Source organism: Leisingera sp. ANG-DT (assembly GCF_000813785.1).
In the GTDB taxonomy this organism is placed as follows: Bacteria; Pseudomonadota; Alphaproteobacteria; order Rhodobacterales; family Rhodobacteraceae; genus Leisingera.
On sequence record NZ_JWLE01000006.1, the window covers coordinates 1 to 49,632 of the forward strand.

48 protein-coding genes and 1 pseudogene are annotated in these 49,632 nt (G+C 59.5%); 24 read left to right on the forward strand and 25 right to left on the reverse strand.

The genetic code is table 11. From position 1 onward, the window contains the following. Positions 1-324 precede the first annotated feature (324 nt). Positions 325-810, reverse strand: coding sequence for a hypothetical protein (locus RA21_RS08520; protein WP_039147851.1), 486 nt, complete (start codon positions 808-810; stop codon positions 325-327). Positions 811-982: 172 nt separating this feature from the next. Between RA21_RS08520 and RA21_RS23420 the strand changes: the two genes are divergently transcribed. Then, entirely contained in the window at positions 983-1,105 is a 123-nt protein-coding gene (locus tag RA21_RS23420) for a hypothetical protein (RefSeq protein WP_275041408.1), read from the forward strand. A gap of 258 nt (positions 1,106-1,363) precedes the next feature. On the opposite strand, the gene RA21_RS23135 is transcribed toward RA21_RS23420, so the two are convergent. After that, positions 1,364-1,699, reverse strand: a complete 336-nt coding sequence (locus tag RA21_RS23135) for a hypothetical protein (RefSeq protein ID WP_241483491.1) — start codon at positions 1,697-1,699, stop codon at positions 1,364-1,366. A 27-nt stretch (positions 1,700-1,726) separates the two neighbouring features. Between RA21_RS23135 and RA21_RS08525 the strand changes: the two genes are divergently transcribed. Further along, positions 1,727-3,166 (forward strand): plasmid recombination protein, encoded by a 1,440-nt coding sequence (locus tag RA21_RS08525; protein ID WP_241483490.1) that lies wholly within the window; start codon positions 1,727-1,729, stop codon positions 3,164-3,166. Positions 3,167-3,519: 353 nt separating this feature from the next. On the opposite strand, the gene RA21_RS08530 is transcribed toward RA21_RS08525, so the two are convergent. Together RA21_RS08530 and RA21_RS08535 are read right to left on the reverse strand one after the other, a co-directional pair. After that, the gene (locus tag RA21_RS08530; RefSeq protein WP_019294768.1) at positions 3,520-4,419 is read right to left on the reverse strand and encodes a c-type cytochrome; all 900 of its coding nucleotides are present in this window, start codon (positions 4,417-4,419) and stop codon (positions 3,520-3,522) included. A gap of 9 nt (positions 4,420-4,428) precedes the next feature. Further along, the gene (locus RA21_RS08535; RefSeq protein WP_019294767.1) at positions 4,429-5,028 is read right to left on the reverse strand and encodes a c-type cytochrome; all 600 of its coding nucleotides are present in this window, start codon (positions 5,026-5,028) and stop codon (positions 4,429-4,431) included. A gap of 209 nt (positions 5,029-5,237) precedes the next feature. On the opposite strand from RA21_RS08535, the gene RA21_RS22990 reads away from it, so the two are divergent. Beyond that, a complete protein-coding gene (locus tag RA21_RS22990; RefSeq protein ID WP_019294766.1) occupies positions 5,238-5,603 on the forward strand; it encodes a hypothetical protein in 366 nt (121 codons plus the stop codon). A 120-nt stretch (positions 5,604-5,723) separates the two neighbouring features. On the opposite strand, the gene RA21_RS08545 is transcribed toward RA21_RS22990, so the two are convergent. Beyond that, positions 5,724-6,164, reverse strand: a complete 441-nt coding sequence (locus RA21_RS08545) for a c-type cytochrome (RefSeq protein WP_029204662.1) — start codon at positions 6,162-6,164, stop codon at positions 5,724-5,726. Here RA21_RS08545 and RA21_RS22995 point away from each other — a divergent pair. The 4 genes from RA21_RS22995 to RA21_RS08560 all read left to right on the forward strand — a co-directional run bounded on the left by RA21_RS22995 (position 6,157) and on the right by RA21_RS08560 (position 12,726). Continuing rightward, positions 6,157-6,882 (forward strand): hypothetical protein, encoded by a 726-nt coding sequence (locus RA21_RS22995; RefSeq protein WP_206540052.1) that lies wholly within the window; start codon positions 6,157-6,159, stop codon positions 6,880-6,882. The genes RA21_RS08545 and RA21_RS22995 overlap by 8 nt on opposite strands. An 86-nt stretch (positions 6,883-6,968) precedes the next feature. Continuing rightward, positions 6,969-9,170: an efflux RND transporter periplasmic adaptor subunit gene (locus RA21_RS08550; protein ID WP_029204661.1), complete on the forward strand. Its 2,202-nt coding sequence runs from the start codon at positions 6,969-6,971 to the stop codon at positions 9,168-9,170. Further along, on the forward strand, positions 9,167-12,346 hold the full coding sequence (locus RA21_RS08555) for an efflux RND transporter permease subunit (RefSeq protein WP_029204660.1): 3,180 nt from the start codon (positions 9,167-9,169) through the stop codon (positions 12,344-12,346). Before RA21_RS08550 ends, RA21_RS08555 begins: the two co-directional genes overlap by 4 nt. Before the next feature lie 35 nt (positions 12,347-12,381). After that, positions 12,382-12,726: a copper-binding protein gene (locus RA21_RS08560; RefSeq protein ID WP_029204659.1), complete on the forward strand. Its 345-nt coding sequence runs from the start codon at positions 12,382-12,384 to the stop codon at positions 12,724-12,726. 1,089 nt (positions 12,727-13,815) lie between these two features. On the opposite strand, the gene RA21_RS08565 is transcribed toward RA21_RS08560, so the two are convergent. Beyond that, a complete protein-coding gene (locus tag RA21_RS08565; protein WP_039147855.1) occupies positions 13,816-14,076 on the reverse strand; it encodes a hypothetical protein in 261 nt (86 codons plus the stop codon). A 4-nt stretch (positions 14,077-14,080) separates the two neighbouring features. Then, positions 14,081-15,373, reverse strand: coding sequence for a M24 family metallopeptidase (locus RA21_RS08570; RefSeq protein WP_052257617.1), 1,293 nt, complete (start codon positions 15,371-15,373; stop codon positions 14,081-14,083). Between the two features lie 96 nt (positions 15,374-15,469). On the opposite strand from RA21_RS08570, the gene RA21_RS08575 reads away from it, so the two are divergent. Then, positions 15,470-16,375: a LysR family transcriptional regulator gene (locus RA21_RS08575; protein WP_039147857.1), complete on the forward strand. Its 906-nt coding sequence runs from the start codon at positions 15,470-15,472 to the stop codon at positions 16,373-16,375. Positions 16,376-16,505: 130 nt separating this feature from the next. On the opposite strand, the gene adh is transcribed toward RA21_RS08575, so the two are convergent. From adh to RA21_RS08610, 7 genes are all read right to left on the reverse strand, one after another. Beyond that, entirely contained in the window at positions 16,506-18,026 is a 1,521-nt protein-coding gene (adh, locus tag RA21_RS08580; RefSeq protein ID WP_039147859.1) for an aldehyde dehydrogenase, read from the reverse strand. 133 nt (positions 18,027-18,159) lie between these two features. Next, a complete protein-coding gene (locus tag RA21_RS08585) occupies positions 18,160-18,921 on the reverse strand; it encodes a GAF domain-containing protein (RefSeq protein ID WP_446720194.1) in 762 nt (253 codons plus the stop codon). A 269-nt stretch (positions 18,922-19,190) separates the two neighbouring features. Then, on the reverse strand, positions 19,191-19,397 hold the full coding sequence (locus RA21_RS23000; RefSeq protein ID WP_039147862.1) for a hypothetical protein: 207 nt from the start codon (positions 19,395-19,397) through the stop codon (positions 19,191-19,193). A gap of 198 nt (positions 19,398-19,595) precedes the next feature. Next, the gene (locus tag RA21_RS08595) at positions 19,596-20,279 is read right to left on the reverse strand and encodes an isochorismatase family protein (RefSeq protein WP_039147863.1); all 684 of its coding nucleotides are present in this window, start codon (positions 20,277-20,279) and stop codon (positions 19,596-19,598) included. After that, complete coding sequence (locus tag RA21_RS08600; RefSeq protein ID WP_039147865.1) at positions 20,279-21,583, reverse strand: M24 family metallopeptidase; 1,305 nt, start codon at positions 21,581-21,583, stop codon at positions 20,279-20,281. The genes RA21_RS08595 and RA21_RS08600 overlap by 1 nt, the downstream gene beginning before the upstream one ends. Continuing rightward, positions 21,580-22,602, reverse strand: a complete 1,023-nt coding sequence (locus RA21_RS08605) for an Ldh family oxidoreductase (RefSeq protein WP_052257618.1) — start codon at positions 22,600-22,602, stop codon at positions 21,580-21,582. Before RA21_RS08605 ends, RA21_RS08600 begins: the two co-directional genes overlap by 4 nt. A gap of 2 nt (positions 22,603-22,604) precedes the next feature. Beyond that, complete coding sequence (locus RA21_RS08610; protein ID WP_039147867.1) at positions 22,605-23,747, reverse strand: mandelate racemase/muconate lactonizing enzyme family protein; 1,143 nt, start codon at positions 23,745-23,747, stop codon at positions 22,605-22,607. Between the two features lie 132 nt (positions 23,748-23,879). Between RA21_RS08610 and RA21_RS08615 the strand changes: the two genes are divergently transcribed. Beyond that, a complete protein-coding gene (locus tag RA21_RS08615; protein WP_193748061.1) occupies positions 23,880-24,869 on the forward strand; it encodes a LysR family transcriptional regulator in 990 nt (329 codons plus the stop codon). Positions 24,870-25,249: 380 nt separating this feature from the next. Here the strand turns inward: RA21_RS08615 and RA21_RS08620 are convergent, their stop codons facing one another. Continuing rightward, positions 25,250-25,882: a tyrosine-type recombinase/integrase gene (locus tag RA21_RS08620; protein ID WP_039147871.1), complete on the reverse strand. Its 633-nt coding sequence runs from the start codon at positions 25,880-25,882 to the stop codon at positions 25,250-25,252. Positions 25,883-26,063: 181 nt separating this feature from the next. Between RA21_RS08620 and RA21_RS08625 the strand changes: the two genes are divergently transcribed. Continuing rightward, entirely contained in the window at positions 26,064-26,360 is a 297-nt protein-coding gene (locus RA21_RS08625) for a transposase (protein WP_039147873.1), read from the forward strand. Beyond that, on the forward strand, positions 26,357-27,022 hold the full coding sequence (locus RA21_RS22255; RefSeq protein ID WP_152610519.1) for an IS3 family transposase: 666 nt from the start codon (positions 26,357-26,359) through the stop codon (positions 27,020-27,022). The genes RA21_RS08625 and RA21_RS22255 overlap by 4 nt, the downstream gene beginning before the upstream one ends. On the opposite strand, the gene RA21_RS08635 is transcribed toward RA21_RS22255, so the two are convergent. Continuing rightward, complete coding sequence (locus tag RA21_RS08635; RefSeq protein ID WP_193748062.1) at positions 26,982-28,385, reverse strand: IS30 family transposase; 1,404 nt, start codon at positions 28,383-28,385, stop codon at positions 26,982-26,984. The genes RA21_RS22255 and RA21_RS08635 overlap by 41 nt on opposite strands. A 58-nt stretch (positions 28,386-28,443) precedes the next feature. Here RA21_RS08635 and RA21_RS08640 point away from each other — a divergent pair. The 8 genes and pseudogenes from RA21_RS08640 to RA21_RS08675 form a co-directional block, all read left to right on the forward strand. After that, positions 28,444-28,719, forward strand: a pseudogene (locus RA21_RS08640) (IS3 family transposase); the annotation flags it as partial. Between the two features lie 477 nt (positions 28,720-29,196). Continuing rightward, positions 29,197-30,183, forward strand: a complete 987-nt coding sequence (locus tag RA21_RS08645; protein WP_241483488.1) for a thiamine pyrophosphate-dependent dehydrogenase E1 component subunit alpha — start codon at positions 29,197-29,199, stop codon at positions 30,181-30,183. Between the two features lie 21 nt (positions 30,184-30,204). Then, complete coding sequence (locus tag RA21_RS08650; RefSeq protein ID WP_039147881.1) at positions 30,205-31,230, forward strand: alpha-ketoacid dehydrogenase subunit beta; 1,026 nt, start codon at positions 30,205-30,207, stop codon at positions 31,228-31,230. Between the two features lie 71 nt (positions 31,231-31,301). Then, entirely contained in the window at positions 31,302-31,535 is a 234-nt protein-coding gene (locus RA21_RS08655) for a biotin/lipoyl-containing protein (protein ID WP_039147883.1), read from the forward strand. Then, positions 31,532-32,218: a 2-oxo acid dehydrogenase subunit E2 gene (locus RA21_RS08660; RefSeq protein ID WP_039147885.1), complete on the forward strand. Its 687-nt coding sequence runs from the start codon at positions 31,532-31,534 to the stop codon at positions 32,216-32,218. Before RA21_RS08655 ends, RA21_RS08660 begins: the two co-directional genes overlap by 4 nt. Continuing rightward, positions 32,215-32,913: a lipoate--protein ligase family protein gene (locus tag RA21_RS21960; protein ID WP_052257620.1), complete on the forward strand. Its 699-nt coding sequence runs from the start codon at positions 32,215-32,217 to the stop codon at positions 32,911-32,913. Before RA21_RS08660 ends, RA21_RS21960 begins: the two co-directional genes overlap by 4 nt. Before the next feature lie 35 nt (positions 32,914-32,948). Beyond that, positions 32,949-33,542, forward strand: coding sequence for a hypothetical protein (locus tag RA21_RS08670; protein ID WP_152610520.1), 594 nt, complete (start codon positions 32,949-32,951; stop codon positions 33,540-33,542). Positions 33,543-33,554: 12 nt separating this feature from the next. After that, positions 33,555-35,132, forward strand: coding sequence for a GMC family oxidoreductase (locus tag RA21_RS08675; protein WP_039147887.1), 1,578 nt, complete (start codon positions 33,555-33,557; stop codon positions 35,130-35,132). Between the two features lie 75 nt (positions 35,133-35,207). Here the strand turns inward: RA21_RS08675 and RA21_RS08680 are convergent, their stop codons facing one another. Together RA21_RS08680 and RA21_RS08685 are read right to left on the reverse strand one after the other, a co-directional pair. After that, a complete protein-coding gene (locus RA21_RS08680; protein WP_082008909.1) occupies positions 35,208-36,938 on the reverse strand; it encodes a sigma-54-dependent Fis family transcriptional regulator in 1,731 nt (576 codons plus the stop codon). A gap of 104 nt (positions 36,939-37,042) precedes the next feature. Next, positions 37,043-37,381, reverse strand: coding sequence for a carboxymuconolactone decarboxylase family protein (locus tag RA21_RS08685; RefSeq protein ID WP_039147891.1), 339 nt, complete (start codon positions 37,379-37,381; stop codon positions 37,043-37,045). 959 nt (positions 37,382-38,340) lie between these two features. Here RA21_RS08685 and RA21_RS22595 point away from each other — a divergent pair. Continuing rightward, positions 38,341-38,634 (forward strand): hypothetical protein, encoded by a 294-nt coding sequence (locus tag RA21_RS22595; RefSeq protein WP_152610521.1) that lies wholly within the window; start codon positions 38,341-38,343, stop codon positions 38,632-38,634. A 146-nt stretch (positions 38,635-38,780) separates the two neighbouring features. Here RA21_RS22595 and ctlX read toward each other — a convergent pair whose 3' ends face one another. Then, positions 38,781-39,716, reverse strand: a complete 936-nt coding sequence (gene ctlX / locus RA21_RS08690) for a citrulline utilization hydrolase CtlX (protein ID WP_039137114.1) — start codon at positions 39,714-39,716, stop codon at positions 38,781-38,783. Continuing rightward, positions 39,713-40,783 carry an ornithine cyclodeaminase gene (locus RA21_RS08695; protein ID WP_029205077.1) on the reverse strand — a complete coding sequence of 357 codons (1,071 nt, stop codon included), beginning with the start codon at positions 40,781-40,783 and terminating at the stop codon, positions 39,713-39,715. Before RA21_RS08695 ends, ctlX begins: the two co-directional genes overlap by 4 nt. A gap of 141 nt (positions 40,784-40,924) precedes the next feature. Here RA21_RS08695 and RA21_RS08700 point away from each other — a divergent pair, with 141 nt between their 5' ends. Together RA21_RS08700 and RA21_RS08705 are read left to right on the forward strand one after the other, a co-directional pair. Next, positions 40,925-41,368, forward strand: a complete 444-nt coding sequence (locus tag RA21_RS08700; protein WP_019298505.1) for an Lrp/AsnC family transcriptional regulator — start codon at positions 40,925-40,927, stop codon at positions 41,366-41,368. Positions 41,369-41,424: 56 nt separating this feature from the next. Continuing rightward, a complete protein-coding gene (locus RA21_RS08705; protein WP_082008910.1) occupies positions 41,425-42,357 on the forward strand; it encodes a LysR family transcriptional regulator in 933 nt (310 codons plus the stop codon). Here the strand turns inward: RA21_RS08705 and RA21_RS08710 are convergent. Next, complete coding sequence (locus RA21_RS08710) at positions 42,354-43,070, reverse strand: hypothetical protein (RefSeq protein WP_152610522.1); 717 nt, start codon at positions 43,068-43,070, stop codon at positions 42,354-42,356. The two genes, RA21_RS08705 and RA21_RS08710, sit on opposite strands and share 4 nt — an antisense overlap. A 167-nt stretch (positions 43,071-43,237) precedes the next feature. On the opposite strand from RA21_RS08710, the gene RA21_RS08715 reads away from it, so the two are divergent. After that, positions 43,238-44,305, forward strand: coding sequence for an Ldh family oxidoreductase (locus RA21_RS08715; RefSeq protein ID WP_019298508.1), 1,068 nt, complete (start codon positions 43,238-43,240; stop codon positions 44,303-44,305). Between the two features lie 48 nt (positions 44,306-44,353). Here RA21_RS08715 and RA21_RS08720 read toward each other — a convergent pair whose 3' ends face one another. The 4 genes from RA21_RS08720 to dctP form a co-directional block, all read right to left on the reverse strand. Continuing rightward, on the reverse strand, positions 44,354-44,791 hold the full coding sequence (locus RA21_RS08720; protein WP_019298509.1) for a universal stress protein: 438 nt from the start codon (positions 44,789-44,791) through the stop codon (positions 44,354-44,356). Positions 44,792-44,812: 21 nt separating this feature from the next. Further along, entirely contained in the window at positions 44,813-46,096 is a 1,284-nt protein-coding gene (locus tag RA21_RS08725; protein ID WP_029205078.1) for a TRAP transporter large permease, read from the reverse strand. A gap of 9 nt (positions 46,097-46,105) precedes the next feature. After that, positions 46,106-46,690, reverse strand: a complete 585-nt coding sequence (locus RA21_RS08730) for a TRAP transporter small permease (RefSeq protein ID WP_019298511.1) — start codon at positions 46,688-46,690, stop codon at positions 46,106-46,108. Between the two features lie 75 nt (positions 46,691-46,765). Further along, positions 46,766-47,803 (reverse strand): TRAP transporter substrate-binding protein DctP, encoded by a 1,038-nt coding sequence (gene dctP / locus RA21_RS08735; RefSeq protein WP_019298512.1) that lies wholly within the window; start codon positions 47,801-47,803, stop codon positions 46,766-46,768. Positions 47,804-48,216: 413 nt separating this feature from the next. Between dctP and RA21_RS08740 the strand changes: the two genes are divergently transcribed. Then, the gene (locus RA21_RS08740; protein WP_019298513.1) at positions 48,217-49,173 is read left to right on the forward strand and encodes an arginase family protein; all 957 of its coding nucleotides are present in this window, start codon (positions 48,217-48,219) and stop codon (positions 49,171-49,173) included. The last annotated feature ends 459 nt before the right edge of the window (positions 49,174-49,632 follow it).

Genomic DNA, 49,632 nt, shown 5'->3' on the forward strand with positions numbered 1-49,632 from the left:
AAAGATCTTGCTGGCATGTGCCCGTCGGCAGGTGTGGCAGGATAGGAGCAGGTGATAGCGGTCCTTGATGCGCTGCAGGATGCCGAAGCCCTTGGCTTCGGCGGCGGCGCGCCAGTGGGGGTGAATGGTGAGCGGGAAGGCGGCGGACGTGGCGGTTGATGTATGGGTCATTGAGAACTCCGTTTGCGCAAAGCGGGAGAGAGGGCAGGCGCCGGATATGGGGCACCTGCCGGGATAATCTGGATTTGGGCATGACGCGGCCGGGCGCAGGCGGAGAGATCCGCTGCGGGCCGGGTCAGGTTATGTCACGGGGGATTGGGGGGATCAGACCGGCGCGAATTCCGGAGCTGTCACTGCCATCTCCACCACGGTGTCGACTTGCCGCGCCGCGCGGTTCAGCGCTTCGCGGACACCGGGATCATCGGTAGTGAAAAGGTCCCGGTGCTCATGCATCAGCTGCTGGAATCGAAGTGCCTCGTCCAGGCTCTCAGATTCGATCAGAAAGTGCAGCAGCATGCTCATGCGCTGCATTGGCAAATCTTCGGCACTGACCACCTGTGCCGTCAGGATGTCGCCGCTGAGTTGAAGGCAATCCTGCCACTTGGCTTCGGCGGCCTCTTGGATACCGGTGGATGCGGTATCCCAGGACAGCGCGTGCGACAGATCGCGCTCCAATTCGAGGGCTTCGTCCACTGCTTTGGTCAGCGTGTCGAAGGTGCGGGTGATGAAGGTGGGGCTGTCATCTGCGACAGATGCGGGCCACAGGGCTTTCAGCGCGCATTCGCGCGTGATACGGCAAGTATCAGCCATAGTCGGTCTCCTTCCACGAGATCGGTTTTGGTTAGGGCCGGGCGGGGAGCTTCCACCTTCCCCTCGGCCTGTTGCAAATGTGTGCAACTAGATGCAATATGCACCCATTGAATCTGAATGTCAACTGCACACAAGTGAACACATGGCCAGAACATCAGCGATATCTGTACGAGTGACTGAAGAAACCAAGAAAGCCGTAGAAAAGGCAGCGGCGCAGGATGACCGGTCTGTAGCCTCTTATGTGGAACGGCTTCTGATCGCGCACCTTAAAGAACAAGGGTATCTGCAAAAGTAAGTGCGGGCGCCTGGAGGAAATGACCCAGGTGTCTGGTTCCATCGGCTTGCTGCCATTCAAGATTATCGAAAATGAATAAGTCATCCACGGCCCCCGGCAGGGCGGGTCCAGCAGGCTGCTGGCCGCAGGAAGTTTATCCGGGTGACGCCCGGATAGGCTGACGAGGAGGGGATCGAAGGGGGTATCCCCCTCGCGAACTGGCAAGTTGAAATTCCGGGGTCCAGCCCGGGATTGCAACTTGCCTAGTGAGTACAAGCCTCACAAAAACAAAAAAAGTCTATCGGGATTTTCTTCGTCTTCGCGGAGACTCGGATCAGAGAAGCAGATCCGAGCAGCAAGATGACCGTACAGCCCAAGTTTACTCAAGCCCAGCCCGTAATTCTTGATGAAGCACCGGTTGTGCTGCGCTTTGCAGGCTTGTTTCCGCAGAATCTCGGCAAGTTCAAGATGCATGACGAGCGCTGTGGCGGCGACCTGGATCATGTCGACCAGGAGCTGTCCCGGCTGAACCAGGTGCTGGCCGGCGAACCGGGCTGGCAACAGCAGATACGCGGCGAAATTGCTGAGATGCGCCGTCACAATCACCAGGAGCATTTGCGCGCGCTGAAGGCCAAGTCACGCATGAAGGACGCCAGGAAGCTGGAGGCGGAAGGGCCTGCGGATCCCTGGCGATCCTGCAGCAGGGGCCCGCTGCGGGAAGGCATATTCACTGTCAACAAAGATTGGCTGGGCGGGGCAGGGCTCTCTGAATGGGATCCGGAACGTGTCTCTGCTTTCCGCAAAACCGCCATGTCGTTCCTCCGTGAAAACTTTCCAAATGGTCAGCTGCGCTATGCCAGTGCCCACGTTGATGAAGAGGCTTATCACATCCATTTTGTCGTGGCCGTTTGGACCGAGAAGCCATCCGCCAACCGGGGGCATCAGATCCTGCTGCAGGCATCTGAGAACCCGCTCATCAAGAGCTATGAGCATGCCCAGGATCTTGCCGGAGAGGCCTTCGAGACAATCGGGATCACCAGGGGGGAGCGTCGTGCCGAAGCCCGGCGCCAGGCGCGGGCAGAGGGAAAACCTCTGCCCGAGAAGCGGCAGCATGTGCCGCCATCAAAATGGCGTGCTGAGGAGCGCCAAAAGGCGCAAGCAGAGAAGAAACGCATCCTGGGCGATGCCCAGGAAGAAGCAAAGGCGGCCGTTGAAAACGGCCGGGACCTGGCCAAGGCCACGGTCAAGAAATCGCGCAAGCGCGCGGTGAAAGAGGCGCGGGCCCGCAAACAGCGGACCGCGCGGGAAACTGCAAAGATGATCCGCCGCCGCGATACGGCGGAGGCAGAGGCTGTGCAGAATAAAAAAGCGGCTGACGCCGCGAATGCTCTGAAAAAGAAAATTGTGGCCGAGGTCGGGGCATTGGAGCCGAGAGTGAAAGGGTATGAGGCAAGGGCCGAAGAAGCTGCAGAAAAGTACCGGGCCGAGACGGCAGCGCGGAAGTCCGAAGAGGAAAAACGCGCGCGGGTTATGCAAGAAAGGCAACAGGCCGAGCAGATGCTGAACGCCAAGAAGGCTGAGAAATCTAATCTGGCGGCTCAGCTGCTGCAGATGGTTCAGCACCGCGGTCAGGAAGAGAAAGCAGTTGCTGAGGCCCGGGCTGCCCGGCTGGCTGAGGAGAAGAGGCTGCAGGAGGCAGAAGAAAAGGTCCGGTTGAAGGCAACGGAGGCAGAGGTCATCACGGATGCCATCGGGACCGGGTTGGATTTGGTTGCTGATGGGGCGATTTGCTGGCGGGAGGCGTCTGCGGATCAGCAGGCAGGCCTGGCCTGGGGCGTGGCCGCACCGGATACCAAGGGTGCGCGGGATGAAAAGCTGAAAGAAATCCGCCCGGCAATGCGGATGGTCACGCGCATTGCTCAACTGGTGGCCCGGACCGTGAAACGCGCGCTCGCCAACGAACGGCAAAAGCTGAAGCAGGACGCGGATTATGTCCGCGGCTTGCGTCAAAAATGGGAACCGGAAGATGCAGCGCGACTGAAGCGGATCACGCTTGGTGGGATAGATAGCGGACCGAAATAAGACCGATTGCTTCCTTTCGTTGGGTGACAAGCTAAGGTTGGCTGTGCGGGACTTTGCTGCCATTGCCCTTCCAGTTGTTTGCGGACGCAGCATTCTATTGCAGATGCGGCACGCTCATCGCTGCGATGCAGCCGATGTTGCCAGAGCGGTTATTGAAAGCCGATCATTCAGGAGCGGGACATCGGACAGCCAACAACTCGTTCTCAGCACAGAAATCTGAGCTGTCCGTCAGATCAAGTCTAAAGTTTTACAACTATAGCATTTCTAATTTAACCTAAGACACTGCGGCCTGCCGGCGATTGAGGTTATGCCATCCTTCTTTTCTGTGCCGGACTTACTTTTCCGCAAAAGCTTCAACCACCGGAATGATCACCCAGAAGATAGGTCGCCATAGCCTTACGGTCGTTCTCTGTCAGAAAGGCAGTTCCATATAGAACAACCTCCCCCATCGTTCCGCCAAATGCGTCACCATCCGGCATCACGCCAGTACGCAGTGCGTAAGCCAGGCTGTCGACGGTCCAGCCGCGTTTTTGAAGCGACAAGTAGTCGATGGCCGGAGCTTTCCCGCCGCCAGGCAGGGCATCACTACCCTTTAAGTGCTCTGTGTCTGTTTTCCGGGCTCCGGCCAAATTGCGCCCGGTGTGGCACGCCGCACAATGCGCGGCTCCCTCAACCAGAAGCCGCCCTCGGTTCCAAACATCACCGCTCCCAGGGACAGGTTCCGTTCTTGGAGGTTCAAGAAACGCCGCGCGCCAGAGCTTCAGCCCCCATCGCTGGTTGAACGGAAAAGCCATCTCTTGCTGCCTGGACGGCTGAGCCACAGCCGGAACCGTCTGAAAGGCAGCCCAAAGATCAGCAATATCCTGATCAGTGAAGTTCCCGTAGAACGGGTAGGTGAAGGCCGGATAATAGGGCTGTCCGTCAGGGGAAACGCCCTGGCGGACAGCCTGCGCAAACTCTTCAACCGTCCAGCTGCCGAGTCCATGTTCGCTGTCCGATGTGATGTTAGGCGAGTACAGAGTACCGAATGGAGTTTCTAGCTTTACACCACCCGCCAAAGGTGCTCCGCCATTAGAAAAGTCGGTGTGGCAAGCGATACAGCCAGATGCTCTAGCCAGATAGGCTCCGCGGTTCACATCTCCCTCGAGGTTAAGCTCGCTCAGCGGCACGCCGATAGGCCAAGCGACCACTGCGGCGAGAGCTGCCGACGCAGCAACTGCGGTGCCAAGGGCAAAACGTAACATGCGCATCATGTGCCAGCCTCACTCCTCACGGAAACGGGTATGGCAGGCTGAACAGGTTTGGCTCAGCATCATGAACACACCGTCGGCAGGCATCTGGGACAGGGCCTCAGAACTTGGACGCGCCCCCATCATTGCGCCGCCGCCCATCATGCTGCCGCCCATCATGCTTCCGGAACCCATATGGGATGATCCCATCATTGTGCCGTTGGACATCATGCCCGTCCCTTGGGCTTCTGACATCATCAACCCGTTCTCCGCCGCCGAGGCCAGACCATCAGAATAGGTCTGCAATCTTTCCGCGAGATCGACGAAACCTTCCCAATCGCTCCATATTTCAGCCTTGGCTTCAGATGGATGCCCATTTGATCCCTCTGGAAAGAGCGTCGTCAGGACATCACCCGCATGGGCTCTGATTTTTTTTGCTTCTCTTCGAACTGCTGCTGCATCATAGGCTGTTTTTCCCTGCATCATCGGAGCCAGCACTTTCATGCTGTCTTTCATAACTCCCATGCCATCCATCCGTTCCTTTACGATTCCTGTTGCACCGCTATGGGCATGAGCAGCTAAAGCAATGAGCGACGCCAATGCGGCGCCGGAAACCAGTTTAGAAAGTGTCATCTTGTTTTCCTGAAATAGTTTGAGATTGCGCTTTGAAGGCGCAGGATCAGTGTTCAGGAAAGATAACGGGGAGGCGGCGGATCAAAGCCAGTGATCGTAAACGGCTTCAATAGGGCTATCGGCATATCATCACGAGAGATTTGCTTGCTTGGCCTCGTTGAAAGGCAATTGCCTATGAGAACAGCAAAACCGCCACAGAGTGGACTGCCATGGCAGTGTTCAGTATGGCTACTGCCCGCCTGTTCTTGATCAATGTCCTGATCGGTGACAGCGGTATGCGCTCTCCCGGTAGCCTCGTGTGCATTTGCCTGATTTGCAGACAGGAAGACAACTGCGACGAGGAAACCCGCCGCCAGCAGCAAATACCCGATTTCAAGTCTGCCAAAGAGGCGCACTGCTCAGTTTACCCTGTTTTTGTGGCTAAGTTCACGGACACAGACAACGATGCCTTTCCCACCCATCCGGGTCAAGCGGCCGACCGTCGCAATTCACTCTACCGGACCACGCGGCTCATTCATGTGGGGGCTTCACTCAATACGCTCGAAGATAGGCCGAAATGCTCTCCTGCAGGGTAGACAACCTCACTCTACCCGTTCTCTGCTGAGTATTTTCCTTACTGTGCGAATAACCGCCGCCTCTCTGCAGCAGTTCGAGCATATTCGCAGGCGGATCCATTCAGCCAAGCCCGCTCAGGTTCAGTTGATCCCGTTTGCGCGCTGCAGTTCGCGCACATAACGTGTCACAAGACCCACTTCGCCATCAGTCATGCCGGGCACTGGCGGCATGTTTCCGAACCGCCAATGATGAGCTCGCACACCGTTTTTCGAAGCAAGTAGGAATGCGGTATCGGAGTGGTGGCTTGGTTCATAGATCTGGTGGACCAGTGGTGGGGCAACCCCTTCCTGACCAGCGGCGCTTTCTCCATGGCAGGACGCGCATTTGGCATCGAAGATACGTTTTCCGATCAGCGCGTTCTCAGACAGGGCTTCGGGCAGTTTCACCTCCACAATAGCTGCGCGCTCCAAAACGGCTTCCGATGCATCCGGTTTCTGCTCCCTTGGACGAGAAACAAGCCACATGGCCAGTCCACCTACTGCAATCACTGCTATAGCAAGCACACGGCTGGTTTTGTTCATATTTTCTCCATCCAATTCCAATGCTGCGGCCGAAGCCATCCTTACGGCCAACAGCATTGCCGCCTTCCAGCGCAGGAAAGTCAACGCCTGCGCGGTCAGTAATTTGCAACAGAGCATATCCTTCAGTTACTGGCATCACGGCCTAACTGGCAGAGTAAACTGCACCCAAGACTTGGGAAGCAATGCGCCCAAAAAGCTAACCTTTGCATCGCTCTGGTGTTACTGGCTCAGGAGCAGGAAACCTGATGGTCTTCATTTCGCACCGAAAGGGGTTGTGCCGAAGAAAAATTTCATTATGTGCCACACTATGGCAGTTACTGTGTTCAGGAGTGACTTTGGTCGGTTGATACGCACCGTTGCGTCAACCATCCTTGTTGTTGTGGTTTTCCTGAACACACTTGCGGCAATTTCCGCTCATGCATCGCCTCCCGCAAATGAAGTCACCGCTGTTTCTGACGTACAGCACAAGACATGCACTTTGCACAAAGCGGAAAAAAGAATGCCGCACAGGCATCATCAAAGTGGCACCTGCGAAATCCCTGATGAAGAGCGGCATGCCACTTGTTCGGTAGCCGCTTGCTGTTTTCACGAGTTCAATGCAGCACCAATTATGTCTGTTGAGCGCCGCCTGGTAACTGTTCAACTTGTGATAGCGAGCTCGGCCGGAGTAATTTCCAGGTCAGAACTCCCGCATGATCGTCCTCCCCGTTCAATCTGATTGAATTCGCTTGGCGCTCAATCGAGTGCGCCATCTGTTTCTGATCAGACAAGGCTTGCATGCCGCAAGCCAAAACGAGGTTTTCCATGCGTGGACGCTATTTTGCTCTCGGTCTTCTTGCGCTTGCTGCAGGGACTACGGGAGGCATCTCTCTCGAAAGACTTATCCTCAACCCGGCATCAATGACTGGGGCGAACGAGGCTGAGATCTTGTATTGGGTTGCACCGATGGATCCGAACTTCCGGCAACCAGGGCCGGGTAAATCCCCCATGGGCATGGATCTTGTTCCTGTATATGCAGGCCAAGAGCCTTCCGGGGATCCTGCAGAAGTGCAGCTATCTGCGGCAGAGATTAACGCCATTGGCGTCCGTACCGCGATTTCACGGATGTCCGAGGTTTCCGGCAAGATCGAAACCGTTGGCTTTGTTGGCTATGACGAGCACCGGACAAGCCATGTTCACACTCGCGTGGACGGTTGGATTGAAAAGCTGAATGTACGCGCTGTCGGAGACCCCGTTCAAAAGGGCGACGTCTTATTTGAGATGTTCTCCCCTCAGATCGGCTCATCAGCTGGTGACCTGGTTCGCGCTATTGAAGCAGGCAAATCGCAGATCATTGATGCCGCGCGTAACAAACTGCGCAGTCACGGCATGTCTGACAGGCAAATCAAGCGTATTGAAACCAGCGGCATTCCCGAGCGTAATATTGAAGTCGAGGCTCCTCAGGACGGCGTTGTGATTTCACTTGAGGCTGCGGACGGTATGTTTCTGCAGCCCGGCACACGCGCTGCATCGCTAACAGAACTTTCTACCGTGTGGCTAATTGTCGATGTTTTTGAGCGCGACATTGCAAAGCTGACTGACAATATGCGTGCTGAAGCGCGGTTTGAACATTTGCCCGGCCGTGTCTTCAAAGGTTCAGTTGACTACATCTATCCTGAACTTGACGCAGTGACCCGGACTCTTCCCGTTCGCTTGCAATTTGACAACTCCGACATGCTGCTACGCCCGAACATGTTCGGCACGGTCAGCCTGATCCCGTCAGAAAACCGCATGGCGCTCACGGTCCCGACCGAGGCTGTTATCCGAACCGGCGCCGCAGAACGGGTGATACTGAAAACCGGCGACGGCACTTTCAAACCCCGCCTCATCACCGCGGGGCTGCGTGACAATTTCGGCGGCGGCGGGCGGACAGAAGTCGCACAGGGGCTGGCGCCGGGGGAAGAGGTTGTTGCCTCGGCCCAATTCCTGATCGACAGCGAAAGCGCACTGAGCGCCGGGCTCATGCGCATGGCGCCGACTGATGAGGCCCCTGCACGTGGGTCAGGCGAGCTGGTTGCGCTGGATCCTGAGGCCCGGACCGCACAGATCCGGCACGGAGCCCTGGACAGCCTCGACTGGCCGGAAATGATGTCTAGTTTCCCGATCCGGGCTGATGTTTCTCTTTCGCGTTTGGCTGAAGGTCAACAGGTGTCGTTTCGGCTGTCTCGTGGAGCAGATGGCCTGCTCGGGCTCATTGAGCTTGGTCCAGACGACGGTGTTGCTGCCACAGGCACCGGCATTGTGAGTGGCGTGACAACGGACGGAAAGCTGTCGCTCTCACATGAACCTATTCCGGAACTCGGCTGGCCTGCAATGCAAATGGATATGCCAGTGGCAGGCCTAGACACTGCCGAAGTACCCATGAATGTGCCAGTCGAGTTCGATCTCTCAAAAAGTGATGACGGGATGTTCACAATTACCGCTGTCCGGGCTGCAGGCTCCCAGCCCATTGCAGACACACCTCCAGAGACCAATGAGCCAAACACCTCCGAGGGAGCTTCAGAGGTTCTCGTTTCAGGAACCATTGACCAGGTCGACGCGGAAACCCGCATGGTGACGATAACTCACGGCCCTATCATGGAAATTGGTATGCCAGGCATGACCATGAATTTCCAAGTGGGTGAAGAGCTGGAAATTACCAGCCTTCCGGTCGGCAAAGAAGTGGCGCTGACCTTTGCGCGGCCGGACGGCATGACCATGGTGCTCACCGGGGTAGAAACCGCCTCTCCGCCGATGGAGGTGTTGGGCAAGATCAATAGTGTCGACTCCGCAAAGCGGACGGTGAACATCACCCACGGTCCAGTGACGCAGATTGGCATGCCCGGTATGACCATGGACTTCTCGATTGATCCAGCCCTCGACTTAACTGGATTGTCGGATGGACAAGAAGTGACTCTGCTTTTCACCCAGAATGCAGACTTCTCAATGACCCTGGTAGGCACAAAGCCGGTTGAGGTGACGCAATGATCGCTTCTGTAATACGGGCTTCTGTTGCAAATCGCTTCGTCGTTCTAGCACTTGCAGTCATGATGGGCGTGATCGGTGTCTGGGCGGTCCGCGATACTCCCGTAGATGCTATTCCCGACTTGTCGGATGTTCAGGTCATTGTCCGCACGCCTTATGCCGGGCAAGCCCCCCAGGTCGTTGAAGATCAGGTCACTTACCCCATTGCCACTGCAATGCTTGCTGTGCCCGGAGCCAGTGACGTGAGGGGGTTTTCCTTTTTCGGCGACAGCTACGTCTATGTCGTTTTTGAGGACGGCACGGACCTTTACTGGGCTCGCACCCGCGTTCTCGAATATCTGGGTCAGATTACTGCGAACCTTCCAGAAGGGGTTTCGCCCCAGCTCGGGCCGGATGCAACCGGTGTCGGCTGGATCTACCAATATACACTTATTGACAGGACTGGCGGGCACGACCTGGCCCAGCTGCGGACACTCCAAGACTGGTTTTTGAAGTATGAGCTGCAAACCGTCGACGGTGTGTCCGAGGTCGCAACCATAGGCGGGATGGTCAAACAGTATCAGGTCGTTGTGGACCCGAACAAACTGCGCGCCTTTGACGTCACCCTGCCGCAAATCCGCAGTGCCATTCAAAACGCCAACCGCGAGACCGGCGGTTCCGTGATCGAAATGGGCGAAGCGGAATTCATGATCCGCTCTACAGGCTATGTTGATGAACTGGCGGACCTGGCCAAAGCACCCCTCATGGTCAACGAACGCGGTGCAGCACTGACAGTTGGCGACGTGGCAGACATCCGCCTGGGGCCGGAAATGCGACGCGGCGTCGGGGAGTTTAACGGCGAAGGCGATGCCGTTGGCGGTGTCGTCATCCTGCGCTGGGGCGGGAACGCCCTGGCCACGATCAAGGCTGTAGAGGCGCGTATCGAAGAGTTGCGGGAAAACCTGCCTGAAGGCGTTGAGCTTGTCACAACCTACAACCGCGCGGGTGTTATCGAGCGTGCAATCGAGAACCTCGAAACAAAGCTGACCGAAGAATTTATCGTTGTCGTTTTGGTCTGTGCAGCCTTCCTGCTGCACATCCGCTCGTCCCTAGTGATCCTTCTGTCACTGCCTCTCGGCATCTTTGCAGCCTTCATCATCATGAAGCTGCAGGGGGTGAATGCCAACATCATGAGTTTGGGCGGGATTGCCATCGCCATCGGCGCGATGGTGGACGCGGCCATCGTCATGATCGAAGCCATGCACCGAAGGCTAGAGAAGGAAAAGCTGACCAATCAGAACCGCTGGCGCCTCGTCACCGAATGCGCAACCGAAGTGGGGCCAGCACTTTTCTTCTCCCTGGCAATCATCACCGTGAGCTTTTTGCCGGTATTTGTTCTGGAAAGCCAGGAAGGGCGGCTTTTCAAGCCGCTGGCCTTCACAAAGACCTACGCAATGGCAGCGGCGGCGATCCTTTCCATCACGCTGGTGCCGGTTCTGATGGGATACTTTGTGCGCGGCCGGATTCTTTCGGAGCACAAGAACCCTCTGAACCGTATCGTGATCTGGATCTACCGGCCCTTTCTGGATGCTGCTGTCGCGTGGCCCTGGGCCACGACGTTGCTCGCCGGTGTGCTTGTCGCTTCCATGTGGTGGCCGCTGCAGCGTATCGGGACCGAGTTCATGCCAGAGCTGAACGAGGGGGATTTCCTCTACATGCCGACACTGTATCCCGGTGTCTCCATCGGCAAGGCACGCGAAGTGCTGCAGCAATCTGACCGGCTGATTGCTACGGTCCCTGAGGTCGCGACGGTGCATGGTAAGCTTGGACGCGCCGATACCGCCACGGATCCCGCCCCGCTCACAATGATCGAGACGACGATTCAGCTGAAACCTGAATCCGAATGGCGCGCAGGCATGACGATGGAAGGCATACGCGACGAGCTTGACCGCGCCGTGCAAATTCCTGGTGTGACCAATGTCTGGATTCAGCCGATTAAGAACCGCATCGACATGCTTGCCACAGGGATCAAGACACCCGTCGGTGTCAAAATCTCCGGCGCTGATTTGAGCGTCATCGAGCAGATTGGTGTCGATATCGAACGCGTGGTTGCAGGTATCGACGGCACGGCATCAGCCTATGCAGAGCGGCCTGTAGGAGGGCGGTTTGTGGAGATCGACGTCAACCGAGATGCCGCTGCGCGCTATATGATGAGCGTACGTGAAGTGCAGGATGTTGTTCAGACCGCAATCGGCGGGATGCAGGTGTCGGAATCCGTGGAAGGTCTTGAGCGGTTTCCAATAAACCTGCGCTACCCCCAGGAATGGCGGAACAGCCCCGAACGCCTGCGCGACCTTCCGGTGGTCACACCGTCCGGCGCGCATATCCCCCTTGGCAACCTGGCAGAGATCAAAGTGGTGGACGGACCCGGTATGATCCGATCCGAAAACGCACGCCGCACTGGTTTTGTCTTCATCGACATCGCGGGCCGGGACCTGGGAGGCTACGTAACCGAAGCCCGTCAACTGGTTGCGGCTGAGGTGGAATTGCCGCCTGGCTACTCGATCACATGGTCCGGTCAGTACGAGTACATTGAGCGCATGCAGGAGCGACTGAAGCTGGTTGCACCGGCAACGCTGCTTATCATCACACTGATGCTCTTTCTGGCCTTCAATCGAGTAATCGAGGTTGGGATCATCCTTGCCGCGTTGCCGGTTGCCCTCGCAGGAGGCGTCTGGTTCCTGTGGTACTTGAGCTTCGACATCTCTGTCGCTGTTCTGGTGGGATTCATTGCGCTTGCCGGTGTCGCGGTTGAAACCGCGATTGTTATGCTGCTGTATCTCAATCTAGCTTGGGAAAAGCGAAAAAACCTCGCGGCTGAGGCACAGCGCAAATTGACAACCGATGATGTCGAAGAGGTGGTATTCGAAGGAGCACTTCTACGAGTACGCCCCAAGGTTATGACAGTGGCGACAATCTTCGCCGGCCTAATTCCGATCATGTATGGCCAAGGCACCGGTTCGGAGATCATGCAGCGCATTGCAGCCCCTATGGTAGGCGGGATGGCGACTGCCACGCTGCTAACTCTTTTCGTCATTCCTTCAATCTTTGTGATCTGGAAGCGGTTGGCTCTTGCACGGGTCAACCGAACCCTGCTGCAGGAACCCGGCCGAGAGGCATCACCGGTACCGGCAGAATAGCCCGAATTGTGAAATCACCCTAAGAGGACAATCCAATGAAAAAACTTGCTGTAACCCTAGTTGCCTCGCTTTTGGCTGCACCAATCGCGTCCGCTCAGACGAGCCATAGCACAATGGACCATTCCAACATGGAGATGAGTGATGCCCAAATGGAAGGTGCTGTTCATACAAAGGCGATCATCAATTCGATTGACGAAAACTCTGCAAACGTCAGTCACGAGCCAATCCCTGAAATCGGTTGGCCTGCAATGACAATGGATCTCAACTTGGCCCCAAATGTTCAGATGATGGGTGGCATATCAGAGGGTGCTTCAGTAACTCTGATGCTGGTCAAGAGCGACAACGGAATGTACGAGATCGGCGCGATGATGCCTGAATAGGCAGATAAGTGAGTGGCAGATCACATAGTCTCTGCCACTCGCGAAGGTTGGAAATGCAAGGCGGCAACTGTTCCCCTGCTCCGTACAAACCGACGTTTTGCCGTGAAGATCTAGCCATCGAAGCAATTCTAGCGAACATGGTATGAGAGCTATCCACGCATGCCTCCGGGCTCAGAAGACTGGTTTCGACTTAAAGCTGGCAACGTAAAGTGGGCAGTAGAAAGTCCGCTTCCCGGCCCTCTAGCCTGAGACAGCCATTCTTTGCCGCGCCTGCGACGAGTGGCCGGAAAGTCCAGGACCCTGTAATTGCCCTCCTCGATCTTGCTGCGGCATGCATGAACGGCTGCTGTTATCCTTGTGAGGCGGCGCGAAATTTTACGCTGTTGCGGCAAGATCGGCGCCATGAGCGCACGCAGCACGAATTTGAGAGGTCCGGTGTGGGCTCTGACTGGGCATTCGCCGCACCAAGTGTGAACGACGGCAGGCAGCCCAAACGCGACCTTCGTATCAGGCGCAGTGCCAGCTCCGCTGCGGGTGCGAAGCATTTGGGTTATTTTCCCGAAAGCGGCCATCCAGCAGGTGGCGGCGGCCCCGGCTGCAGCTGCGCTCCACACCAGGTGACGCGATGCGCAGGAAGCGCCCTTTGCAAACTCGACCGTTTGACGCAACCGACCGAGGTTTTATGCTGCGGCGCAGCCCGCCGTTTCTGCCGTTCGCTGCGGCCGCGAGGTTCTGGAACCGGTGAAATTACACAGTGCGGACTTTGCCGCCGTTGCCCTTTCGGGTGTTTGCTGACTCAGCATCCGCTCGCAACTGCGGCGTGGTTTTCGCTGTGAAGCAGCATGTGTCGCCAGAGCAGTCATTGAAGGTCAGTCCGAGAGGACAAATCAAATCCTCCCTTTCGTCGTAAGCGGGATTGACCATCGAAGAGCCGGACTTTCCTGATATTCGCTGCAAGTGCTCGATCTCCATTGCGCATGCGAGCGGCTCTGGGAAAGCGGTCGGAGAAGAGCGACACACCAGTCAAATCCAGGGTCAGCTTGCCCATGATCGGAAATCGGTTATCTGGTTCTGGAACCCGCCTGCACACTATCCTGTCGGCAGCGGTGTGCGTTTGATGGCGATATAGGCGAACTTGTTGTTCCGGCCCGTCCGGATACGCTCCTGAACGAGATGGACCTGCCCTTGCTCGAAGAGGGCGCGGGCCGCGGTTGCGGCCCTTCTATCGGCCAGGAACCAATCGCGGGCATAGATCACCCTCACCCCGGGCTTGCCTTGGCCGATGGCCCGGATCAGCGCCTGCGCGGGGCAGGCGCTGCCGGTGACGTCAATGGTGGCGCCGGGCAGCATGGCCTTAGATCCGCGGCAGGGGAAAGGCAGGCTGGAAGCCTGTGTCCATCAGGCTTTCTTCAAACGGGAACTCCGACAGAAGTTCGATGCCGGTTTCAGTCACCAGAACCTGCTGCTCCAGTTTGACGCCTTCGTGGCCGCCTTCCTCGCCGATATAGCTTTCGACGCAGATGGTCATGCCCGCCTCGATCACGCCGTCATAGCCCGCATCCGGGAAGTCGCCGCGGTGGTAAAGATAGGGATATTCCCCGGTCATCCCGCAGCCGTGCGAGGACAGGTAGTAGCGGTTGGCATAGTATTTGTCTGGGATGTCCCAGGCCTGATCGGCGTAGTCGCGGAAGGTCATTCCCGCCTTCAGGATGCCCATATTGTGGTACACCTGCTCCAGCGCGGTCTGATACAGGGTCTTTTGCAGGCCGGTGGGTTTGCCCGGGCCCGCATGGAAGGTGCGGGAAAAGTCGCTGTAATACCCGTGGCAGCCCACCACATCGGTGTCCAGCGCAACCAGTTCGTTCTCGCCGATCAGGTGATGCGCGGTTTCCTGGAACCAGGGGTTGGTACGCTCGCCCGCCGACAGCAGCCGGGTTTCGCAATAATCGCCGTTCTGTTCGATCACCGACTTGTGCAGCACCGACCACAGCTCATTCTCGGTCATGCCGGGGCGCAGGGCGTCACGCAGTTTGCCGACGCCAACCTCGGTTGCACGCAAGGAGGCCCGGACGCATTTCATCTCCTCCTCCGACTTGATGGCGCGGGCCATTTCGACAGGCTCCTGAGCGTCAACGATCTTGAACCCTGCCTCCTGCATGGCGATCGCTGCGCCGGCGTTCATCCGCTCCATGCCAACGGTTGCGCCCCTGCCGGTGAGGCCGGCAATCAGATCGCCCATGCCGCGCGCCCACTCCCGCTCCCGTTCCGCGATATGAGGGCCCGCAGCCACGAAGCTCGCGGTCTTGGCAGGGCGCACCTCGTCGACGGTCTCGTAGCCATCGGCCAGGTGCAGGCAGCCCGTGAATTCGAACAGGATCGAGCGGTCGGCGGTCAGCAGCTGATAGCGCGATGGCGCATTACGCATCGAGAAAATCTGCATGTTGCGGGTGCCAGTGGCATAGCGGATGTTGATCGGGTCCGACAGGATCACTGCGCCGATGCCGCGTTTGGCCATCTCGGCGCGCACCCGGCCCAGACGGTAGAGACGCACCGCTTTCAGATCGATGCCTTCGCTTTCCGGGGAGCGGTCCAGCAGGGCAATGCCGGATAGATCGCTGCGTTCGGCGTGCCAGTCAAAATTTGCCATGAGAGTCTCCGTTGGCCGATTGTCTGGTGCAGGATAAAATTTCATGGCATATCTTGTAAAATTCCAAATATTCTTGAGTTTTCCCAACTTTTGGTCATGAAAAGATACCGCAGATCCCTGCCTCCTCTCGATGGTCTCATCTTTTTCGAAGCTGCTGCGCGTCATCACAGCTTTTCCGCTGCGGCGGAGGAGTTGCTGGTCACCCAGACTGCAGTCAGCAAGCGCATCCGGCAGCTTGAAGATCACTTGGGCGTGGCCTTGTTTCTGCGTTCTGGCCGGGTGATCGGGCTGACGGACGAAGGCCGCAAACTGGCTGAGCAGAGTGCCATTCTGCTCGACTTTACCGAAGCGGCCCTGGCCAGCGTCGCCTCACGCCCCGATGCCCCGGTGCGTATCGCCGCCAACAGCGCGGTTTCGCTATTCTGGCTTTCACAGCGGCTGAAAGGCTTTGGCTTATCTGATCGGGCCTGCCCGGTCGAGCTTGTGTCCTCCGATCTGCCATCTGCCCTGCTCGACGATGCGAACGACATTGCCATTCTGCATGGATCGGGGAGATGGCGGGGCCGTGCAGCGATCCCGCTGCTTCCCGACGTTCTGGTGCCGGTGATCTCTCCTGGACTGGCGGAACAGGCGGATATTAGGCCCGGGCAATCGCTCATGCTCCTCGCGCCTGAAAAACGCCCGCCTCTGTTGAATTTCCCGAGGGTAACACCGGACTGGACCAACTGGGACAATTGGGGCAACACCCGCGAAGTGAAGGGTTGGCCGCAAACCCTATGCGGGACCTACGCCCGGTCAATCGGCGCGGCCCTGGAAGGCGCTGGCATAGCGCTGGCCAGCCCGCACATCCTGTCAGCCGAGCTGGCCAGCGGGCAATTGCTGCAGCTTTCCCCCGTGGCGCAGTCAAGCCAGCATGCGTATTTCCTGACATATTCGGATGCGCGGCACCTGCGCCCGGATGCCAAGCGGCTTGTCGACTATCTGGCCGGAAATGCCGGTTGAGCTGCCGCGGCCTTTCTCACACCGAGTGTGGCTTGGAAAAGAGTGATGAGGCCGGTTTCCCGGCGCCATCTTGCTTCTGACTTGAACTGCTTGCCTTCGCAAATTTCTGCGAAGGCCGGGAAACCCGGGATCAGAAAAAACCCAGTTTGTTGGGGTTGTAGCTGACCAGCATGTTCTTGGTCTGCTGGTAATGGTCTAGCATCATCTTGTGGGTCTCGCGCCCGATCCCGGATTGCTTGTAGCCGCCGAAGGCCGCATGTGCCGGATAGGCGTGGTAGTTGTTCACCCAGACCCGGCCTGCTTCGATATTGCGGCCAAAGCGATAGGCGCGGGTGCCGTCGCGGGTCCAGACGCCGGCGCCGAGGCCGTACATAGTGTCATTGGCAATGGCGAGTGCTTCTTCCTCGTCCTTGAAGGTGGTGACAGATACCACCGGACCGAAGATTTCCTCCTGGAAGACCCGCATCTTGTTATGGCCTTTCAGAATAGTCGGCTGCACGTAATACCCTTCGGACAGGTCACCATTGAAGCGCGCGGCTCCGCCGCCGGTCAGCACCTCGGCGCCTTCCTCGACGCCGATGGTCAGGTAGGACAGGATCTTATCCTGCTGTTCCTGGCTGGCCTGGGCACCGACCATGGTCGCCATGTCGCGCGGATCGCCCTGTTTGATGGCCTTCACCCGCGCGATGCAGCGTTCGATGAACGCCTCGTAGATGTCTTCCTGGATCAGCGCGCGGGACGGGCAGGTGCAGACTTCGCCCTGATTGAAGGCAAAGAGGACGAAGCCTTCGACCGCCTTGTCGAGGAAGGCGTCGTCTTGGGCCATCACGTCAGAGAAAAAGATGTTGGGGGACTTGCCGCCCAGTTCCAGCGTCACCGGGATCAGGTTTTCGGTCGCAGCCTGCATGATCACGCGGCCGGTCTCGGTGGAGCCTGTAAAGGCAATCTTGGCGATGCGCGGCGACTTGGCGAGCGGTCCGCCCACTTCCGGCCCCATGCCGTTGACGATGTTCAGCACACCCGCGGGCAGCAGGTCGGCGATGACCTCGATCAGAACCATGATCGCGGCCGGGGTCTGTTCGGCGGGCTTCAGCACGATGCAGTTGCCCGCAGCCAGCGCGGGGGCCAGCTTCCACGCTGCCATCAGAACAGAGAAGTTCCAGGGGATGATTTGCCCGACAACGCCAAGGGGCTCATGAAAGTGATAGGCAACCGTGTCGTGGTCGATCTCAGACATGGAGCCTTCCTGGCCGCGCAGGACACCGGCGAAGTAGCGGAAGTGGTCAACCGACAGCGGAATATCCGCAGCGGTGGTCTCTCGGATCGGCTTGCCGTTGTCCCAGGTTTCCGCAGTGGCAATCAGCTCAAGGTTTTTCTCTATCCGGTCAGCGATCTTCAGCAGCAGGTTTGACCGTTCCGCAGCAGAGGTCTTGCCCCAGGCGTCCTTGGCTGCGTGGGCTGCATCCAGCGCCAGTTCTACGTCCTCGGCGGTGGAGCGCGCCACCTCGCAAACCTTGGCGCCGGTGATCGGAGTGATGTTGTCGAAATACTGCCCTTTGACCGGGGCGACGAACTTGCCGCCGATGAAATTGTCGTAGCGGGTCTTGAACGGCGAGACATGCTCGCCCGTGATCTGAGCCTGTTCGTTCATGGTGTCCTCCTCTGGTCCCGGTCCTCCGCCGGGAATGCCAAAGAAGATGCTGGCAGGGTTGCATGTTGTCAGCCCGACCCGGCCGGCCCCTTGCCGCAACCTGTCTCAGGAGTGAGACAGGTCAGGCCTGGTTTCAGCCGATCCCCAGCCGCTTCATGCGCCGATAAAGGGTTGCCCGCCCGATTCCGAGATTGCGCGCGGCCTCAGAGACGTTGCCATTTGCCCGCGAGAGCGCCCGGTTCACCGCTGCCCGCTCCGCCCTTTCGAAACCGGTCGGGCCGTCTTCCCGTCCGAAGAGATCCGATGCAGGAAGCGATGTGATAGGGCCTGCGTGGTTCAGTCCAAACGCCTTGCGGGCACCGCGGGTGGCCCCGAGAACAAGGTCGTCCTGATCCACCGCCAGCAGCATGGCTGCCTCGCTGTCATCGGTGTTGGCTACGATGATCCGCGCACCCGGAAAGGCGGCGCGGAAGTTGTCCGTCTCGATTTGCCGGGCGGTCTGAGCCACCATCGCTGCGATAAGCTGGTTGAAAGCTTCGGTCTGGTCGGCGCGAGCGGAGGAAACGTCGAGTGCGCCGATCAGTTCGCCTTCGGGTCCGAAGATCGGCGCGTCCATGCAGCTCATGCCCGTATTGCGGGCGTGGAAATGCTCATCGCGGTGAATGATCACTCTGCGGCCTTCGGCGATGCAGGTGCCAATGCCGTTGGTGCCTTCCGAGGCTTCCGACCAGTCCGATCCCGGCGCCAGCCCCCAAGCCTCGAAGGTGGGCACATCGCTCTTGGATGTCCTCAGATCCAGCACCACGCCCTCTGCATCGGTCAGCAGCACCCCGCAGCCGGAACTGCCAACCAATTGGAACAACGCGTCGAGTTTTGGAGCGGCCACAAGCATCATCGCCTCGGATTGCCCGCGCCGTTCCGCAAGTGCCTGCTCAGTGATACGCTGAACGCCCCTCTTTTGCCCGGGATCCAGCCCGTGGTGGTCGAGCGATCGCCGCCACGACGCTGCCAAGCGTGACCGCGCAGCAGCGCCTGGATGGCTCGTGACCTCTACCACGCGTTCGATGTGCCGTGAATCTGAACCCAAATCGAAGTACCTCCCAGCATCAACACTCGCAGGTTTTTTGCATTCTGCAAAGAACGCCCTCTTCACTGTGCTGGTCCTCAGAAGACCGCCAGAAGGTCAGACCGCCGCAACGGGATGAGCCCGCTGTCGGCCTCCATATCGCGCCCGTTTGAGGAGTGGACCACCGCGCCTGTTTCGCTGAGCAGAGACCAGCCGGAAAAGAGCTGTCTGAGGCCCATCCGGTTAGCTTCCTTCAAAGCTTCGATGGAGAGGATCAGGCAAAGCGTGGAGAAGGCCTCCGGCAACAGGAAATACAGCTGACGGCCGTGGTCTGGTCATGATTGTCTGCTGTTTCAGAACTTGCCATTTTGGACATTGGGCTCGCCTGCCATGAGTATTTTAAACGGTTGAACGAATGGGTTTCACGGCGTCTGCTGGCAGAGAAATCCGCGTGGCGCCGGAAGGACGCGGAACGCAATCTGAACCACCTGAGACGGAAGGCTCTAAAGAGCGTCGTAAATTTCTGCCAGCGTGTCCGCGTCGAACCGCAGCGGCACAGGTTTTTCGCAATGCCACGCCTGCAGGGTTTCTCCGGCCAAAAGACTGCAGGCGGTCGCGGTATCCACGACGGCGCCCCCGTATAAACGGTTAGCAAGATTGACAATGCCGCTTTGGTGCATCGTGGTAGAGCCGCTGCCGCAGGCATCCTTGACCAGCACCACCTTTAGCCGATGTTTCTTGGCATCCCGCACAGTTGCGGCAATGCAAGCCTCGGTCCAGACACCGCAGACCATAAGGTATTCGGTCCCAGCCTCAGCAAGTGTTTCTGCAAACGAAGTGCCTTCGAAGCAACTGGCATCTTGCTTCGTTATCTTATCTTCGTTCTCTTGTGGTGCCACTTCCGGACAGATTGCAGTCAGCTCGGTATCCCCGTCGCTGAAGCAAGGCGCCCCTTCAGTATCTACTGGCTCAAATGGTCTTCGAGGTTCAACACCAAAATCCCGAACATAGGCGGCGTGATATACAGCAGAGTTGTTTGAACGGGCGGCATCAAGAAGGCGCCGGGCATTGCCCAGCACTTCCTGATATCCAGAGACGAGATATCGCTGATCGAGACGGTGCTCTTCTTGCAGGTCCACCAGCACGAGGGCGGTTTTTATTAGGGGTAGTGTCAGTTCCTTGTGCATCAGACCTCCCGTCCGAGCAGATCGTCTTCGTAAGGGAAACGCGACAGAAGCTCGATCCCGGTTTCGGTGATCAGGACCTCATCCTCCAGCTTCACGCCTTCGGGGCCACCCTTTTCACCAATGTAGCTTTCGATGCTCAGCACCATTCCGGGCTGGGTGATGCCATCCCGGCCATAGGTGTCATAATCCATCGAATGGGCGATAAACGGCGTCTCACCGTGCATACCAACCCCGTGCATGACTGAGGTATAGCGCTGATCGACATATTCCTCTGGGATCTGCCAGGCCTTTTCGGCGACCTCTCGGAATTCCATCCCCGGCTTCAGGATGTCCATATTGTGCTGCACCTGATCATAGGCCATCCGGTATAGTTTGCGCTGGTACGCTGTGGCCCGGCCAGGCCCGCAGCGGAATGTGCGTGAGAAGTCCGAATAGTAGCCATAACAGCCGATGGTATCGGTATCGAGCGCGACCAGCTCGCCGGGGCGGACCCTGCGCCCGCCAGCCTCGTTGAACCAGGGGTTGGTGCGCTGGCCTGAGCTGAGAAGGCGGGTCTCAATGAACTCTCCGCCTTGTCGGATCACTTCGTGATACATCACTGCGAAAAGCTCGTTTTCGCTGATGCCGGGTTTGATCGCGTCACGGACGGCACAAACGGCAGCCTCCGCACCCGCCATGCTGGCCTGAAGGCAGAGCACCTCCTGCGGTGTCTTTACGGCCCGCACATTCAGGATCTCGCCCTGGCAGTCGGACACCTCGCAGCCGAATTTCTGCAGCGCAACGGCATGCAGATGTGTGCAGCGGTCCAGGCCGATCTTCATCGATCCCTTGCCGTGGGCCTTCATCAGCTCGGAAATTTCTGCCGCGAACGGATCGGCTGTTTCGTCATCCCGCCCGGACACTGAAGACCAAACCAGCTTGGAGGGGCGCGCCTCGTCCACAGTCTCTAGGCAGGTCGAGACGTGGTAGCTCTGCGGGTATTCAAATAGCACGATCGGGCCTTCGACCGGCACGAAGAAATACCGCGTCGAATTGCGCAGGAAGTAGCCGAACATATTGCGCGAACCGGTGGCGTAGCGCTGGTTGTAAGGGTCAAACAGAACCACGCCGCCGTAGTTCTCTGCTGCCATCCAGTTGCGCAGCTTTTCCAGCCGTTCACTGCGCAGCGCGCGGGTGTCGATAAAGGACGGCTCCGTGTCTGACAGGAACATGCCACCTGCGTCGTCTCCGGCCATGGGGTGGCGCATACGGTCGCGGAAATCGACATCCTCCGTACTGTCCGGATCAAAGACTATGATACTCATTCTGGTTTCCTCAGGGGGTTTGATTTCTTCGGCACAGCCTGCAGCGCTGCAAGGAGCTCTGCATCAACTGTGATCATTTGCGGCGCCGGGCGGCCCTGATCAGCGCGGAATTTGCGGCCGGGCAGGCGCACCTTGGCGGCGTCATAGGTTTCGGCAAGCTTGGTCAGCGATTGTGCAAACCGCGCGCCGCTGAAATGGGCCGGATCAATGGCCAGCAGGAACTGCCCGACACCGGGGTTGCCTGTATCCCGCCCGGAAAAGGACGGCGCTTGCGTGCTCAGCTGCGCACCGGTCAGAGCAGCGGCAAGGATCTCGATCATCAGGCCGGTGTTGGCACCCTTCTGCCCGCCGTAGGGCAAGAGCGAGCCCGCCAGCCCGGCCGCAGGATCCCGGGTCGGCTGGCCGGCGCTGTCCTGTGCCCAGCCCAGAGGCATCTCTTCGCCCGCCTCTTCCCGCATCATAATCGCCGTTTTGGTGACCGCGCTGGCCGACTGGTCGATGACAAGCGCAGGCCCGTCCTTCCCCGGCACCGCAAAGGCCAGCGGGTTGGTGCCAAACAGCGGCGCGGTCCCGCCCGGCGGGGCGACGCTGGCCGGGGCGTTTGAACAGCACAGCCCGATCAGCCCGGCCCGGGCCAGCGGCAGCACATGATGGGCCAGCGACAGCGCGTTGTAGGACCGGGAAATACCGGCCGCCGCGATGCCCTGTTCCCGAGCCATTGTGATCAGAGTATCGGTGGCCAGCCTGATCGCCGGATGGGCAAACCCGCCAGCCGCATCCACCATAATGGCGCTTCCGGCAGAAGAAAGAACCATCGGTTCCGCCTGCCCGTCGACCTTGCCCAGGGCCATCTGTTCCTTGAACACAGTCAGGTAGAACAGTCCGCACACCGGGTTCCCTTCAGCCTCGGCCTGAACCATGGCGCGGGCCACCTGGGCCGCAGCTCCGGGTGCGGCACCGGCATCTGTCAGATAGGCGCAGGCCAGGGTTTCAAGTTCGTTTGTGCGGATCGCGGGCATGATCAGACCCCGCCCTGCGCCTTGGCATAGGCGCGGTGTGCTTCGGCAGCCTTTGCAACCGCATCGAAATCAAGCTCAAAGCCAAGGCCGGGGCGGCCCTCAAGCGACAGAATGCCTTTCTGCGGCTCCAGACAGGGCGCGGCGATGATATTATCCTTCAACAGTTGCCACATGATCTGGTTGCCATCATCCAGATTGGCTGCTGCACGGCCGATGTGATGTTCGGCGCAGGTGGTGATGCCGGTGGTCATGCTGGAGTGGATGCACAGGGTGATCCCGGCACCTTCGCAGATAGCCGAGGCCTTCATCATCCCCTTCAGCCCGCCAATCTCACGCGGGCCGACGGCGATCATGTCCGCCACCCCATTGGCGCAGGCCTGAAAGACCTCCTGTAGGGTAAAAACACTCTGATCCGCTCCCAAAGCAATGGGAGAGCGTTCCTTCAGGTGTTTGAGCGGTGCCAGCGACAGGCTGGTGGTGGGCTGCTCGATATATTCGATGTTGCAATCAGCGATGGCGTTGATCATGCGCAGGGCATGGGCGGGCGGCCAGCCTTCATTGGCGTCCAGCCGTAAGCGGTGGTCAGGGCCAATGGCTTTGCGGACGGCCCGGATATTGGCGAGGTCATACTCGGCCGAGATCCCTACTTTCAGATAGAGAATCGGGTGGCCTGCTTCGGCACCTGCACGTGCATCGGCTACCAGCTCTTCGGTGCTTTGCCCCTGAAGAAAGTAGAAATACCCGACCTCCCTGCGCTTTTCGCCGCCCAGCAGCTCCCAGACCGGGCGGCCTGTCAGCTTGCCCTGCAGGTCCAGCGCCGCCATCTCCAGCCCGCAGAACAGCTGGTTGGCATAGCGCTGCATATTGCCGCCAAAGACCAGGAAGTGGCGGCGGTAGGCGTCTTCCTGTGCCGCCGTTATGTCAAAGACTGACCGTCCGACATAGGACTTGGCCAATTTTGCCAGGATGAGTTTCTGAGCATCTGCATCTGGTGCGGCGGTTGTCTCGCCATAGCCAATGGCGCCGTCTTCGGTCTCCATTTTGATCAGGTTCACGGTGAAGGCATGCTCAACACCCTGCGACCAGACGTATGGAACCCGGGTTTCAAGCCGCAGCGGCGTGATGCGGATGTCTTTGATGTTCATACAATGCTCTCCAGTTCAATACAAACGATCAGCCGCGCAGGCGGCTGTGCTTTGCTGACGGGATCTGCGGGCTGCTTGCGTGCGCCTTGCATTGCCCCAACAGTCGATAGTAGTCATGTTCCTTTATGGAGAGTGAATCCAATCAAGATTCATTATAATAGAAAAGCCCCCGTTATGCGCCGTCTCGACCTGCCACCGAAACTCGTCCAGAGCTTTCTCACTGTCCTCCGGATGCAAAGCTACACCCAGGCAGCGCATACGCTGAACCTGACTCAGCCCGCAGTTACGCAGCACATCTCCCGTCTGGAGGAGATCATCGGTGTCCGTCTGATCGAGCGCAGCCGGGGCGTGGTGCTGCCAACCGCCGAAGCACAGGCACTGATGCCGGAACTGGAGCGGTTCGAACAATCTGCCAAGCTGTTGTTCGACAAGGCGCGCGCGGTGGCTGAAGGCGGTCAAAACAGCCTGCAGATCGCCACCCCGACCTCGCTGGTCGCGCATCTTCTGGCACCGGCAACAGCAGAGATCCGAAGGTCTGGAACCGGGCTTTTCCCGGTGTTCCGCGAAGTGGATGATCACCGGGTCTACGACATGGTGCGCGCGGGCGAGGTGGATTTTGCGCTGACCTCCATGACCGGTAGTGATACAGCCCTGTCCTGCACATTTCTGCTCACCGACAGGCCGTGCCTTGTCTGCCCGGACGATCACCCCCTGGCCGGCGACGGATCTGTCAGCCTTGAGGATATCCTGCCTTTCGAGTTGATCCGCCCGCCAGCGGACACCTCTGCTAACCGGACAATCGGGATCTTCGAAAAAACTGCTCAGGCAGAATTCACCTACGCTGCCGAAGCATCACGGCTAATGACAATGGAAGCCATGGCACGGGCTGGGTTGGGTGTGCTGATCCTGCCGGCTCTTTCAGCACGGCTATGCGCGCATTCCGGCCTTGTGTTTCGGCCGATAGACACAGATGAAGGCTGGCGCAGCTGCCAGCTTATCCGGCAAAGGCACGTCCGCCCATCACCCGTTGCCCATCAGGTGATGGAAGGGGTTCAAAACAAAGTGAGAGCCTTGGAGATGGCCATGCCAGAACTTCTTTCTCTCCACATGCCGTCTCCTTGATACATTATAACAAATTGGATGAACCTCAGCTTCTGACTTCCTGAACCAATCCGCTTGCACCTGCAGAGAATGGTAGCTTTCTGCCCGTCCTCCACGAACCCGTGCAGACGCAGCGGAAACCAACCAGGTGCAGCAAACGGCAGCAAGGTCCCGCGATCTGAGAATTCAAGCTTTCAGTTTTGCTGCGGTCTGTATGAACGGCTGCAATCTCCGCCGTCTTGCAAACAAAATTTTCACGGAGGTGCGGCATTTCTTGTGCTGCGAGCGCACGCAGCGAAAAGTTGCAGTGACGGCCAAGGGCTCGATCCGCCCCGCCGCTGCGTCGCGAACGCAGGTCCGCTCAGGATTGGCGAACGGCAAGAGCCGCCCGCCAAGGTGGTTCAAATGTCGATTTGCTCGGCGATACTCAGCGCATCTTCAAGTTCGACGCCAAGATATCTGACTGTGCTGTCAACCTTGGTATGTCCGAGCAGCAGTTGAACCGCTCTGAGATTTCCGGTTTTGCGGTAAATCTCCGCCGCCTTGGTCCGGCGCAACGAATGAGTGCCGTATCCGCTGGGTTTCAGCCCGATTGCGGCCACCCATTCCCGCACCAGCCGGCCATATTGGCGGGTCGAGATATGCGGACGGTCGTGAAACCGGCTGGGAAACATGAAACGGCACCCGATCATTTCCGGCGACTTGATCCATGCGGCAATGGTATCCCGCGTGTTTTCAGAGAGTTCGAACTGAACGGGCCGCTTGGTTTTGCTCTGGATCACGGACACTCTTTCGCGAACGCGATCATCCCTCATCAGGTCGGTTACAGCCAGTTTCACCAGATCGCATCCGCGAAGCTTGCTATCAATTGCCACGTTGAACAGCGCAAGATCGCGCAGGTTGCCCGCCAGTTCGAGCCGCGCTCGGATCGCCCAGACCTGTTTCGGCAACAGTGGTCGTTTCTGGCCGATGATCCGGCCCTTGTTCCAGGCTCTTCGTTTCGGGGTGACAGCGGGAAGTTGGACTCTTTGCATAGTGCTCCCTCCAATCCTCCCGCCAAGCCCAGACATCAGCACCGCGCTGACACCTGAATTTTACAGGCAGTTTGAATGGCCGTTGTCAGGTCGCCTGTTCTTTGGGACACGCCGCGGATGAACTTCGTTCCGGTTCCCGGACACCGGGGTAAAGTACCCCTGTCCAGGAGAGGAGCATGGAATGGGACAATCGAGACGAACGTTCACAGATGAATTCAAAGCCGCAGCTGTTGGTCGGCTTTATAAGCCTGGTGCCACACAAACCGGCGTGGCCAGGGAGTTGGGTGTGACGAGTTCCCAGCTGAAGACCTGGCGCTTGGAGATCGAAGCGGCAGGATCGATGGCGGCACTGCGCAGGCAACAGGCGGATGCGGCGGAACTGGATCGTCTGCGGAAGGAAAACAAACGCTTGAAGCTGGAAAATGAGATCCTCGAGAAAGCTTCCGCTTCTTTTGCCTCAAGGGCAGCGAAGACATGAACGCGAAACGTGCTTTCGTCGCTGCCCACAAGACTGTTTACCCGATCGCTCAGCTCTGTCGCCTTGTTGGTGTTGCGCGCAGCTGGTTTTACGGCTTTGTCCAGTCACAACCTGCCCGAGATCAGCAGCAAAAGCTGCGTACCGACCGGGACGCCGAGTTGCTTCCAAAGATTAAAGAGGCGTTTTCTCAAAGCAAAAAACGGTATGGTTCAAAGCGGGTCCACCAGGATCTGAAAGCCGATGGCGAGGACGTTTCGGAGCGGCGCGTGGCCAGAATAATGCGGGAAAACAATGTCACGCCGCGCCTGTGCAAGCACCGAAAGCCGCGCACCACAGACAGCAATCACAGCCTCAAACCGTCGCCAAATCTGCTGGAACAACGGTTCGATTGTACAACCCCGAACCGGGTTTGGCTCGCTGACATCACTTACGTCGATACGGACGAAGGATGGCTCTATGTCGCCGCCCTCAAAGACATGGCCACGCGCGAGATTGTCGGTTGGGCAATGGACGATCATCTGCGATCCGAACTGTGCTGTGATGCCCTGAACATGGCCCTGGGGCGCCGTGGACCGGCTCCAGGGCTCATTCATCATTCAGATCGCGGCGTGCAAGGCGGATTCAACCGGTCGTCGCAGCACCCTCGATCGTATCCTGTTTGAGCAGCTGGTCGAGTGCTTCTGCCGGTGTTTGCCAGCCCAGCGTTTTGCGTGGTCGCGTGTTCAGCGCGTGAGCAACCGCATTCAGTTCGTCCGCACCATGCTGGCTTAGGTCTGTTCCCTTGGGGAAGTATTGGCGGAGCAGACCATTGGTGTTCTCGTTGCTGCCTCGCTGCCAAGGACTTTGTGGGTCGCAGAAGTAAACGTCGAGACCGGTTTTGATCTGGAGTTGGGCGTGTTGTGCCATTTCCGCCCCCTGGTCCCAAGTCAGTGATCTTCGCAGGTGCGCCGGCAAATACATGATGGTGCCCGCGATGGCATCACGGACGGCTTCGGCACCGTGACCGGCAAGAGCTGGACCGTTCTTTATGGGCTTCGTCTTTCCGTGACCTTCCATGCGCGGCAGATGCAACAGCATCGTGAAGCGTGTTGTTCTCTCGACCAAAGTACCGATCGCCGAACTGCCCAGACCGAGAATGAGATCACCCTCCCAGTGACCTGGCACCGCCCTGTCATCGATTTCTGCCGGACGGTCACTGATCATCAAGGCATCAGAGATGAAAGCCTTTCCGCGGTTCCGGGCGCGCTCTCGAGGGAGCCGCAAAGCGCGTCCAGACCGCAAGCAGGCGGAGAGCTCCCGTCTCAACGCACCGCGCCCTTGTATGTAGAGCGCCTGGTAGATTGCTTCGTGACTGATGCGCATGGTCGGGTCCTCGGGAAAGTCCACCTTCAGACGCTGCGAGATCTGCTCCGGGCTCCAGGCCAAGGACCAGCGTCGGCTTTGACGACGAACAGCCCGCCGCTTCTTCCATACCACGACAGGTCCATTGAAAGCGATGCCGTCTGGCGTGGTGATCAGGCCCGCCAGCCGATCCTGTACGTAGTCATGCAGGACGGGATTGAGCGCGAGCTTGCTAGCCTTCGGACGCTTGGCGGAACGATCCGCGTGCCACTGCGCATTGATCGCGCGGTAGTCGAAGTCTCCGCCACGGGTCGCCGAATTGCGCCTGATTTCTCGGGAGATCGTGCTGGGCGCGCGCCCCAGCTTGAGGGCGATACCGCGCACGCCCGTGCCCCTTGCGCACTCCAAGGCAATTTCCTCGCGTTCCGCGAAAGAAAGGTTTCGCCCCTTTGGCGGCGGTGTTGAAGGCGCAAGATGTGTTGGTGGCATGCCGCCAGAACTCCGAAACCATCGGGTTCCGACAGGAGCAGAGACACCCGCTTCAACGGCGGCTTCCTCGCTGGATAGCCCCGCTGTAATCTCCCGCCAGAACCGGCATAGATTCTCACGCTGCCAGACTGGCGGTCGACCTGGCGAGGATAATTTACGCCGCGTCGAGCGCTCGGATTTCCGTCTTCCTGTCATCATCTACACCTCCAACAACGGGGTGTTGCGACGACCGGTTGAATCCGCCCAATACGCAGGCGGAGAATACCGCAAACTGCTCGGGGCGGCACGCATCACGCAATCCATGAGCCGTACGGGCGAATGCCTGGATAACGCTCCAATGGAAAGTTTCTTCGCATCACTGAAAAAGGAACTGGTTCATCGGGAGCGCTTCAAAACGCGCGTCCAGGCAAAGGCGGCGATCTTCGAATACATTGAGGTCTTCTACAATCGCCAGCGGCGTCATTCCGCCATCGGCTACCAAACCCCCGCGCAAGCATACGAAACCATGGATTGGAAAAACGCTGCATAGGGTCAATAATCAAACTGTCCGGAAACCGGGACGAACTCCAGAGCGGTTATTCAAAGTTGCGATGACACCCGGAAATCAAACCGTCCATTCGCCGCAGCTACGATCAACCATCGAGGAGCGGGGCAATGGACCTAGCCGCTTTGGCGAATGCAGGTGCAAAAGTTCGCAACCTATGCCCGCACATCCGGCGCAAGGCTCCGGGCGAAGGTCCGGATTGCTGCCGAGAACGCATCAGTTCATAACCGCAGCACATTCGGTGATTCCAGCCTGATGCAGCCCTGAGTAACATCAGGCTTCCGGTCTCCGCTTGCCCCGGCGGCGGCTAAACACCATTCCTGGTGCTTCTTTTTTCAGGCCGCTGTCTCACTGGCCCCTTGAATGAGACAGTTTTTCACGATCCGTTCACGGGCGCCTGAAAACACTGTCAACGGTACCGTTAGCGCGGCAGCCTTTTCTCTGACAAGGAGGAGAGGAATTATGCAGCCAGCAAAAGACACCTTGGCGTGGATGTATGAAAAGATGGTGACAAGCCGTCGTTTCGAGAACGCCATCGAAAAGATCTACATGGAAGGCAAATCGCCTGTCTTCAACATGGCGGACGGTCCAATCCCGGGTGAGATGCACCTGTCGGACGGTCAGGAGCCCGTTGCCGTGGGGGTCTGCGCCCATCTTGAGGCCGGGGACGTGGTCACGGCCACGCACCGCCCGCATCATCAGGCGATTGCCAAGGGCGTGGACCTGAAGAAGATGGCCGCCGAGATTTTCGGCAAGGCAACCGGCCTTTCCGGCGGCCGCGGCGGCCATATGCATATCTTCGATGCCGAGGTGAATTTCGCCTGTTCCGGCATCATCGCGCAGGGCATGGGCCCCGCCGCCGGCGCGGCGCTGTCGCGTCAGATCCAGGGCAAGCCGGGGGTTGCGGTTTCGTTCATCGGTGAAGGCGCGGCAAACCAGGGCGCGTTTCACGAAGCGCTGAACCTGGCGGCGGTCTGGAAGCTGCCGATGGTGGTGGTGGTTGAGGATAACGCCTGGGGGATTTCGGTCTCCAAGGAAGCTTCCACCGCGATCAAGCGCAACTCGGACCGGGCGGCGGCCTATGGCATTCCTGGCCATTACATTCCCGGCAACGACCCCCTGAAGATCTACGAGGTGGCAGGCGAAGCCATCGCGCGGGCGCGCCGCGGCGAAGGCCCGACGCTGATCGAGGTCGAGACCTACCGGCTGGCCGGTCACTTCATGGGCGATGCCGAGGGCTACCGCCCTGATGGCGAGAAAGACGGGCTGTTTGCCAAGGACCCGATCCCGGTGATGCGCGCCCGGCTGCTGGCGGATGGCAGCTTTACGGATGCCGAACTGGACGCGCTGGAAGCCAGCGCCCAGGCGGCGGTGGATGAAGCGATCCATTTTGCCCGCAACAGCGCCGATCCGAAACCCGAAGACGCGCTGACAGCCGTTTTTGCCTGAAAGCCTGAGGGAGGAAAACACATGGAAAATGAACGGAAACTGACAATCGCACGGGCCATGGCCGAGGCGATGGCGCAGGAGATGCGGATCGACCCAAGCGTCTTTGTGATGGGCGAGGACATTGCGGAACTGGGCGGCGTTTTCGGCAACACCCGCGGCTTGCTGGAGGAGTTTGGCAAGGAGCGCGTCCGCGACACGCCGATTTCGGAGACCGGTTTTATCGGCGCTGCGGTTGGCGCGGCGCAGGACGGGATGAAACCGGTGGTGGAGCTGATGTTCGTCGATTTCTTCGGCGTCTGCTTTGACGCGATCTACAACCTGATGGCCAAGAACACCTACTTCTCGGGCGGGAATTTCAACGTGCCGATGGTGCTGATGACCTCGACCGGCGGCGGCTATTCGGATGCGGGGCAGCATTCGCAGTGCCTTTACGGCAGCTTTGCGCATCTGCCCGGCATGAAGGTGGTGAGCCCCTCCAACGCTTATGACGCCAAGGGGCTGATGACTGCGGCGCTGCGCGATCCGAACCCGGTGATCTACATGTTCCACAAAGGGCTGCAGGGGATGGGCTGGCTGGGCACCGAGGCGGGCGCAATTACCCATGTGCCGGAAGAAAGCTATGAGGTTGAGATCGGTAAGGCGGCCATTGCCCGCGAAGGGCGCGATGTGACGATCGTGTCAATTGCCCAGGGCGTGCATCACGGGCTGAAGGCCGCCGATGCGCTGGCCCAGCAAGGCATTAGCGCCGAAGTGGTCGATCTGCGCTCGCTGGTGCCATTGGATCGCGAAACGGTGCGCGCCAGCGTCGCCAAGACCGGGCGGCTGATTGTGGTCGATGAGGATTATCACAGCTACGGCGTCTCGGGTGAGATCATCGCCACGGTCACCGAGAGCAACATGTCAGACCTGAAGGCGCCGCCGCGGCGGATCGCCTATCCGGATGTGCCGATCCCCTTTGCCCGGGTGATGGAACAGCACTGCCTTCCCAATGCGGACAAAATCGCCGCAGCCGCCCGCGAACTTTGCGGGGCGCCGGTTCCGGCCTGAACGCACTCAAAATTCCTAGAAACAATCAGCTGCCCCGCGGTGCCGGGGCGGCGGCAAGAGGAGATTGCCAAGTGGCTAACGATATCATCATTCCATCCGGCTTGTGGGAAGGCGACGACGAATGCGTCATCACCGCCTGGCTGGCAAGTGACGGCGCGCAAGTCACCCAGGGCGCGCTGATTGCCGAGATCATGACGGCCAAGATCCAGTACGAAATCACCGCACCGGCAAGCGGCACCCTGAGCATCGCAAAGCAGCAGGACGAAGTTGCGGCCAAGGGCGACGTGATCGGAGCGGTCTCATGACCGTGCAGGCGGCAAGTCCTGCTGTGGTTCCCCTGCGCGGGGCACGCGGGATGATCGCTGACAAGATGTGCGCCTCGCTGCGCGACGCGGCGCAGCTGACCCACCATGCACGGGCAGACATGACTGCACTGCTGGCAACCAAGGCGCATCTCAAGGAAGCGGGCACCGCGCTGTCGGTCGAAGACCTGCTGATGGGTGCGGTGGTCCGAACTCTGCGGCACCATCCGGACATCAACGGCACCGTGCAGGACCGCGCGGTGCATTTGTCGGATGCCATTGATTTGGGGGTTGCCATCGCCCTGCCGGGCAACCTGCTGGCGGCACCCGCGATCTTCGGGGCGGAAAGCCTGGACCTTGAAGGCCTTCGGGCTGCGCGGCGGGATCTGGTGGCCCGCGCAAGGACAAACAAGCTGACAGTGCCGGAGATGACAGGCGGCACTTTCACGGTCTCCAACCTCGGCCTCAGCCGGGTGGAGCAGTTCACGCCGATCCTGAATGCGCCGCAGATTGCCATTCTCGGCATTGGACGCACGGTCGAAACCGCGGTGCGCGACGGCGATGGCATCGCCTGGAAGCCTTATGCGGGCCTGTCGCTGACCTTTGACCACAGGGCCATCGACGGTGCCCCGGCGGCGGAGTTCCTTTCGGACCTTTGCGAGGCGATCGAAGGTTTCGCGCCATGATCACCGCGCCGTTTTCCACCGCCGCAGACGGCATTGCACGGGAGGCTGCGCTGCTGCAACGGGGCAAGCCTGCGCTGATGCTGTGGCAGGCGGCAGAAAACGCACTGGTGGTTCCGGTTGCCGTGGCACGCAGGGATGGGATGCAGCGCGCGTTGGGCGAAGCGGCGGAACGGGGCTGGCCGGTCACCGTCCGCGGCAGCGGCGGCGGCATAGTTCCGCAAGGTTCCGCCACCCTGAACCTTGCCATGGTACTGCCCTGCACGGCGGGATTCACGGTGGAGGACGGCTACCGGATGATCTGCGGCGCAGTGACTGAGGCGCTGACCCGGTTTGACATCACCGCAGAAACCGGCGCCTGCCCGGGCGCCTTTTGCGATGGCGCCTGGAACGTTCTTGCAGGCGGCCGCAAGCTGGCAGGCACCGCACAACGCTGGCGCGCCGCGCCGCAGGGGCGGGTTGTGCTGGCGCATGCCGCGATCCTGATCCAGACGCCGCAGCCGGATCTGTGGCCGGTCTTGCAGCAGCTGCAGGCTGTCGCATTCCCGGCAGAGCCGCCATTGCAGGCCACTGCCCATATTGCCGCGGACGCGCTGTTGCTCGGCAGCATGAACCAATCAGCCTTTCCCGGCGCCCTGATAAGAGCCGCGGAGGACCGGCTGACTGCTCTGGCGCGCCGCGAAAAACAAGCGGCCTGACCGCATCAACACCACTCACTGGGAGGAGAGTAACCATGACAATAAGATTCCACCGACGCGGCAAGGAGAAGGACGGCCGTGCCGCCATGAACCGCCGCATGTTCCTGATGACGACCACACTGGCCGGTGTCACCACCAATGCCATGCTCGGAAGCGTATCGCTGGCGTCATCGGCGGTGCTGGATGAGGCGCAGGGCGCCAGCCTGCTGCGGATGATCCAGGATATCTACCCGCATCCGGATGTGCTGCAGGTTTCACACTACGAGGCGATAGCCGCCACGGTGATGAAGAACGCTGAAGGTGACACCGAGACCGCAAAGGGGCTGACTGACGGTCTGGCGCGGATCGACGCAAAGGCGCAGGAGCTGTTCGACACCCCCTATACTGGCATCGAAGATCCCGATGCCCGCGAAGGCCTGCTACGCCATTTTCAGGACGAGGGCTTCTTTCAGGGCGTCCGCTGGACCGCCTACTTTGGCATCTACGACAACAAGGAAGTCTGGCCGCTATTCGGCTACGAGGGCTCCTCAGTTGAGCACGGCGGCTACATCGACCGTGGGTTCTCCGACATCACCTTTGTTCCCGAGGGGCCGACCCTTGAGGAACGCATGGCCGACGTTCAGGCATAAGGGGAGGCTGACATGACAAAATTCGACCTCAACGACGACAATGTGGTTGTCATCATCGGCTCCGGCGCGGGCGGTGGCACCCTGGCAAACGAACTGGCCCAGAAAGGTGTCAAATCGGTTGTTCTGGAAGCTGGCAAGCGGTTTGACCTGAGCGATATCGAAAACGACGAATGGGCAATGTTCCAGAAAATCTCCTGGCTGGATAAACGCTATTCCGGCGGCGGCTGGCACGGAGCGGTGAACCACCCGACGCTGCCGGCCTGGATCGTGAAAGGCTATGGCGGCTCGACCATCCACTGGGCGGGCGTCGCCCTGCGGTTCAAGGATTTCGAGTTCAAGACCCGCAGCACCTATGGCGAAATCGACGGCGCCAATGTCGAAGACTGGCCGATCGACTTGGCGGAAATGACACCGTGGTATGAAAAGGCCGAGCTGAAGATGGGCGTCACCGGCAGAACCACCGGCATGCCGCATCTTCCCTGGAACAACGGGTTCCGGGTGCTGGCCGAAGGCTGCCGCCGCACCGGGCGCAGCGATTACCGCTCGGGACCGATGGCGATCAACTCGGTTGAACGTGATGACCGCCCGGCCTGCCAGCAGATCGGGTTCTGCATGCAGGGCTGCGCCATCGGCGCCAAGTGGTCGACGATGTACACCGAACTGCCCCGCGCCGAAGACACCGGTAACTGCGAGGTGCGCACCGATGCGATGGTGCTGCGGATCGAGCATGACGATGCAGGTAAGGTGAACGCGGTGGTCTATGCAGACAGCGAGGGCAACCAGCACCGCCAGAAGGCGCGTGTTGTCTGCGTCGCGGGCAATTCCATCGAAAGCCCGCGGATGCTGCTGAACTCGGCCTCCGCGATGTTCCCGGACGGCCTTGCCAATTCCTCCGGTCAGGTGGGTAAGAACTACATGAACCACACCACCGGTGGAGTCTATGCGGTGCTGCCGGAGAAGGTGCATATGCACCGCGGCACCTCGGTGGCCGGGATCGTCGGCGATGAAGTCTACCACGACGCTTCGCGCGGGTTCAGCGGCGGATACTACCTTGAATTCCTATCGCTTGGCCTGCCGTTCATGGCCGCCTTCCTGGAACCGGGAAACACCGGCTGGGGCCGCAGTGTGGCAGGCGCGCTGGAAAACTACGACCGGATGTCAGGAGTCTGGGTGCTGGGCGAGGATCTGGCGCAGGAGCGCAACGCGATCACTCTGCACGGCAGCGAGACCGATCAGCACGGTCTGCCGGTGCCGGTCGTCTCCAAGACCCCGCATAACAACGACTACGAGATGACGGCACATATGTATGAGACCTCGGCGCAGATTTACGAGGCCGTCGGCGCCACCGATGTCTATGAACTGCCCGCCTATCCGGCGACCCACAACATGGGCACCAACCGGATGCACGCCGATCCCGCCAAGGGTGTCGTCAATGCCTACGGCCAGGCGCATGACATCGATAACCTGTTTGTCTCGGATGGCAGCCAGTTCACTTCCTCGGCGGCCTGCAACCCGACGCTGACCATCGTGGCGCTGGCCATCCGCCAGGCGGAATACATCGCACAGGAAATGAACGCGCAGAACATCTGACGCGGCAAAGACCGCACTCCCTGACTGCGGCCGGGCCTTGGCGCCTGGCCGTATCTTTGTGTTTTTGGGGGAGGATTACTCCGGACGCTGCAGCCCCTCCGAGGCAATCCAGCGGTTGAGCGTTGCGCGGCTCTTTCCCAGTAGGCGCGCGGCTTTTGTCACGTTCCAGTTGGTGCTGTCCAGCGCGTCCCGCAGCGACGCCCGTGTCAGCGCCTTGGAATTTTCCTCCCGCGGCGCCAGCAAGCGTGCCGGCAGGTCGGTCACGTTGATCCGCCTGCCGTTGCCGCAAATCACCGCCTCGCGCAGAACAGCCAGCACTTCCCTCCTGTTGCCCGGCCAATGGTAACCGGTCAGCACATCGAGAGCGCTTTCAGCGATCTCGATGGGGGTATCAAAACTCTCCGCGATGACATTGGCCAGCACCGTCTCGCAATCCCGCTCGGTAACCGGCGGCAATTCAACAACTGACTGCGCCAGCAGATACAAGAGGTTCCTAGGAATACCCTCGTCACTCTCAAGCTGCAGCCACGGCTTGCCTGCGGTGAACAGCACCACAGGAGGATGCGCCTTTGAGCCGCTGTCTGCCTGGCTGCTGTCAAGATAGCGTTCGAGGACTGCTTGCGCTTCCGCCGGCAGAGTTTCGACATTCTTCAGGATCAGCGTCGGGACTGTGTCGCCAACCGGGTAATCGCTGAGGAAGTCCAGGCTTTTCAGTGCCTCTGCGAGGTCGGTTTCGGTGCCGTTGCGGGCCGCATCAAGTGTAAGCGCCATTGGATTGTCGAGATTCTGGTCTTCCAAAAGTGCCCGGGCAAACCGTCCGGCCCCTGCGCCAGGCGCGCCGCAAATCAGCAGTGGCACCCGGTGCGCCACCAGTTTGCGGGCCCGCTCCGCCAAGACCGGCAAGCCGCCGCCCTCCGCAATCAGCCGCCCCAGTGTAGCGTCCTTGTCGATCCGCGCAGGAAGGCGCGGCTTATCGGGGTGCAGCACCTTGCGCTTGGGCGGAACCAAAGCCGGTCCGCGCAGGCTGATTTTAAGGTTTTTCAAATCGGAAATGTAACGCCCTGCAAGACCCTGGTGTTCGATCGGCCGTGCGGCATCGCGCCAGAGCGGCAGGTGCGAGATGATGACACCGTCTTCATCGCAGGCCACCAGGGTTTCAAAGATGCGGTTCCGCTCCAAGTCCTGCGACAACACGCGCCCGGTGAGCTTGTCCGCGTGAAAATTGCGAAACAGGCGTGTTTGAAACTGACGGGAGGCTCGCCGCACGACCTGCTCGCACAAGGAGTGCTCCTCGGGACGCCGATGCAGAGATCCCACCAGCGTTATTGTTCCGATCAGGTTGTTCTGGGCATCGGTCAGCGGCGCTGAGCTGCAGCTGAGCTGGTGAAAGCAATCGTAATAATGCTCGCCTCCGCGTACCGTCAGGACCCGGCCGGACTGCATCGCCATCGCAATCCCATTGGTGCCTGCAACACGCTCATCCCATACCGCGCCTCTGACAAGGCCGCTTCTTTGAAATTCCGCCTCCACCCCCTCGGGCGCATAGGATTCAACTACAATTCCGTCGGCATCAGTGATCAGCAAACAATACCTAGAGCGGCTGGGCAGCAGAGCGGATTTGTCGACCTCTGCCGCCGCCGCACCAGCCTGATCCAGAAACCTCTCATTGCGGTGGATGATTTCACCGGCCTGCAGCCGCAGGATCGGGTTTCTGGTGCTTGACGTCAGGCTGTGCTTGGATTGGCTCCGCTCCCGTGAGGACCGGATCAGCTTGTCCACGGATGTCCTGTCCAAAAAAGCGGACATTTCTTGCACCTCCTGTTCTTCAGCCTTTCCGTTGCTTCCCGTTTGTCAGGCAAGTTTCGCTGAAATCATGCTCTGTGTCCAACCTGGGCAAACCCGAACGATAGTCAAAGCAAGCCTTCCAGCGCTTCCAAAGCCCGTCCGCCGTAAACCACTGACGGCCCGCCGCCCATCTCGACCGCAACAGAGATCGCCTCGATCACCTCATCCCGGCTGGCCCCATGTTTCAGCGCAGCGCGCAAGTGGAAGAGGATGCAATCCTCGCAGCGGATCGCGATGGAGACCGAAAACGCCATCAATTCCTTGGTTTTGCTGCTCAGCGCTGCCTCAGCTGAAGCCGCTTTCACAAGCTGGCTGTAGGGTGACATGACCCCTGGTGCCGCTTTGAACAGCGCGCCTGCGCGCTTGTCGATTGCCGTGGCTTGGTCCTTGTAAGCTGTCGTCAATTTCTGAGTTCTCCGTCAAGTACTATTGGACGGCCGGTTCGCGGATCTGCCCGCGGCTGGCTGCGTCTGTTTTCTTGCCATGTTGCTTGCAAAGTATTGCTAGTCTCCCTGCGCTTAGAAAGCGCTAGGTCTGGGCACTCGCTAGCGATCCTAAAACTGTCTCATTGTGCATGTGAATGAGACAGTCGCTGACTGTTCGCTGCCCGCAGGTGGGAAGATCGAAGAGTAGCGGGCTTACTGCCCTATTTCGATGCTGCCCGGATCCATTTGCACTCCGTGCTTCACACAGAGGGGCGATACGTCCTTGGCGGAAACCATCTGAAAGTACGGGAAGAGTTCTTCAGGATGGTCCCGGTGTACGACATCTCCACCTTTTGAACCGGCGTCCGAAGCGCGATCAGAATGCAGCACCACAAACGGATCCTTCCAGCACTGCTTGAATTCCTGGATTCAGAATGGTCGCAGCCTGCGGGAAAGCCCGCTTTTTCTTCTGCCCTGCGTCGGGAAAAACTCGGCAATGCAGCGCACCAGCGTGCTGTGTGCGTTCGCAGCACAATTTTGACAGGTCCGGTATGGGCTCTCTGCCGCCATGCGGCGGCACAGCACCGAGAATCCAGCACCAGCCTGCCCCAGGCCAGTTTTGATCGGCTCAAGCCAGCCCGAAGCGGCCCCATGCCTGGCGACCAGCCTGACGGGCCAGCACATGCAGGTCGGGCGGAAACCAGACTTTAGCTGCGTTCGCAAAGCTATCATGCACATCGGGCAGAGCGGACATTCCAAAGCCTCGGGCAGTCTACATCGAATGCACCAAAAAGATATCCAAGAAGCCTCTTGGCGGTTAGACCGATACTGTTCTAATGAAAGATGGACTGGGGCTGGGATTTGGCGCTTCTAGCTGGATCATTTGGGAACCCACCCTCACATTGAGTTTCTAATCAGCGGAATCGGCATTAATTTAAATGATCAACCTTCAAGAGATTAATGGTTTCGAAACCGGACGACGGGACTCGTTTGAAGCTTTGGTAAAAGTTCTCGCGCGAAGAGAGCCACCAGAAAACGCTCATGAATTTCAGCCCAATGATGGGCGGGGCGGCGATGGCGGTGTTGAGGCTATCTGGTTACTAAATAACGGCGACAAGATTGGTTATCAGTCGAAGTTTTTTGAAACTCTTGGCGACGCTCAATGGAAACAAATGGAAAAGTCTGTCCAGCAAACCGCGCCGCCTCTTTGCGAGGTCGCCCCAATATGCTGAAGCTAGGGCGAAGGTCCGGAAGGGGCCGCTCCGTACCGATCTTTACTCGACAGTCCCTTGGGAAGCGGCAAGGGGCTGTGACCGGCCAGATATAGGAAACAATGGTAGACCCGCTCAAGTTCTGAGCGGGTGTTTTGCTGCTCTCTCTAGCCGCGGCTGGCCAGGTGGATGCCCGCAATGGTGCAGCGCACCGACCCGCCTGCCATTTCGATGGTCGGGATCTCCAGCGGCGCCAGTATGGCATGGACTTCGATGCGGCTGCGCTGCCCGGGTGTCAGCACGTCATAGGCCGCTTGGGACAGCGCCAGCACCGGGCCGTTCCAGCCCATCAGCTCGATGGCATTGCCGGCAAAACCGGCGATCTGGGCTGCGCTGAGCTCGATCACATCCCGGCCGGTTTCACCCAGCCTTGCGACGACTTCGGCCCGCCGGGCGGGATCGGTGATCATGCCAGTGCCGATCAGGGCAAAGCCGGTGCCGATGCACATCAGGACATTGGTGTGATAGACCGGCGTGCCCCGGCTGTCCTGGGCCTCGAACACCATCGGCTCAAAGTTGAAATGGGTGCAGAACCGTTCCAGCGCCACCGGGTTGGTGCGGTCGCTGGCCACCGCGTAAGCCACCCGGTTGATGTGGTCGAGCACCATCGCGCCGGTGCCTTCCAGAAACAGCCCGTCCGGCTCCAGCCCGGAATAGTCGATGATGTCCTGCACCCGGTACTCGGCCTTGAGCATCTCCAGAATGTCCTGGCGCCGTTCCAGCCGCCGGTTTTGAGCCTTCATCGGATAGACGGCCACATGACCGCCTGCGTGAGTTGAGAACCAGTTGTTGGGAAAGACGCAATCGGGTGTGGCCGGGTCTTCGCCTTCGAACACATGCACGCGCACACCATGCTCGCGCAGAACCTCCACCGCGCGGGAGTGTTCATCATAGGCGCGCCGGGCGGTGTCCGCTTCATCCCGGCCATTGGCGTTCGCAACCGCCTGGAACGCGTTGTCAGCCGCGGTTTCGGTGTTCACCGTAAAGTGGTGGGGACGCACCATCACCACGGCGCCGGGGGCCTGTACTGAAGAACGGATCATGCCGGCCCCTCCGCAACCGGAGCAGCGCGCAGCACCATGCCGAACAGATCGCGCGGATCATCCGGGTCGGCCAGCATATCGAGTTTTTGATAGAGGCCTGTTCCCTCCAGCTGATCACGGACATAGCGCAGGGCCGAGAAATCCTCGGTGGCAAAGCCCACTCCGTCAAACAGGGTAATTTGGCGGTCATCGGTGCGCCCTGCAGCCTGGCCGGTGATGACCTTCCACATTTCGGTAACCGGGAAATCCTCGGGCATCTGCTGGATCTCACCTTCGATCCGGGTTTGCGGCGGGTATTCGACGAACACATCGGCGCGGCTCAGGATCGCGCTGGCCAGCTCGGTCTTGCCGGGGCAGTCGCCGCCGATTGCGTTGATATGCACGCCGGCGCCGACCATGTTGTCGTTGAGAACAGTGGCGTTCTGCTTGTCGGCGGTGCAGGTGGTGATGATTTCGGCACCTTGAACCGCCTCTTCAGCGCTGGTGCAGGATGCAATGGAGAGACCGCGTCCCTCAAGGTTGCGCATCAGTTTCTTAGTGGCCTGCGGATCAATGTCATAAAGGCGCAGGCTGTCGACGCCGCAGATTTCCTTCATTGCTAGTGCCTGGAATTCTGATTGCGCGCCGTTGCCGATCATCGCCATGGTGCGGGCCCCCTTGGGCGCCAGGTGTTTTGCCACCACGGCTGAGGTGGCAGCGGTGCGCAGGGCGGTCAGCACGGTCATTTCTGTCAGCAGCAGCGGGTAGCCGGTGTAAACATCGGCCAGCAGCCCAAAGGCGGTAACCGTCTGCAGGCCCTCCTTGGTGTTCTTGGGATGGCCATTCACGTATTTGAACCCGTAGGTGGTGCCGTCCGATGTCGGCATCAGCTCGATCACACCTTCCTTTGAGTGCGCCGCCACGCGCGGGGTTTTGTCAAATAGCTCCCAGCGGCGGAAGTCCTCTTCGACATAGGTGGCGATACCGGCCAGCATGGGTTCGATGCCGATCCGGTGGATCAGCTGCATCATGTTGTCGACGCTGACAAAGGGAACGTAGGCGCGTTCCGATGGGGCGGGTGCGGACATGGCGTCATCCTGTTTTTCGTTTTGACTTGCCGTCAGCATCCGTCATGCAGATTGCAGAGAAAATCCAAACTTTGCTAAGTTTGAGGCACCTCTATAGAGCAATATGCTGGAGGTGATTGAGCAATTTGCGGGACGGGGACGATGCAGCGAAGCAGCGCCAAACATATCTTCGACGATCACGACCGGCTGCTGATCAGCCTGTTGCGCAAGGACGGGCGCGCGCCGGTATCGAAACTGGCCGAGATTATGGGCGTGTCGCGCGGCACCGTGCAGACCCGCCTCGACCGGCTGCTGGAGAGCGGTGCGCTGCTGGGGTTCACCGCCCGTGTGCGTGATGATTATGAAGCCGACCAGATCCGCGCCATCATGATGATTGAGGTGATGGGCAAGAACACTTCGCAGGTGATCCGCAAGATGCGCGGCCTGCCGGAACTGACGCTGATGCATACCACGAGTGGAAAGTGGGATCTGATCGCAGAAATAACAGTTGCCAGCTTGCAGGAGTTCGACCGTGTCTTGCGCGAAGTCCGGCTGATCGATGGTGTCATGAACAGCGAGACCAGCATTTTGCTCTCAAGCGTTTGACTTTTACATTGGCAAAAGGGAACTTTTAGCCCCGATTCATTCAGAGCGATCGATGAATGCCCAGCTTAAGATCACGCCCGATTCCAAACCTTCAAGACATTGACCTCCGGCTATTGCGAGTGTTTGTGAGCGTTGCACGAAATCGCGGATTTTCGGCGGCACAGACCGAATTGAATATCGGGCAATCCACGATCAGCGGGTACATCACCAAGCTCGAAGACCGCCTCGGGGTTAAGCTCTGTCTGCGCGGCCGGTCCGGGTTCCGCCTCACCGACGCGGGTGAAAAGCTCTATGATGCGGCGATCGAACTGTTTGAAGATCTCGACAGGTTCCGCCTGAAGGTCGGAGAGGTGCGCGACGATCTGACTGGCAACTTCTATGCCGGGACGGTGGACAGCGTTGTGCAGGTCAAGGACAGCGTCATTCCGAAACTGCTTGGCGCTTTTGCCGAGAAAGCCCCGAACCTTCACCTAGACTTGCGGCTGGCCTCCCCGCAAGCGCTGGTGCGGGAGTTGACCGCCAAACGCTTCAGCGTGATCATTCTGCCTGTTTTCAGACCTTTGGCTGGTCTGAAGGTGCTGGAGCTGGAAGCCAGGAACCCTCAGATCCTGTTCTGCGCGCGCAACCACCCTCTCTACGGTAAGTCACCAGCCGAGGAGGAGCTGCGCGCCGCCCCCTTTGCCGACAGGGCGCATATGGAAGGGTGGGCACCCTATTCCTCGCGGGCGTTGAACGTGGCGGCGACAACCGTGGATGTCGAATGCCAGCTGCTGTTGATCCTGTCGGGCAAGTTCATCGGCTACCTGCCTGCACGCCATGTCAGTAGCTATGTGGCCTCAGGCGACCTGTGGCCGCTGTCCCACCCGGAAATGGACTATGATTCACGCATGTGCCTCGCGGTGCGAGCTGATGATGAAAGCTCGGCAACGCAGATATTCACCAGCCTTGCCTCGGGTTTGACGGGGAACGTGCTGCAAAGCGAGAGCTAGAAATACGCCTTTCGGTGGGTGACCTGCCGGGCGTGATCGATGAGCGATACGAAATCAAAGACCGGAACGTCGATTGCCTGCTGCAGCCGGGCCGCATAAGGGGTAAAGACCGCGCATTCCAGCAGCAGCGCGCCGACATCCTCCGGGCCGTTGCACAGTGCGCGCACGGCCTGCTCCAATCGGTGCCCGAAAGCTTCCGTATCCAGGTCCTGATGCTGCATGCTGCGGAATTCAGGCGTGGTCTCGATACTTGACACAACCAACCCGGCATCATCTGGCAGGCCCGCCAGGCGCAGCACATCCGGCGTCAGCCTGTCCGCAAAGGCCGTCAGGATCGCGATGTTCTGCCGCGGTCGGATCGACCTGGCAATCAGCGGCAATTGCAGCAGGCTGGAGAGGAAAACCGGCACGTTGACGGCCTCCCGGACTGCATCCTGATAATGCAGCATGAAGCCGCAATTGCTGGAAATCGCCTTCACCCCCATGCGCTCCAGCTCAACCGCGGCGGCAACGATTTCCTGTTCGATGGATTTGTCGCCGCGGGTCACCCGCCCGGCATCGGCCGTCTCCACCACCTTCATAAGCACCGGGTATTCGTAGGTGCCCGCATGGGCGGTGTCGCCAGGTACATGCGTTTCGACGAGGTTCAGCAGCAGCAGGCCGATCTCATAGCCATAGCCCTGCGCCTGGGGAAGCAATCGATAGACAGTCATTTCTCACCTGTAGCGTTGACAGGGACAGGCTGGCATCCGCGCCGCCGCGCTGAAACCGCAAAGCCGCGAAGTGAACATCGCTGCCCGGCTATTGTTCGACAGGTGTCTCTCTCTACCGTCCGGCGGGCCCCCTACAGGCGGGGCATATCTGGCCTTTGGAGAATGTCATGCGGATTGAAGAAGATAAGCTGAAATCACTCTACACGGGCTTTGCCCGCAAACTGGGGGCGGACGGCCGCGAGGCAGCGACCTTTGCCACCTGCCTTCTGCGTGCGGACATCCGCGGGCACACGACGCAAGGGATGGGGCTGCTGCCCTATCTGGTTGAACTGTTCGACGCAGGGGCAATGGCCTTTGGCCGGGCGCCGGAAATCATCCGGGACAATCCCGCCTCGGCGCTTGTCGATGGCAAACGGGGCATGGGGCAGATCAGCGGCACATTCGCGATGGATTTGGCCATTGAAAAGGCCTGCGCCTGCGGCATCGGATTTGTCAGTCTGCGCGGCGGCGCGGACTACGGCATGGCCTCCAACTACGCGATCCAGGCGATGGAACAGGGACTGATCGGCATGTCGATGAGCACCGGGCCGGTACTGGTCGCGCCATGGGGTGGCCGCGATGCCTGGTTCTGCACCAACCCGATCTCGCTCGCGGTGCCTGCCGGCAGCCGGGATCCCATCGTGATCGACATGGCCACCAGCGCCAATTCGATGGGTCGGACCGTGCTGGCGGCCCGCGATGGTCACAAACTGTCTGGGAGGCAACTGGTTGATACGCAAGGGAATTACACCGACGACCCGACGCAGGTCATTCTGAACCCGATGGACCGGGAGTCGCCCATGGCCGGGGCGCTGCTCCCGGACGGGCCCAAGGGATTCGGCATGGTGCTGATCGTCGAACTGCTCGCCTCGCTCCTGAGCGGCGAACGCAGCTGGCAGGATGAGCATCCTTCGGACGGGGTGAACCGGCAGGCGTTCTATGGCCAGACCTTCATCGCCATCGATATCGCCAAGTTCCAGGATCCGGCGGAGTTCGCAGGCTCGGCGGAGCGGATGGTTGAAACCCTCAATTCTTCGCGTGCGGCCAATGGGTTCGACCGCGTGCGCCTGCATGGCGGCAAGGCGGCGGAGGCAATGCGTGACAACCTAGCCCATGGCATTTTTGTGCGGGATGAAGAATGGCAGCTGGCGGCATCCGCTGCCCGCAAGCTCGGCGTCGAACTACCCGCAGTGTAGCAAGCAGCCTTGGGCACGGCCGTCAGGCCGTGCCGCTCCGGCGGCCGCTCAGGTGACCAGCACCGAACATTTCGCGAGGCTGGTGACCTTGTGCGAGACGCTGCCGAGCAGGTAGTTTTCCGAATCCCCGGACCCGCGCCCGCCCAGAACGATGAGGTCGGCGCCGTTCTGTTCTGCAAAGCCAAGGATCGTCCGCGCAGGCGGGCCGCGTTTCACCACCGCGCGGACATTGTTTGCACCGCTTTGCAAAGCTGCCGACTTTGCCTTGTCACAGATGCTCACCGCATGGGTCCGCAGCACATCCTCCACCGTGTCCGGATCATCCACGTCGACCATGGACAGAGACGCGTCGAGCAGGCTGTGATGACGGAACACGGTCAGTATCAGCAGCTGGGCCTGCGTCAGCCTTGCGAGCTTTGCCGCATCGTCCAGGGCTTTGCCGGACCCATCGGAGCCGTCCACCGGGCATAGGATTTTCTGGTACATGGTGCTACTCCTGCTGCTTGCCTACCGGAACGCCACATCGCGGAGGAACAATGCGATCTGCGGAAAGAAGATCAGCGCCGCCGCCACGCTCAGGAGGATGAAAGTGAACGGGAATATTCCGCGGATGACGTCTGCGTAGGGCCGTTTGAAGATCGCAATCGCCGTGAAGATATCGCAGCCGAACGGCGGTGTGGCGGAGCCGATTGCCACCTGCAGGGTGATGATTGTCCCGACCAGGACCGGATCCAGCGCGTTGGCTTCAACGACCGGCGCAAAAATCGGCACAAGGATCAGGATCACCACGATCGGATCAACGAACATGCAGCCCACAAAGAACGACAGCGAGATCACCGCCAGCACCATCTTCGGACTCATCCCGTCGATGCCGATCGACCCGAGAATTGTCTGCGGCACCTGGGCGAAGGAGATGACCCAGGAAAAGGCGGCGCCCGCGGCGATGAGGACAAACACCACCGATGTGATCAATCCGGTGGATTTTGCGATCTTGTAGAGATCCGCCAGCCTGAGCGTCTTGAAGATGACGAATTCCAGAACGATGGCGTAAAGCACGCAGGCCCCGGCCGCTTCGGTCGGGCTGAACACCCCGCCATAGATGCCGCCGACAATGATGACGGGGAAGCCCATCGGCCAGAAGGCTGCCCGCAACGCGGCCAGGCGCGCGCGCCAGCTGCTTTTAGGCTCTTTCGGCACGTTGTTCCTGCTGGCATGGATGACGCAATAGACCGAAAACAGCACCATGATCAGAAGGCCAGGCCCGATGCCGGCAATGAAGAGCTCGGCAATCGAGGTGCCCGAGATCACGCCGTAGATGATCATGCCAATGCTGGGTGGGATCAGGAAGGCGATATCGCTGGCATTGATGATCAGCGCCAGGGTGAAGGAATCCTTGTAGCCAGATTGCAGCATACGCGGCCGCAGCGGCGAGCCAACGGCGACAACGGTGGCTTGCGTCGACCCCGACACCGCGCCGAACAGGGTGCAGGCAACGGCGGTGGATACGGCAAGGCCGCCGCGGATATGGCCGATGAAGGTCATCACCAGGTCGATCAGCCGCGACGCCGATTGCCCGCGTGTCATGATCTCCGCCGCGAGAATGAAGATCGGCACCGCCACCAGCGAGGCGGGGCGGATCCCGGCAAGCATCTGCTGCACCATGAAATCCATTTTTCCGAAGCCCCCGAAGGTCTCGTAGAACCCGTAGCCCGAGCCCAGCAGCAAAGGGACCATCATCGGAAAACCTGCCAGCAGCAGGACGATCATTATGGAGGTAATCTTGAGTGCCATCGGCGGGTCCTACAGCTCGATTTCGTCCTGGTCGTACCCCTCGCGCACATGGGTCGACAGATAGGTTCCGGTGCCGGACAGGTTCTTCAGCGCGGTCAGCGCGTATTGCGTTCCGGCGATGAAAAACCCCAGCGGCACCAGGAGATAGGACCAGTAGACAGGTATGCCCAAGGCAGGCAGCACCCGGCCCTTGGGGGCGACGTTAAAAAACACGTAGTCGATGGAAAACCAGAACAGCACATACATCACCGCCGCGGTGACCAGCGCGATCACGATCATCATCTTCTTGCGCAGCGCGGAGGGCAGCGCATCAAAGACCGCCGACATGCGGATGTGGCGGCCATGGCGCGCCGCATAGCCGATCCCGGAAAAGGTGACGAGGATGATCAGGATCCTGTTCAACTCCTCGGAGAAGAAGAGGCTCTGCTGAAAGAAGTAACGGCCTACCACATTAGACACGGTGTTCACCGCCATCAGCATGACCGCCGCGGCCAGCAGAAAGGCTTCGATCCGGCTGACCCATGTGTCGACTGCCCCCGGTATGCCCGGCAGGGCCGAGCTGTATTTCGAAGATTTGGATGTGTCCTGCGCCATCGGACGTCTCCCCTGCACCTGGCGGGGCTGACCACAGACCGGCGGTCAGCCCCTGTTCCGGAACGTCGGTCTGCGTTATTGCATCGCGGCGGAGATATCCGCCTTCATCTGTTCCAGGATCGCAGCACCGCGGTCGCCGGTCATCTCGACGAACTTTGCTTCCACCGCCTTGGCAGCCGTGCGGAACGGCGCCCGTTCCTCTTCGCTCAGCACGACAACCTGCATGTCCGGCTTGGCCTCAAGGATCTTCTTCAGGGACTCCTCTTCCAGGCCTTTCTGGTACGCGACGATATACTCGAAGGCTGCCGAAACGGCATTGCGCACAACTTCCTTGTCCGCCTCGCTGAGCTCGTCAAAGAACTCTTTGTTGGCCATGAAGGCGGTGGTGAAGTTGCTGTGGCCAGTAAAGGTGATCACGTCGGTCACCTCGTACAGCTTGGTAGACCAGACAAAGGATGTCGGGTTTTCCTGCCCCTGCACGATATTGGTCTGCAGCCCGCCGTAGACCTCGCCCCAAGGCAGCGGTGTCGGCACCGCGCCGAACGCTTTGTAGGCCTCCACCAGCAGCGGGTTGGTCATCACGCGAAACTTGACCTCGTTGAGGTCGGCCGGACTGTGAACTTCGCTCTTGGTGGTCATTACAACTTCGCCGGTCGGGAACATTTGCAACAGTTCCAGACCCTGTTCTGCATAGATCCCCTTGAAGGTTTCGTTGATCGCCACGCTGTCGCGGAAAAAATTGGCCAGATGCTCCGGACTGTTGGGCAGCAGATATGGAACAAAGAAAACCTGGGCCTCGGGGATCAGGGCGCCAGTGAAGCCGGGGGATTGAATGATGAATTCCAGAATGCCCGCCTGGCCCTGTTCCATCACATCGTCGGACTCGCCCAGCGTGCCATAGGGAAACAGTTGAAGTGTGTGATCCGAATTCTGTTCGATTTCCGCCTTGAGGCGCTGCGCAAATTTGCCCTGGACCTCGTCAATCGCCTCCTCAAAGGCAAATTTCCATGTATCCGCACGCGCGCCGGAGGCGGCCAGGCCGATGGTTGCCGCTACCGCGGCTGCAATGGCGCTTGCCGCCAGTTTCCGGGGTTCTGCTTTCCACCACTTCATGTGTTCACTCCCTATCCTGCAGTGATCGGCGCGGGCGGTCGGACCCGCACCATTCGAGCTGTGTTGTCCCGTCTGCCCGGCAGGCGCATGTGCGCCGCCTCGCCGGTCAAAGGGGTCGGCCAAAAGTCCTGTTCCAGAGCGACAAGTTAAATTCCGCGCGTGCGATGTTCACTTCGCCCAAAGGCGACACATCCGGCCGCCGCGGCTGCCAAACACCCGTTGCAGCCCCAACCCAGCAAGTACACTTTGCCGATCACAGATGTTTCGGAACGGTCTCATTGCCTAGTCTGATCCGGAAATGAGCAGTCCAGGGCGCTGCCGTCTCCTGGCCCTGTCGCTGCGGTGGCAGGGCCACGTATTTGCAACGCGGAGGGGCAGGCCTGGATCTGGAGGAAGCCAAGGGACATAGGAACATGACAGATAAACCCGATCTCGCAGCACTGTTTGGAGCAACCTCCGCAGAGACATTCCTCGGCCTGAAGGCTTGCAGCGATCTGACCCGGATCGACGCCTCCTCCGTTTTCATCGGCGCACCCTGCGCGACGCCCTACGGCTCGGTCGGCGCCTACTGCCGCAACGGGCCGGACTCGCTGCGCCGCGCCATTGCCTCCCTGACCGCAAACATTGAACGCCACAATTTCGATCTGGGCGGCCCCACCTTCCCGCCCGGCACCAAACCGGCGGTGGACTGCGGGGATCTGCCCTGGAGCGAGACCGATTTCGCCGCCAACCGCGCCGCAATCCGTGAGGCGATCTCGGCGGTTGCCGGCCGCGGTGTGGTCCCGGTCCTGGTCGGCGGCGACGATTCCGTACCCGTCCCCATGCTGGAGGCGCTCGCAGAGACGGGCAAGACCTACACCGTTCTGCAGATCGATGCCCATATCGACTGGCGGCATGAGCATATGGGGGAAACCCAGGGGCTGTCGTCAACCATGCGCCGTGCCTCCGAAATGGATCACATCTGCAAAATCATCCAGGTCGGAGCGCGCAGCATCGGCTCGGCCCATACGGATGACTACAAGGATGCGCTGACTTGGGGGGTGAAATTCTTTACTGGCCCTGATGTACACCGCAATGGGATCGAACCTGCACTGGCAGAAATTGAATCCGGTGCAAATGTGATTGTCTGTCTCGACATCGACGCTATGGATCCCAGCATTGCGCCCAATACAATCGGGCGGGCGCCGGGCGGCCTGAGTTATTATCAGGTGCTGGATCTTATCCGGGGGGCGTCAGAGCGCGGATCCATCGCGGCAATCGATTTTACCGAGATCATGCCAGAAGTGGATGTGGATGGCATTGGCGGTATCACGGTATCGCGGCTCGTCGCTGCAACGATGGGGATTATCGCGCGCCAGCAGATGGCATAATCTTTCCATTTGGCTATTGTCACTTTCTTCGAGCGGACCGGAGTCCGCTTCGGATAGTCGGTATGGCCTGATAAGGGCCAATGACTTTTCTGAAGCACCGAGGTTAAGGCGATCTGGGCTGTGTTTAGCAATCATGCGGTACAGCCCAGATCGCCTCTGCAACAAATTGCTGAATTTTCCTGCCCATAGGGCACTAGCCAGTTTGAAATGCTGCAGCCGAGTGCGAAGGGCCGCTTTGGTGACCGCTGCAATGCGGCGAATGGATGGTAACGAGTGTCCCTTATGGGCCGGTCGCGCCGATCCGCAATGCCCAGCCGCCTTTGCCTCGCAAAGGCAGAAAACTGCGCACAGCGGACGTACGAGAAAACTAGACTACGCTTGCAACGGATGGCGGTTGGCGACGCAGTCGTAAGTTATCGGGCTTGAATGAAACAGTGTCCAAATCCTGCTCCCGCAACC

Coding starts and splice junctions, on each gene's coding strand:
- ctlX (WP_039137114.1), bottom strand. CDS start 39,716: ATGATCCGTTCTTCAGTACAGGCCCCCGGCGCCGTGGTGATGGTGCGT.
- RA21_RS08650 (WP_039147881.1), top strand. CDS start 30,205: ATGGAAAATGAACGGAAACTGACAATCGCACGGGCCATGGCCGAGGCG.
- RA21_RS08570 (WP_052257617.1), bottom strand. CDS start 15,373: ATGGCAAATTTTGACTGGCACGCCGAACGCAGCGATCTATCCGGCATT.
- adh (WP_039147859.1), bottom strand. CDS start 18,026: ATGAACGAACAGGCTCAGATCACGGGCGAGCATGTCTCGCCGTTCAAG.
- RA21_RS08575 (WP_039147857.1), top strand. CDS start 15,470: ATGAAAAGATACCGCAGATCCCTGCCTCCTCTCGATGGTCTCATCTTT.
- RA21_RS08740 (WP_019298513.1), top strand. CDS start 48,217: ATGACAGATAAACCCGATCTCGCAGCACTGTTTGGAGCAACCTCCGCA.
- RA21_RS08550 (WP_029204661.1), top strand. CDS start 6,969: ATGCGTGGACGCTATTTTGCTCTCGGTCTTCTTGCGCTTGCTGCAGGG.
- RA21_RS08585 (WP_446720194.1), bottom strand. CDS start 18,921: ATGATGCTTGTGGCCGCTCCAAAACTCGACGCGTTGTTCCAATTGGTT.
- RA21_RS08600 (WP_039147865.1), bottom strand. CDS start 21,583: ATGAGTATCATAGTCTTTGATCCGGACAGTACGGAGGATGTCGATTTC.
- RA21_RS08565 (WP_039147855.1), bottom strand. CDS start 14,076: ATGCTGCCCGGCGCCACCATTGACGTCACCGGCAGCGCCTGCCCCGCG.
- RA21_RS23135 (WP_241483491.1), bottom strand. CDS start 1,699: ATGCTCCTGGTGATTGTGACGGCGCATCTCAGCAATTTCGCCGCGTAT.
- RA21_RS08695 (WP_029205077.1), bottom strand. CDS start 40,783: ATGTCCGCACCCGCCCCATCGGAACGCGCCTACGTTCCCTTTGTCAGC.
- RA21_RS21960 (WP_052257620.1), top strand. CDS start 32,215: ATGATCACCGCGCCGTTTTCCACCGCCGCAGACGGCATTGCACGGGAG.
- RA21_RS08560 (WP_029204659.1), top strand. CDS start 12,382: ATGAAAAAACTTGCTGTAACCCTAGTTGCCTCGCTTTTGGCTGCACCA.
- RA21_RS08725 (WP_029205078.1), bottom strand. CDS start 46,096: ATGGCACTCAAGATTACCTCCATAATGATCGTCCTGCTGCTGGCAGGT.
- RA21_RS08520 (WP_039147851.1), bottom strand. CDS start 810: ATGGCTGATACTTGCCGTATCACGCGCGAATGCGCGCTGAAAGCCCTG.
- RA21_RS22255 (WP_152610519.1), top strand. CDS start 26,357: ATGAACGCGAAACGTGCTTTCGTCGCTGCCCACAAGACTGTTTACCCG.
- RA21_RS08555 (WP_029204660.1), top strand. CDS start 9,167: ATGATCGCTTCTGTAATACGGGCTTCTGTTGCAAATCGCTTCGTCGTT.
- RA21_RS08605 (WP_052257618.1), bottom strand. CDS start 22,602: ATGCCCGCGATCCGCACAAACGAACTTGAAACCCTGGCCTGCGCCTAT.
- RA21_RS08660 (WP_039147885.1), top strand. CDS start 31,532: ATGACCGTGCAGGCGGCAAGTCCTGCTGTGGTTCCCCTGCGCGGGGCA.
- RA21_RS08595 (WP_039147863.1), bottom strand. CDS start 20,279: ATGCACAAGGAACTGACACTACCCCTAATAAAAACCGCCCTCGTGCTG.
- RA21_RS08700 (WP_019298505.1), top strand. CDS start 40,925: ATGCAGCGAAGCAGCGCCAAACATATCTTCGACGATCACGACCGGCTG.
- RA21_RS22990 (WP_019294766.1), top strand. CDS start 5,238: ATGGCAGTGTTCAGTATGGCTACTGCCCGCCTGTTCTTGATCAATGTC.
- RA21_RS08625 (WP_039147873.1), top strand. CDS start 26,064: ATGGGACAATCGAGACGAACGTTCACAGATGAATTCAAAGCCGCAGCT.
- RA21_RS08720 (WP_019298509.1), bottom strand. CDS start 44,791: ATGTACCAGAAAATCCTATGCCCGGTGGACGGCTCCGATGGGTCCGGC.
- RA21_RS08620 (WP_039147871.1), bottom strand. CDS start 25,882: ATGCAAAGAGTCCAACTTCCCGCTGTCACCCCGAAACGAAGAGCCTGG.
- RA21_RS08730 (WP_019298511.1), bottom strand. CDS start 46,690: ATGGCGCAGGACACATCCAAATCTTCGAAATACAGCTCGGCCCTGCCG.
- RA21_RS08535 (WP_019294767.1), bottom strand. CDS start 5,028: ATGACACTTTCTAAACTGGTTTCCGGCGCCGCATTGGCGTCGCTCATT.
- RA21_RS08715 (WP_019298508.1), top strand. CDS start 43,238: ATGCGGATTGAAGAAGATAAGCTGAAATCACTCTACACGGGCTTTGCC.
- RA21_RS08525 (WP_241483490.1), top strand. CDS start 1,727: ATGAAGGACGCCAGGAAGCTGGAGGCGGAAGGGCCTGCGGATCCCTGG.
- RA21_RS08545 (WP_029204662.1), bottom strand. CDS start 6,164: ATGAACAAAACCAGCCGTGTGCTTGCTATAGCAGTGATTGCAGTAGGT.
- RA21_RS08530 (WP_019294768.1), bottom strand. CDS start 4,419: ATGATGCGCATGTTACGTTTTGCCCTTGGCACCGCAGTTGCTGCGTCG.
- RA21_RS08645 (WP_241483488.1), top strand. CDS start 29,197: ATGCAGCCAGCAAAAGACACCTTGGCGTGGATGTATGAAAAGATGGTG.
- RA21_RS08635 (WP_193748062.1), bottom strand. CDS start 28,385: ATGACAGGAAGACGGAAATCCGAGCGCTCGACGCGGCGTAAATTATCC.
- dctP (WP_019298512.1), bottom strand. CDS start 47,803: ATGAAGTGGTGGAAAGCAGAACCCCGGAAACTGGCGGCAAGCGCCATT.
- RA21_RS08610 (WP_039147867.1), bottom strand. CDS start 23,747: ATGAACATCAAAGACATCCGCATCACGCCGCTGCGGCTTGAAACCCGG.
- RA21_RS08710 (WP_152610522.1), bottom strand. CDS start 43,070: ATGACTGTCTATCGATTGCTTCCCCAGGCGCAGGGCTATGGCTATGAG.
- RA21_RS22595 (WP_152610521.1), top strand. CDS start 38,341: ATGATCAACCTTCAAGAGATTAATGGTTTCGAAACCGGACGACGGGAC.
- RA21_RS08670 (WP_152610520.1), top strand. CDS start 32,949: ATGACAATAAGATTCCACCGACGCGGCAAGGAGAAGGACGGCCGTGCC.
- RA21_RS08675 (WP_039147887.1), top strand. CDS start 33,555: ATGACAAAATTCGACCTCAACGACGACAATGTGGTTGTCATCATCGGC.
- RA21_RS08680 (WP_082008909.1), bottom strand. CDS start 36,938: ATGTCCGCTTTTTTGGACAGGACATCCGTGGACAAGCTGATCCGGTCC.
- RA21_RS08705 (WP_082008910.1), top strand. CDS start 41,425: ATGCCCAGCTTAAGATCACGCCCGATTCCAAACCTTCAAGACATTGAC.